Origin of the sequence: Bacillus tequilensis (assembly GCF_012225885.1) — a bacterium.
In the GTDB taxonomy this organism is placed as follows: domain Bacteria; phylum Bacillota; class Bacilli; order Bacillales; family Bacillaceae; genus Bacillus; species Bacillus tequilensis.
Genome location: NZ_CP048852.1, coordinates 1766166 through 1821422, shown reverse-complemented (window position 1 = coordinate 1821422; position 55257 = coordinate 1766166). Strand labels below are relative to the sequence as shown.

Genomic DNA, 55257 nt, shown 5'->3' with positions numbered 1-55257 from the left:
ATGAATAGACCCCTGATGTACAATCCTATTTCTTAAACGAGATTCATATAAAAATTGTTTTTTATGTTTGCAAAACATTTTGTACAACAGTTTAGATGATTTTTTCATATCTCTTTTAAAATTCAGATGATTTAATTTGCATTGTTTCTCATTAAATCCCAGCTTTAAGGCAGCATTACAAATCAGCAATTGTTGGTCAAGAATGGTTGAATATTTAATTAAGAAGAACTCTAAATGATAATTTAGAATATCTTGATGTTCAACATAATAATTACCGCTTATTACTGGTTGAGATGTCTTTATAAGTACCAAACAATTTGCCATACTCTTAAATGTTCCTTCTAAATCCTTCAGGAGTTTTTGGCATTCTGATGAATTTGAACCCATTGCAAATTTTCTAAATTCATTTTTATTTATTTTGTTTTTAAGTTCTTCTGAAATAGCCTTTGTCTCCTTTCTATAAAATTGATCTTTTATTCAGTCTGTGCAAAATATCCAATGTACCCTGGCTCTTTGGGTTTTAATTCCCCCCAAATATTTTTATTCTTGTCTACTATTTGAAGCTTGAATTTATTGTTTACACTCTTCTCAACTAACTCTAATCCATATTCTTCAATATATTTTTGAGCTTCATTTTCATTAAATGACCAAGCTGCCATGTCTTCTAATAAACTATGTAATTGCAAGGACATTTTTCTACGCAATTCCAGTGTTTGATTTCTAAATTTTAATTTAAGCAACCCTTCTCCACCCTTTCTGATAAATGAGATATTTTAATCAGTTTCACAAACACTTCACACATTTCAAATATTTGACATGCTAGACTAGAGTTGTATCACAATCAAAACCTGGGAGGTAATTCTTATGAAAAAGTTTTACAAAGGATTGATTGTTTCTGCCTTATCTCTAACCACTCTGGCTCTCCCTGCTTTTACATCACAAGCCTCAGCTCTTACGCCTGTTAAATCAGTTGACCAAGTTAAACAACTAGGTGATCCCATTGGTACAGTTGATTTCCACATGTTAAGGAATTCTAACGTTTCCCTATTAACAGGTTACACCCGATGGGAAATAGTATCTGGCAGTAACCTCATTAGCATTAGTTCCGGCGGTGTTGTTTCTTCTCATTCAACACTGGGCACAGCAGTGATTTATGCATATGATATTAATGATAATTATGTTATTTATAAAATCACAGTAGAACCACGGTAGTTAACTAAGGAGTGCTAGTTCACTCCTTCCCTCTTTGTTTTACTCAAATAATTGAATCAAATCTTCAACAATCTCGTCGCTGCCCCATTGCCCTGTATCCCATGAATATGTATGTAATCCAGCAATGCTCATAACTTCTCTGTATAACTCTAAAATTGAATCAATGTCTTTTCCTACTATGTACTCATCACCCCGTACGCTTAACCGTTCCTTAATAATGCTTTGATCAGCATGTAAGTACACTACCTTCGCCTTTGCTTTAATTTTATCTTCAATAAATCGAAGCTGTTGCTCTGTAAGGATCGAGTAATCTTTAAATTTCTTTGCATATACCAAGTTAGAATAAACAAACCTGTCAATAATCACGTTGTCTTCGTCAGCTAATTTGTTGAAGTGCTCAAATAATCTCTCATTCCCGCTTGTGGCCAACTCAAAGCTTGAACCTTTGATAATTGGATACTTCAGTTCATTGCTTAGCTTCGCAGCAACTGTGGATTTAAAACAACAATCAGGCCCCTCCAAAATAATTAATGTCATTAATCCTCCACCTTTCTTATTTTATGAATTCCAACAACCTGGTAAGTGCCATCAGGGTACTTTACTTCTACCTGGTTGTATCGATAATCTACTTTCGCTACAGCCCCGATCTCATCTGTAAAATCAACAATTACCTTTTGACCTTTTCTAAACATAAGTTAATCCTCCCTTTAGTGGCGTTAATTCATGTTCTTTAAAGTAAGTAATGTCACCTGTTTCATCGCTAACTGCATAGTCATATGTAGCTGAGTGTAAATGCTCAATAATTTTCCCTTTTCTCCCAACATGATGCGGGCATCCATAACGAGCATTATTGTTGATCTCTACAGCTAGTCCAACAGGATAACTCCAGTGTTCAGGCAATTTAATACCACCTCCCTTCAATAAAAAACCTCTTAATATTCTATTATTATTCTAGAAACCTGTTTTTCATTAAATCCAAGTGACGACAAAAACCTCTTAAAATCATCTAACAACAATCCGGGAATTTCCCCTTTATGTTCTTCAATAATCGACGGTTTATAAGTCTTATTTAATTTGGTCACCTGTCCGTATTCGTCTGTAAATGCCATTTCAATTTGAATGCATTTCAATTATCTCACCCTATTTTTTATTTTTGTCTTGCATTTTAACTGCTTGTTGCCATAACAACATCATCAAAACGTCTTTCATCATAAGTTCCATCATAATAACAAAGTTCTACTGTTTCTGTTTCAGGATAGATCGCTTCAATAATCCCACGCTCTCCAGTTGATTTTACCTTGGCCTCTTTATCCAAAATGAACATCCTCTTCACTCTCTCTATGTAATAGTTTTCCTTGGGATATATTTCATGTTATGTATTGCATCGAACGAATTGTTGAAATGTTTATACCTTTCTGTCATTTGGATCAATTCACCAGCTTACTCTTACATTTTTTCGACCAAATGCATTTGCTTCTTGCTCACTGTCCATCAGAATATCTATACGATTGTTTTTAATGTCTCCTCCTGTATCTATTGCATATGCTTTAAAGCTATTTCCTTCGTATGAAACTTGCACTAATGAATATAAAGGAATTACTTCTGGATCAACAGCGATTATTCTTTTTCCATTGTAATAGGATGTGTTTGATACATCATAGCCGGTTTTTGTTTTCCCTGTGCACCCTGTAGAACAAAATGCTGTGTAAGCAGTGGCAACAACTTCATGACTCTTCACTGCTTTGGCGTTAGTACTTTTTGAAGCAGATTTATCTTCGCTTCTCTTTTTATTTGTTTTTTGCACTTTTTTTGTCTTTGTATGTTTTGCAGCTTTTTTATTTTCTTCTGTTAGATATGTAACCGTCGCATTAAGATACTTTTTTCTACTTTCAGCCTGCTTTTCTTCCTCACTCTTTAGCCTGGGAAGGATTCTTGGAACGTCAATTTCATGAATAAGTCTTTGTCCCACCTCTTTTTTATTTAAATAAAATGACTCTTTTATTGAGACTTGACTGTCTTGATGTGTATACAAGTTTTTAGCGCTATATATGAGCCCTACTCCTAACAAACCAATTGTAGCAAAAAGTGTCATTTCATTAATTCTATGATATACATATTTTTTATGTTTGTCTATCAGTTTTTTGAAAATTTTCATCTCTCCTAGCTATTTAAATTTACGCTGCTTTAATTTGGACTTCTTTTTTATCAGCCCATGTAGTTTCTGTAATCTCTAAATCCACTACTACAGGCACTTGCATCCACTCAACGTCTTCCATAATTCGTTTAATATGAGGAAAAATCCATTCCTCACCCTTGTACACTAAAAACTGCAATTCATCATGAATATTAGCTAAGGGAAGAGTTTTACAATTGTTTTCTCTTAAAAATTCCCCAATCCTAATAACATATCCTTTTAACATATCTGCGCATGAGCCTTGTACAAGATAGTTCCCTACTTTGTATGCTTTATCAGTATTTGAAAGGAAATAAACTCTCCCATACATATTTGTTGCATAGCTATTCTTTTGTACTTTAGCTGCAACTTGTTTCTGATAATAAGATACCTCTGGAAAGGTATTTGACCAACCTGAGACAAGGGCATTAGCAATTTCCATTGAGACTTCAAGTGCTTCCGATGCTTTTTTAGCACCGCCTCCATAGTTTCGCATGAAGTTAAACATCTTTCCTATGTATCTCCAGAACTTTTTAAAAGATTTTTCATCAACTGGAGATTCTTTTTCATGTTCGTATTGCTTATACTTGTCTACACATTTAAATGCCAATGCCATTAATGTATTATGGGATGTTTCGCTATGGACATCAGTGGGAGTCCAGCTCTCTCCGTTTTCAAGAAGCCAAACTGAAGTTCCGTCTTCTTTCTTTTCATACCACCTTGCTCTTTCTTCTTTCGTATCAAAACGAAACTCTTCACCAGTTATGTAATGAGTACATTTAAAAGGCATATATGCTCGGCATAGGTTTAAATCAGGCTTCTTCAACAGAACTGTATAGTTTGCCTGTGCTCTTAACTCTATTTGTGATAAATCAAAGTATGCAATTTTGTTGTAATTTCCTCCTTCAACTATAAATGCTCGCCTCGGAGAGAAAATTTCATATTCAATCGGTGCCTTACCTTCTCCATTTTCTTTCTCGTAGAGCTCTCCTTCCTCTGTTAGAATTCTTTCTTTAGGGAATTGCTGCGCATCTGATCCCAGCCTTCCAGACACAGTGTTAAACTGCCCATACTGAGTATAAAAATGATTATCATATTGCGCCACTTCAATAATCCTTGAGATATAAGTCGATTGCCACTTTTCAAGTCGTCTAAGTCTTGTAATTAATTGGGATACACGATCATCTTTGTGTTTTTTAAGATAAGATTTATCAGTTGTTTCTGGTCTCTCTCCAAGCTTTTTCTCAAAGTAATCAGCAATTACTGTCCCTTGAGAAACGGTGAAATATTCTCCAACAATTCCCCATAGTTCTTCATACAGTTTTTGAATTTCGTCCTCACATTTTTTAAAGCAGCTGTGCAAATAAGGCATATCTACTTTCATACCAACACGTTCCATTTTTAATAATTCGATTATCAGTTTATTTTCTTGTTCAAGAATGGCTTTTTGTTTTCTTTTTAATACTGTAGGGTAAGTAAATTCAACTAACTCTAATGTATAGATACCATCACTATGGACATATTCCATCATTATATCTCGGTCTACTTCAGAGTAATCTGCAAAAGGATTTTCTTCCATCCATTTAAAATACACATTTTCAATTTCTTCAGGCACCTTCAGCCACCGTTGCTTTTTCTCTTTTGTAAAGTAGTCCATTTCGTTTCGCTTTTTTACTTTGTACGCTTCTTTAATTTTTCCAAGTCCCCATCCTTTATAGGGCTTTAATAATTCTTTTAATATATTTCGCTTAGCATCATTTATTTTTCGTAGTTCTTTCTTTACCTCTTTCTCAAACTCGCCTGCCTTTGGATCAATATACTTTTCTGATACTTTTTTAAGCCCTAAAACATCTCCACCGTCTCGTGCAGATACAGCATCAAAGGAAAACCTACAAAGGCCCATTGTATCTGTAATATTTTTCAACCCGTAAACAACTTTTTCAGAAATACCGCCGTTTATTAACATGTGCAAATCATATTTCACATTGTGACCAACAGTCATTACACATTTTTTTGTTAGGGCAATTACTTGTAAAAGAATTTCGGCTTTAGAATCAAAAGCAAATACCCTTCCTTTAATTTCATCTGTTCTTTTTTCTTTTGGGAGCATCCAGCCAAAAACCCACATAAACGGTTTGTCTTTAATGATATGTAAACCTGTAGTCTCTGAGTCAAGAACACAGAGTTTCGGCTCATCTTTATGAAATAGTGTATTTATCTCATCAAAGTCATTTACCCAATGTTTTTCGTATAGTTTTGTTATATCCGTTTCTAACTTTGGTTTTATAATCACGGCATCACCTCATCCCGTTAAAATAAGAAGCTATCTGTTACTTCAATATCAACTATCTCTACTGCAGGAGCTGATTTATTTTCATATTTATTAACCTTGCATTTACCAACTACGTCTAAATAAAATGTTTCGTCTCCATTATCAAACAATTCATCAAAATCGCCTTTATAGTACGGTTTAGTCAATTTGTATTCTCCAACATTAATAACAAACGTTGATGTTCTGTTTTTGTATACTCTTACATCAGTATTATTTATTTGTATACCTTCAATTGCTATTAGGGGTTCTTCAACTGTTGATCCCCAGTCGTCCCTATATTTATGTATAGATTTAATTAAAGTAGCATCCATGTCTGCTGCGGGGATAATGAAGTCTACTTCATGAACATCTTCTAATAAAACATCTGCTTCAATAATGCTGTTTAATTGAGTACTCAAGTTTTCAAAGTATTCAGCTTCTATTTCAAAACCAAATGCATTTGCATGCCCTTCGCAAAAGTTAAAAAGGCCTGTTTCAGTAAGTAATTTTTTAAAGTCTTTAATTCCACTTTTTTCATATCCTCTTGCAGACCCTCCAAATTTCCCTTCCTTTGTTTTCCTGCCTAACATTACGGGTCTCTTAAACTTCTTAGCTAATTGGGTAGCTACAAGCCCTGTAAATGAGGATTTTAATTCATCGGAAACATCTAAAACTATTACTTTATCATTCGTTTTATTTTCTTTGATAAGCTGCTCAATTAATACATTAACTGGTTTTTCAAGTGATTTTTTCTGCCTATTCTTCGTATTTGAAATTCTTCTGGCGACTGACTTTACTATAGGCTCGTATATTTTCTTCCTTGGATAATAAACAGATTCTTGACTGCCTAGTAATGCCTTCATCATATCTGTCTTTTCCTCCATTGTTGCGTAGCGTATAGCTGCATTTATGAATGGAACAATAGAGAATGCCGTAAAATGTATATTTATATTTCCATCTAAGAAAAATGATTGTCTGCCCACGATTTCTTTTATCAGTGGGTTTTTAATTTGCTTTAAGCCCTTCTTTACATAATAACGTGTTTCTGGTTCCCGTAAGTCAATTACATCGCCAATATTCCCAATTGCAACTAAATCTAAGAAGCTGTCAGCCAAGTCTAAACAAAGTTTGTCATCTAAAGCTTTACAAAATTTATAAACAATACCCACACCTGAAAGTCTTTTGTTCTGATACTTATTTGAGAGCTGGTTATTTATAATGATTGCAGCATTTGATTCTTTTTCACATTCATGGTGATCAAGTACTAACGTATCTATTCCCCGCTCTTTTAACTCTTGGTGTATCGTATATTGGTTACTTCCTGCATCAGGAATAATTAACAAATGCGTATCTTCTGGTATTGTTTCCAGTGAGGCCCCATGATCTTTTTTATCATGAAGCCTCCATTTTACTTTAGTACCAGGGAAGGCTTGATTTAGGTAATTAATTAGGATTGCGCTTGATAGATACCCATCACAATCAGAATCAACTTGGATAAATATATTGTTCTTTAATTCAATATGTTTCAATAAACAATTAATGCCCTTATCCATATTATTTAATAGGGAATAATGATTTATAACTGATGAATTTAAATTAAAGAACGTATCAGCATTAATATCTCTATTCTTTATTATTGTATAAATAGGATTTTTATAATCATTCTCCCCTATAAGTTTATAAATCAACAGCATCCATCCTATCTATTTATTTTAAATTTGTTTTCGTATAAGGAAGTCCAAACATCGTATCCTTTATCTGTAGGCGAATCTTTATCAGATAAAAGGTTGTCCTTGTCATAAATTCCGTAACGTAATCTGCCTGTAAGCCTGGATACCTCATTAACAATGAATTTGGCATCTTTGTCTTTGTCATATGCAAATACAAATTTAATCCCAATTCCTAAATTTTTAAGTATCCTTATTTGCTCATCAGACATACTGTCTCCTTCAATTGAAATACAGTTTTTAAACCCCCATTGAGTTAAATACCAGGTGGTTTTGCCACCTTCGACCACTATTGCTTCTTTCAGTCTCTTAATGTGAGGGAGAGCTCTATGTAAATTATAAAATTCAATTGACTTATTACAGGGCTGTATATAGAGATACTTATATTTATCATTAACCACTGGGTCATTTCCAATATATCGCCCTTTAACACCAATTAATTGACCACTCTTATTATGTACCGGAAAAGTTACGCGTTCAGATCTTACATCAATTCCTACACCAAAAAGCTTTTGGGTCCTAAGTGACAATCCTTCATTATACCATCCTAAATACGGAATATTTCCGTACTGATCCAAAACACTTTCGGGCAATATTTCGTTCTCATCGGTTATTCCATCTTCCTTATTACGATTTTTCTGAAGCTTGTGCAGCCATCTATTCGGTTGTGGTTTTTCTTTTTCTTTTGTTAATTTATAAAATCCATCTATGTACTCTAAATAATTTAGTTTATTGCATAACCAAAATTTGCTCTTTGAAAGGCATGCTTTTTTATCATCTTCAGATTTAGCTTCATAAAGTATGTAGGATATGACATCAAATATTGATCCTGATATTCCCTTGCTTCTGATATTTGAAGTTAAAGAGGGTGTGTTTTTGACTTGAACACTTCGTTCATTATCACCGTCAGGAAGTCCAGCAACAAACAACTTACCTCCTTGTTCGGTGCTGATGCCCCAACATCCAAGAGCTTCTAAAACATCTTGTATTTTTTCTTCCTTATAAATTCTTTCCCTAATGGTTTGTAGATCGGACATTAATCGCCACCTTCTTAGAATGATCCTCCTATTCTTGGAACCTTCACATATGCAACTTCTTCGAACGAGTTAATACTGTAATTCACTTCATATATAATCTGCTCTTCTTCACTTCCGAAACGGTTCTTTGCTAGAAAAAGAACTAAGTATGTTTTCTTAGGATCTAACTTATACTCTTCTTCATACCAGTTTCCTAATCCATCTTTTTTATAGTTGTACGGTTTTAACTCATATTTGCTTTTAGAACCAGTGTATTCATCTGCAAAAAGCAATCTACCCATCATTACAACCGCAGCTACCTCGTTGATTTCCATACTCTTACCTGTTGAGTCCAAATCCAAAAACCTTGTTTCCTTACCTAACTTCAGCTGCACAGTAGCTAACGTTCCAACATTTTGATTATCTTCTTTTATTAAATCGTGCAATTCTTGTGCTGAATTTGAAAAGGCTTCCCACCGAGCCATATCTTTTTGTGATCTATCAGGTTTAAAAGTATCGATTATAAGTTTGTTGTATCCTTTTGGTCTATATAGCTCTACACGACTGAGGATATCCTCTACTCTATACTTCTTTAACTCCAGTGTTTTAATTAATCCTTGTCCTCGCTCCCATGCCCAGTCTTTTGCTGCATTTAATTTATTTAACATCTCTTGTTTAAAATTACCTTCGTATAATTTTTCTCTGTTAATCGGTTTCTTTAATACCTTAGATGAAATAGTCGCAAGCAGTAGCGAACGCCATTTCTTTACACTTTCTTCATTTATAGCTAAAATCGCCTTCTCTTGGTTTTCAAAAAGACTTAAAATGAATTTTTCCATTGCAATTGAACTTTTCCCAACACCGGAGGATAGGACTAAATAATAAAGAGAACCGTCTTTCCAACCTTTAATTTTCCTATTTAATCGAGGTGAATCGTGCAATGGTGATCCCATAGACTCCCCTGAATCTAAATCCTCAATTGTTTCATCTAGCCCATCCACAAGGTCATGTTCAATTACATCACCAGAATTAATGTGAGCAAAGGTTTCTTTATGTTTATACTGTATATACAGTTGTAATTGTTTTAAAGTCATTGCAGTCAGTTTATGGATTAACTCGCAGTTCGTAATATCAATAAGTGAGGCCTGCTGCAGTTTCCTTAAACTCTCGTACTTTTGAATTTCATTAAAATGATATTCCTCATTATGGCTGTCTTTTTTGCATTCGTTCATTAACTCTTCTATTGATTCAAAACCACCAAAGTCATTATAAGCGTCGATATAACTTTTTTTATTTTTTTCTTTGGGTCTAGATACTAGAAATGAATATACTGTTTTATCATCAAAGTCTCTAATGCCATTTTCGAACATCTGAGACCCTACTGTGTAATAGAAGTACCAAATGGACTCTGTGAACGTCTCACTTGAGACTTTATGGGTTCTGTATCTTTGATAAAGCATTGGATTCGACCATAAATAACCTACAAACAGAGCTTCATGAATATGTGAGGGTTCAACAAATTCTTCTATATATTTTTGTTTTGTCATTGCTTACTCCCTATAATAAACTTGAAATATCTAATTCATCCTTCTTGTTTTTATTCCTTTTAACCTCAAGATCAATTTCATCCTGAAGCTGAATTTGTTTTTTTATAACGCTTGTACGAATTGAGTCTTGTTGTGCTAAGCGTCTGTTCCTTTCTTTTACTTCGTTTATGTTACTAACTATAATACTCAAGAAATACGCAAATTCGTGCCAAGGTGATTCGAACTGTTTGTAATCCCTTGCTTTATGTAATTGCTGTTCTGAATACTTATAGGTGTCTAAAATGTCTCTAAACGGAACTCCTTTTTTATATCTTTTAACTTTTTGACTTTGATATTTAACCGTTCCATTTCTTAGATCCTGTAACCTTTCAATCATTCTCTTACTTAATCCTTCTAGTCTATGTAGATCTTTAAGGTATAGGTAGAGTTCATCAAATTCATTTGCTTCTTTTTCTTTAAACGCTTTATCCTTCTCATATTGAACATAACACTTATCGTGAAAATATTTCCTTATGTACTTTTCAGTGCCGTTTTTATTGTATTTCCCAGTTGGTTTTGCTTCACAGAGCATTTCTTTTTTTACCCCTTTAGATCCGCACCACTGGCATTTAACTTCCCTCATATCCGCTCTCCTTTTATAAACTAAGGGGAGAAAAACTCCCCTTTATTAAACTGCATTAAGTACAGATTTAGTGATTATTAAAGCTTCTTTAAGATCTTCTACCGAATTAAGTTGTTTATAATTCTTTTGCCCATCAAACTTTGTTGCATAGGCATCGGCTAGCTGGCGTTTCACTGCAGGCGGTTGGTCAGACACTAAAGATGTGATCTCATCTAAATACGTCTGAGGATCATTTGCAGCTTTTTCAGCTGCCTCTTGGATTTTTTCCTCCCTAAGTTGTTCTTCCTCTTTTTTTATCTCATGAACAGTTCGATTAGTCTTTTTAATTTGGCCAAGCACCGCATTCTCGAATGTCTTTAAAAAGTTTTCTGCACTATATTCAACTTTTTCAGGTAGTTCAGTATAACGTCCGCCTGCAATTTCAACATACTCAGATGGTCTAAAGTACATCATAACTTTTGTGTCATGGAAGTTACTTGCCTTATCACGTCCTTTTTTATCTTTAATGTTATCTTCTAGTTCATTGCCTTGTTTATCTAATACAGAAACTTCATTATGTAAGCAGCAGATTAGACTTGCCTGTGATTCAAAAACTTTTCTTCCAGAGTTGGGCATCATTAATTGAACGGAATTATATTTCATTCCATCATATAGGGTGGTTTCTTTTTCTTTTGTCCAGGCCAGAAACATCAGTCCGTAGCCTGCATTTTTTAATGTGTCAAAAGGCTTTTTTAGTTCTTCATAAAGAGCAGTCCATCCGTTTTCTTTGCCGTTAGTTGACTCAGAAATATCTTGAAGTGACTCAAAAGTTTTCCCATAGCGTTTATTTCTATCGTACAGAATCCAAGCTGTACAAGCATCGATCGCTCTATCTGCTGTATCTACTCCAATAAGCTTAACGATTCTCCCTGTCTTTGCCTCTTGAACTAATTCTGGGACAACTGTTTTTTTAAAGTAATCCCACACTTTCCAAAGGTTTTTATCTGTTCCTTCATCATGGAGAGGAACGATGTTGTCTAGCTGCCATGTCTCGTACCCGTCCTCAAAAGACAACAATAAAGCTTCTTCGGGGTTTGAATAGTGTAATTCAGTTACCTCTTTCCAAAGACGTGTCTTACCTGTCTTATATCCTCCTGCTACTAGTGTCATGATCGATTGTAGTTCAACCTTTGGCGTGTTATTTTTAATTTTCTTACGGAAACTCATTCAATCTCTCCTTATAATTTAATTATTATTAAGTCGCAACTTATCTTAGAAAGGCAGGTCATCGTCGTCTACAGTTACTTCAGCGAAAGGATCTTCATTAGGTTTTTTCTCATTAGAAATCTCTTCCTCCGATAAGAATTCGCTCTTCCATGTACCGACAATGTATCTCAATATTTCTAGACCCTTTCGAGTTCCAGTTGAGACTGTCTCAAAAGAAGCAACTTTTTCCCCTACATCTTCAAAAGGATTCTCTTCCTCTGATTCTGCAACTTCGACTTGTGTAAATTGTGCTCTATTATTGTCTATCCCTTCAACAACCAGAAAATCGCCTCTCTTTAAACTAACAAATGCATCTGCAAAAGGTTTTTTGCCTTCTTCTGGTTCTTTATAATAAACAATAAGCTCAACATCTTTTGGAACACTTTTTTCTTTTCCATGATCAAGATAAACTCCATTTACCTTTGTATCCTTTGTTTCTTCGTCTTGGTATGTACTCTTAATCCCTAGCTGCATTTCAAATTTGTTATGTTCTTTAAAATCTTCAGAAGCAAAGTCTCTTACATGAGGCACATAATTGTATTTGCCATCTGCTTCTACTACTCTAACTTCACTTTGAATGTTATTCGACACCTTAATCTTATCCGTTTCAACAACATCATCAGTGTAACTTACTTTAAAACGTTTCCCCTCACCATCGTCAGTAATTTTGGCGATGAATAAATCTCCACCATCCGGGTTTAACCAACCCACCTTAACTTTTGCAACACCTTCTTTTGCTTTTCCACTACCGAGCCAGATTCCATCTTCCTCTGAGTCGTACACTTTAAATTGATCCCCATCTTTCACACCTTTAATTTCAACTTCTCCATTTTTCAATGGATAAACTCTTTTAATAATTCGTTTCACTAATTTGATTTCTTCTCCGTTGTTGTTTTCAAAAGAATCAAATTCGTACTGGCCTTGAACTTCTACCCACATACCTGGCTTCACGATTTTAGCTAATTGTTCAGTTACATCCCATTCTGGCGTAATGACATGATATGTTTCATCAGGTAGTTTGGTCTTATCGTTTCGGTCAGCCCATGGAAGTGGAACTGTTTTTTTATGTACAGAACTATAAGCATAAACTAAATCTCGTTCCATGCCAGAAAGCTCTACTTTTAATTCATTATAAGGTGCAGTTTCGATATTAAACTGAAGCACCCTTCTGTTTTTCTTTGTTTGTGTAACAGTTGTTTCAAAAATTTCAGCATCATACCAACTGTCTGTTTCTGGATCTTTTTTTCTTACAGGTTTAACTAAACCAACAAACCTAAAATTGTTTGTGAATTCTTTCCCGCCGTGTTTTTTGTTAATTTTAATATCATCTTTTTTCTTATATGCCATATACAATTATCATCCTCTATTTTTATTTTTGTCTGTTTTGATTTTTCTTTGAATATGTAATTTTACTAAACTTGCAGTCTTTGATTCCAAGTTCTTTACTAAGTTCTATGTACCTTCTTTTTGGGAACTTCCAATCATTTTGGTCAGAAAAGCATCCTGACTTATTTACAATTTCAAATACCTGCTTTTTTCTGTTAACTTTGATTAACATATTTCCGTAAGCGTACTCTGTGCAAAATAAACGTTTTTTAACTCGCTCAGGATGAGTTTCTTTGACAAGTGAGACATTCCTTATCATCTTTAACAGTGCTTGATCAGGAGTAATTGTCTTGTTGCCTTTAACGTTTTCTCTGTAATAGCTTAATGCCTTCTCTGTTATCCCAAGTACCTCCAAGTAATTCGCCTCCTTCCCTTTAACTTAATTTTATTATATACATATTTTTTAGCTTTGTCTACATGTTTTATAAACTTTTATATTTTTTATTTTTGTATTTCATTGCAATCTTCCAATTCGAATAAAATTATCATTTTATCTGGGGCTTGTTTCATTGGATTTTCCTAGCGCTACAGAAGGCAAAGTAACCAACAATGGTAATTAACCTATATTTTTATAACACTTCGTATTTTTGTATTGTTGTTCTTGGAGGATTTGATTCTTTTAATATATTGAACCATACTTTTATTTTTTCACCTTGTTTGAGGTCATTTTTGGTATCAAGTTCACTTAAGCCTATTATCACTACTTGATTTTTATATTTGTTAATAAGTTTTTCTTCGGAAAGCTTATAATCTTCTTTTGATGGAGCTTCCTTACTAGTAATGAGAATTGCACTATCATCGTCTTTAAGTACGACATAACCAACTAAGCTTTGCATCTTTGTTCTGCCTCCGTTTGGTTCATTTTTATCGCAACCTACAAGAAATAAAATGAACGCAATTAAGATTATTCCCAGTTTAGGCAACTTCCTCACCCCTCTAAATATTTTCTATTAAATAAACAAGAAGGTGTCTAACAAAAGAAAAATTTCTGTCATATTAAACAAGCTCATTCCACAACCACATATCCATTGTTTGCAACGTAAATCCGTCGGGTAGCTGCTTCATTTTCACACTAACATTAAATCTCTTACCGGTTGTTTTATGTACAATAGCCAGTTCTTCTCCATTAAAGAAACGTACAATGGCCTCATCAAATTCAATAGGTTGATTAACCACATAACCTTCCTTTAAAGCTCTAATAAACAAATAAGGATCATTTTTATACAGCTCATAAAGAATGTTCGCATATTGTTCATTCTTGTCTCTAAGTAGTTCAAAATTAATCAATGGTATGTATAAGTCCTTGTCTGACAAGTTCAATTTGTTTCTAAAGTATTTAATTGCTTCATCTTGCTCTTTAGAAATTATGTTTGGCATTCAGTTAACCCCTTATTCGTTATGTTTTATGGGCTAGTTTAATTCTAAACTAGCCCAGCCTAACTCTAAATAGTTCCTTCAAGACCATAATCTTTTGCACCAGCTGCAATTAAACTAAACACAGCTAAAAGATGTTCGTTTATTTTCTCTTCTGTTTCTTTTCCAAAAGCATCAAAACCAATTTTAGCATCACTTGAGTAATTAATTTTCTGAATCCCTACTTGAACTACACTTTCCTTTTCAATTCTAGCAATAAAATAAGCATTGCCGAGAGATTTTCCTAAATACTCCCCTGTGTATAGATCATAATCATCAAAAACCTCATACCGTATTTCTCCGATTCTAAGCCTCTGTTCACTCATACTCCCATCTCCTTTTTGAAATATTTGGTACTCTTAAATTATATATCAAAATGCATAAAGGAACAAGTGTTCGCTTTAAATTATTTTCCATTTCATTTTATCCGCTACTTTATTTCGTTGTACTTAAAACTCTAATTTGTCTTTGGCTGAGAAGTGCACTGGTTCCTTTATTTGAATAAAAAATTACTTTTATTCAGAAATCAATACGATTACTCAACTCCTTAAGGTAAAATATGAGTATCTCTCTTTGAAAGGATTGAGCTATTCATGATTAAACTTTCTCCAGAAGAAATTGATGAAATCGCTAAAGAATGGGAAAACAAAGGTAATCCGCACTGTGATCATTCTCAAATAGGCAGAGAATACACACTTGGTGCTCATACTGACTATGCATGTCTGCAATGCGGTGAAAGACGTTACAATATTGAAGACTTTAGGAGATAGGGTATTAACCCTTCTCTTTAAATATCGTTTTTATTCAGTTTCTTTTCTTACCCATTTTCTAACCTTCACTTCTTTTAACTCCACTTCATAACAATCCACTTGATCTTCAAATTCCCAAGGGCTTTCATACTGGTTTTCAGTTGCACCTTTGCTATAGAAAGTTTCAAAAAAGCGACCCTGATATGAGAACACAATTCTATAGTGAATGCTCCACCTAGACGTGTCAGTGATTTCTTCCAGTAGTGAAGATTCCGGCAGCCCTAATTCATTTACCATGTAGTCTTTGTCCAATTTAATTTTCATTTAAAATAACCCCTCTTCCTTTGCAGCATTTACATTCAACTAAAGGCTCGTTGATTTTAGCCATCAGATCATCTAAAAATTTCTTAATATTACTCTTTAAATCTTCAACGTCCTTTCCACTAAACGGTTCTACAATTGGGTAGCTCTGATAGGCTTTAGGTGCAACATTGTAAATTTCAACTTCCCGCTTTGTTTGAAATCTTTTCTCAAGTTTAGGCTTTCTCCGTTTGTACATTGCATTAAGATCAACTATATACTCGTGAGGTTTGTAAAGCTCCAGAACCTTGACCACAGTTAAACAGAAATCATAATCACTCGTGATTCTTGCAAATTTAGGGTTTATATTGGCTTTTATATGGTTTCTGATAATCTTATAGCTTTCTTCTCGGGACAAGTAGCACGGCTTTGTTTCAAGAAGCATTGGATGAGTTTGAATTCTATCCAGTAAGTTATAATTCAAGTTAAAATTATGACTTTGCAGCTTAAGTTCTCCGTCAATCTCTTCAATTACGTTCATTTCGAACTCAATTTTTTGATTCTGTTGTGGGACTTCTTCAAATTTCAAATCATATAGACCCTTCACTTCATAGTATTCACTGTCTTCACCTATGTAAGAAGCTTTAATTACTTTTGGAGTTAATTCAGATTCTTGGAATCCCTTTTTTAATTCATACCTATGATTGATTTTTTTAGCTGGCAATTGCTTTTCAATAACTCTTGGCTCCTTATCTAACTTAAACCAGTCTGACTTATACGTTTCAGATGCTCGTTTCCCATCGAATAGCAATTCATCTAATTGACTATGACAATATCTCTTTCCCTCAATATTGTCAGACACCAAAAAACAGTTATTTGTTTTAATACCAATTAGCTTCATGAAAATTCCCCTTTTTTTAATTTTATTTTTACCTTAATAAAATCTCTGTTTTATCTACATCTTCTAATTTTATTTTTATCTAACAAATCAATAATGTAAGTCTCGTACATGTCATCCCAATAAGGATCTGTTCTCGCTATGTATTTCTTTGTTCTTCCGTTCTCCTCAATCTTAAAGGTTTGTCCCTTTTGAATATCAGTGAACTTTTTCTTTCTCCATATTCCCCTGATCAACACATCAACTTCTTTAACCTCAACTATTTGCTGCTGCATCACATTCCTCCTTTTTGATTTTCGTGTATCAAGCCTGTACAATATTCAAAAACCCTAAAGGATGATGAACATGTGTGGCAGGTTCACTTTATTCTCTGAGTTTGATGACATCATTGAGCAATTCAATATAGATCAATTCTTACCCGAAGATGAATATTACCCAAGCTATAATGTTGCCCCTTCACAAAACATCCTTACAATCATCAACGACGGATCGAACAACCGGCTGGGAAAACTTAGATGGGGTCTTATCCCTCCATGGGCTAAAGACGAAAAAATCGGCTATAAAATGATTAATGCCCGTGCTGAAACATTGTCCGAGAAACCCAGCTTTCGAAAGCCGCTTGTCAGCAAACGCTGTATCATACCCGCTGACAGTTTTTATGAATGGAAGCGTCTTGATCCAAAGACTAAGATTCCTATGCGGATTAAGCTTAAATCATCTAATCTCTTCGCTTTTGCCGGCTTATATGAAAAGTGGAACACACGAGAAGGCAATCCGTTGTACACCTGCACAATAATCACAACAAAGCCTAATGAGCTTATGGAAGACATTCATGATCGAATGCCAGTTATCCTTACTGATGAGAATGAAAAAGAATGGCTCAACCCTAAAAATATTGATCCTGATTATCTACAAAGCTTACTGCAGCCTTATGATGCTGATGACATGGAAGCATATCAGGTTTCATCTTTAGTGAATTCACCTAATAACAATTCACCTGAGCTGATTGAATCCCATTAAGTACCACTGCCATATCGCTTTATATATCACCTTCGCTTAGCTAATATGTTCTAAGTAGGAGGTGATATTTTGTTTGTATCGCCAATGTTATTGCATTCAATAAAAGAGCCATTTGACGACGAGAACTATATCACTGAGCTCAAATTTGATGGAATCAGACTCATCCTTTCTAAATTTGATAATCAGATTAAGCTATACACTCGTCACAATAATGAAGTAACAAGCAAGTTTCCAGAACTCTTGGACTTAGATATTCCAGATGGAACAGTACTCGATGGTGAAGTTATTGTAGCTGCCCCAGGTGGTGCTCCTAACTTTGAAGCTGTAATGGAACGTTTCATGTCCAAAAAATCAGCCCATAAGATTGTTTACTGTGTCTTTGATGTTATTTACAAAGACGGTCAGTCAATAGCAGCTAAGCCGCTCACTGAGCGTAAGACAGTTCTAAACTCACTTGAGCTAAATCACTCTAATGTCTTTGTACTCGAAGGAATTCAAGGTAACGGACTCGCTTACTTCAACCTGGCCAAGGAAAAGAATTTAGAGGGAATCGTACTCAAGAAAGCTGACTCCCCTTATGAGATCAATAAACGTTCGCATAATTGGTTGAAAGTGATCAATTACGATTACACTGAGGTTCTCATAACCGGCTATACCAAGAAGGATATAAAATTCATTCTATCCTATCCCGATGGAACTGCAGCTGGATTTATGGAATTCATGCCACATGCAGAACGAACTAAGTTCCACTCTATGAAACAAGTAAAGTCTGAATCTGATGAATATGTATTTATTGATCCTATTTTATGTAAGGTTAAGCATAGATTTAAGACTAAGCACGGAAAACTCCGCATACCTTCCTTCGAATCATGGAGAGTGTAATCTCTCCGTTACATAACTCCTTAGAGCCTAGCTTTTAAAATCCGAGTGAAAATTTAGTACATTGATCAATAAGTTATCATCCAATCATCGAAGCTATAGGGATAATCAACAGTCTCTATAAATCCTATTTCTTTTGCCTTCTGACGGATTTTCATACACCCTTCATAGCTGTAAGCCCAGATTTCTTTATAATCTCTTAATTCGCCGCATTTCCCTGTTATGATGAACTTTCTAAGGCTGTTGACCAGTTGCCACATGTTGCCTCCATGCGAAAAGCCGTTTGGACTACCGTATCCCATTTCATATGGGTAAACGTCAGCCCCCCTGTAATCATCAACGAAGAACAGTTTTTTCTTAAACCTGAAATACGCTATACGATCCTTTGACTTACGGTAGAATGTCCGATGATCAATGCTTGCAATAAGCTTTATCAGATCATTAATATCGTTCATGCGTTTTATTTGCTCTTGATTTGGCACTTTGGTTGCCTCCTTCTATAAAATAAATATTTTATTTTAATTCTGTAATTCATCAATATGCTGCTTTATTCACTTCAAATGGTTCTATTTATTTCTATTGCATGAGATAATTACTACAATCAGGTACCTAGAAAGGAAGTTACATTATGAAATTAAACCACGAAGTTGTCAGAAATGTCTTATTAACTGTTGAAGAGCATATTGGTGATAGACAAAAAGTTGATGTAAATGATCTAGCTAAATTCCCTTTACTTGAAAAATATGAAATACAGGATATAAAGTACACAGTACGAAAGTTAAAAGAAGCCCGATTCTTAAATGTTCTTATTACAGGAACTAAAGACATGGAATGGATTGAAATCGAAAGCCTTACGTATCAAGGACATGAATTCTTGGACAACATTAGAGAGTCAGGAATTTGGTCTGAAACAAAAGGCCTTGCATCTAAGGTTGGTAGTGCTTCATTAACAATCCTGTCTGAAGTCGCTGCTAGCATTGTTAAAGCGAAATTAGGTCTCAGCTAATTCAGTCAGTCCAATTTCAAAAGCCTAACAGACGATCGCTATTGCCTATTTCTCTATGCAAGGGCGATCTTCTTTGAATAAAAACTATCTTTTATCTAAACTCTAATGGCTCATTCAACTCAAATGCCAATCTACACCCATTGATAAACTGTTTTAAAGTCTCTATGTATCTATTAGGTAGCATATAATCATGAGGCATTTCCACATTTGCCAACTCTTCTGCATAGGGTAAGATGGCTTCTAATTCCTCTGCAACAACTTTACACATTTCAGGTGTAATTACACCATCACAATCTGAATGACCGAAAAACTCTGTTAGCCCCTTATGGGTTATTGTTGTATAGCCTTTGCCAAAGTACCAATAGCCATCCTTAAATTTTTGGTTATCATGTGGTGGCCAACTACCTCCAATTGATTTTAATAAAAATCTTCTAAGATTATTGAATGACGAGTACGCCCCATCGAATGCTCCGTGTGTTACATATAAACCCATGTATCAAGGCCTCCAATTCTGTTTAAAATCACGATTTTAATTTAACTTTAAAGTGGATCACCTTGAGAAAATCCCCTTTAATTGGTAAACTCATACCTAACTTGCATAAGAGTGGGTGATTCCTTGAGTAAAACAATCGGTATTGCTGGATTTATCATCAGCATAGTAGCGCAATCATTTTCGGCGAATGATTCGCTATCCCATAAGATCGCTACGGGTTTATTATTTGTATCAATAGCAATTTATAATTTTGACCATGCTAAAGATTATTCCAAAGCATCCCTTGTCGTAATATGCCTTTCCTTTTTCATACTTGCATTGGGTATTCATAAGCTTCTTTCCTTTTCCAGTGACTTATTTGACAATATGAATATAAATTTCGGAGTAATATTTATCCTTCAAATCACATTAATAATTGGATCTGTTGCAATAGCTATCAGTATAATGAAATTTATCTGTGATCGTCTAAATAAGAAACCTAACGGTAAAGAGTGTTAATCCCTCTTTGCCCTTTTTTTATGCTAAACGCTTCTTCCTGTGCGATCTTTTATGTATGAAATCAAATGCGATATCAACTTTTGCCGGTTCCTTCTCCTCTGTCACTCGCTCCGTAACTACAATCAGTTGTCCATTTTCCTGGCGGTCAATGCTATGGACTGAATATCCTTTAGCAGCGTAATATTCACCAATAATCTCATCAACGTGGTTGCTAAGCAGATTCCTCTTTATCACTTGAATAACCTCCACTAATTTTATTTTTACTCTTTAAACTTTATATGTATTCCATCCGTAGCCATCAAATACGTTTATGTCCGTTCCAAGATGCCATATTAAACCAAACTAAGTTAAACCAAGCTGTATCAATTATATATTTGATGTATCCTATGCTAACGACACCCTTTCAACTAACTTATCTTTATCAATATCTTTCTTAAGCATATCCTCAATTTCCTCCAATTTATTAACCATTTCAAATGTAAATTCATCATCATTGGTATAGCGAATCTGATCACTTGCTTTCTTTACAAGCTCAAGTGCAACTTGTCTTGGGTCTTTATAATTCCCACTCAAACTCTCACCTCATTTCATTGAAATAATCCTTTTATTTTATTTTAATTCCCTCTTGAATCGATAAAACTGTTTTATTTGATTTAGATCAATCCCAACCCAGCAATTGTCCACCATCCACCCTTTTGGTTCTAATTCACTTACGAAATGCTTTCTGGCTTCAATATCATCAGAATATATGTACAATAGTTCTTCATATGTTCTTTCTTCTATTAGTTTCAGAAAAGTTCACCTCTCCTTATCATCCAACAAAATACGTAATATCTAATTCAAAATTAAAATCAGGATGAAGTCTCCATAGTTGATGTCCTAAGTAAGTTTTCTTGGCGTAATTTAAGCAGTTTCTTGTACCACTTTTACTTCCATCATAAACAGCTACTATTGCTTCACTGTGGTCAATCATGTATTCATTTCGCTTTTGCATCTTAGCCGGCGAAAACTCTCCTAGTTTATCTCCGCTAACTTTATATTTATCTAATTCTTCAACATTAATAATCTCATCTGCCACATCAAGCATACGTTTGTACCACATTTTTTGTTCTGAAGACCAAACTTTGTCTTGTTCTTTGAAAGGCGTAGCAATTATGTTTTTAATATGTCGGTATTTCTTCTTTAGAATATGTACACACCAGCAGCAGCCTGATCAGTTCCTAACGCTCCTCCAGTTATAAACCTGGACTTCTCTTCTTTTATGATTAACTCCTCAATCACTTCAAGTAGCTTATCTTTGAGTTTGAGCATTGTGGGATTTTTCATATCATAACCACCCAATTTATTTGGTCTGTGGCCTGTGAAGCAAACTGTTTTCTTTCTCAGTGTTTCTTGTTCTTCTAAAAGCCGCTCACGTTCTTTTCTTTCATCAGCCCACTGCTTTTCCATTCTGGGTCATATAGCTTTGCAAAATCAATTGCCATGATGCATTTTCACCATCCTATAAACAAATCTTTTTTAGCTGATCATCTAGTTTTCTAAACAACTGCTGAACCTTATCAAGCTTTTCATCTTCAAAAATAATGGCATCTTCTTTAAGAACTGCAGCTTTGGATAAAGGAGTGTTTGAATCATGTTGTACACTGTGAGCAATCCCGCCTTTATTTAATACATCGTAATACGTACCTATCTTATCTTTGTACCAGTAGCTTGCATCTGAACATTTCATTATCCTTAATTTCATTAACTGCTCACCTCTCATTTCCGTTAAAACAGTCTTTTTATACAGTCATATTGCTCACTTTGATAAGAGCTCTAATTTTCTAATAACAAGATTGAATATTGTTTGTTAATACACTTGGCCCCAAATTTTGTGTCCCAGAATTTGAAAGGCGTACTTGCACTTTAACATTCTTCATTTCGGCTGTAATTGAGTCAAACCTTCCAGCCCAACTAGTGCTCTCTTCTTCAGGTGTGGGATAAAGTTTAAATCGCCAACTAATCTCACCTGGTTTAGAAGCAAACCCTTCGTAGCTGTCGTAATTTCCATAAAAAGATGGTTTCGGAAGATGGACAGCAAGAATACTTATATTGGTTCTTGGGGCACTCGGCGGGTTTAATTGCACTTTATAAATTAATGCTACACCTTTTGCATTTTTCAGGCTTTGATCAACAGGTTCCATTATTACACTACAAGGCATTGAACTTGCATTTACTTGAGTTGGATAGACAACAGCAGCAGCCAATAAGGATAAAATCACAATAAATCGTTTCATTGAGAGTTCCTCACAATTTTTTAGTTAATTTCCCTTATATCTAGATTGATTATTCATATGTTTTTGATTAAAACTTCAATTTTATTTTGATTTAATTTCAACTATTAAACTGTCTGGATAGTTCTTCAGATGTCTGCTGTTCTTTGTGTAACATGCCTTTAATTCAACAGTTGGAATTTTGGTTTTCATTGTCGCCATCATCTTTGTGGTTATTAGAAAGCTCTTTAATTAGCAACTGCCCAAGTTCATCACTGATATATCTCCAATCAGCTCCTTCAAGTGTTCTAATACCAAGTGAAAACCCGCCGCAAAGTGTATCCTCTGCCAGTCTTAGTACACCATCGCTTGTTTTAAGCAGCTCATATTTAACCATCCCTTTAATCATTTCTCCTCTTCCTTTCTCTTTAAAATTTTACTTTTATTTGATAATTGGTTAATACTACGAAGCCTTTTCTCTTTTATAGCCATGCTTGATCAAGAGATCAGCAATGAAATCTGCACCCTTAGATGTAACGAGCGTAATTGTTTTTATGCCAATGCTGGTCTCTTGAGTCTTAACTTGAAAGAACCCTCTCTCTACATATTTTTGATAAGGAGCGTTTTTGTTTGTTCCATCGATCAGGACTTTATTTTCTCTTAAGAAACGAAACAAGTTGTTCTGACCCATGCCTTTAATGCCAATTGCTTTAGCTACTTGACCTACTTTCATCAGTCCATCGGTATTCAGAAACTGATCATATTTCTCCACCTTTGGTTCAGCTAACTTGAGTCTCTCTTGATATTCTCGCTTCTCTTTTCTTTCAGTGAAGTAGGCTATTGCTCTTTCATCCTCATTCATGTCTAGATATGTATCAACTAATAAAGGTCTTGTTTTTAATGTCTTCTCCATCTCTTCAAAGCGAGTAACGTATTGTGCTGTGAAGATTATTCCCTTAGTACCAGTCATTTTATTAGCGACCATATCACACCCTTTGCGTGTGAGGAAGAAATGTTTCGCTGACTTATTTTGCTTTGTTTTATATGTACTCTCAATGAAGAAATCGGTAAGTCCAAAATTGGACTCTCCTAGAATTTTTAAATATCCATCGATATCTCTAAGAAGATGTTTATGTTCTTTATCAACCATCTCAGCTACATCTCTACTGTCCACTAAAAGTTGCCCATTCTGCTCAATTACCTTTAAATTATTTTCCAATAAAGTTCCTCCATTTAATCACGTTAAAATGCATCTTTTATTTAGATTGTAACCTCAGATCACTCCGCTTCTTCCTCCAAGTCTTTTACAATTTCTTTTAAAAACGGAAGGTGACTTCTATTCAATGTAAAATCTGCTGTAATCATCCTAGAGTGAGAATTCTCTTCAATGGTTATACAAAAACCACTTCTATACAATGCATCACCGTATTTATCCGTAATCAATCCATTTAACTTACTCACTCCGCGGCCTCCAATAACTCGGGATTGTAAAATCCATCTCCTATAACTGTGTTTCTTGCTGTCTCGGAAAATAACGGGCGTGTCTCTTGTGTTTTAGTGTTCACTAAGCACCATTGCCCCTCAAGCATTGACACTACACCAACGAGCACCTCTGACCCATGAGGATTCCCGATCATTGTTTCACCTCGTAGAACAACATCACCGTCATATATTCCTTTTTGATCTGTGCCCCACATGAGAACGGATTTCCCGTCATGACTATGCGCCACTGTTTCCCCTTTAATTCCATTCCGTTTCACTTCCCACGCGCCGCTAGGTTCGATGATCATTGTCAACTCGTCATCAAAGCTGTAATGCATCTGCTTACCGTCCCAAACTCTGTATGCTGTGTTCATTGTCCGCTCTCCTTTGCTCTAATCTTGTACCGTGTTTTACAACCCTTGCTAACTTGTTTCAATTCAGCAGTGAAACAGTCGAGACAAATATTTTCTTGTTTTCGGTGGTCGCCAGTGTTTTGTTTTAGCTGTTTAATATCTGATCGAAAAGCAAACCTTAAAGGCTTTTCAAAGATAGGCACAGCATTTTCATGTGTATCTAACCCACACGTTTCACAACATAAATTCTTCATAATAAATTTTCACCCCTCACTATCGCCGGACGGCCTACATTCTGTATTATTAATTAATCCCTTATTTCAATCTCGATAAAACTTACATTTTATCCACTAATTTTATTTTTGTTACCTTAGTGAAAATTACACAATTCAATATGTACTTACTTCTTTGCCCTTACTTTCTTCTTCTCTTAACATATCTTCAGCTATATACATCCCCTCGTAAGCATAATCAATTATTGAATGAAATTCTCCGATGACCCTTCGTAAATTTTCCTCTTCTTTGTATGCTTTTAATCGCATAACCGTTTTCATTAATTTTTCGAGCTTTTCATCAAGCAACATAGCTCTCTTTATCAACTCCTTTATACATATTATTTGTATTTGTATAAACTATAACCCAGCAATTAATATCTGTCAATTAGATTCGGCCAATTTATGTGACCGAATCTAATTTTAATCTGAGAACATAAAGATCAATTCATTGATGTCATCCCTAAGCTTAACGAGGCTTTGTGGTGTAACTGAAATTGTAATATCTAATTTCTCTCCCTTGAAACCAAGTAGGAATTGATAATGTTCTGAAGTCAGCAATTTTTTTGTAAGTCTAAGACTAACCTCTTTGTAATTATCTTGATCAACAAATATATTCAAAACAATACCTTCATTCTCCTCTTGCTGCTGATTACATTATGTTTAATGGAGTCTTTCTTTTTTTTATTTTTACTCAGGCAATTCTTCTGTATTTGTTATTTCATATTCCATATCACTTAATTTAAAATTTTCAACTGATCCGTCAGCTTTTAAAAACGAGACTTCTTTAGATAAAAGTAAATTTTCACAAATCCTGGTTACCAATGTTTCAGAGACTTCTGGACTATCTGCTTTGTTTTTGAGTACAATCTCCAGATTCAGTGCAATATTGTTTAAATAACCTGCCATCCTCATTCTCCTATGTTCAATTTTCTGTGATAAACCCTTAAGGTGTTAAGGGAACGTGCGTTCTGTTTTGTATAATCATTATACATAGAAAGTAGGTGTTATGCTAGTGGTTATTTATCGCTTCGTATGGTATGATATGTATTATGTCTTTCCATAACAGAACGCAGGAGGATGTCCGATTATGATTAAAGTTGAGATCGGGCAATGCTTGATACCTGAATTATGTAGAAAGAAAGACATTACAATCAATGAACTTTCAGAGATAACTGGGATTAAGAAACAGCAGCTGAGCGACTATAATCGATTAGTTAAAGTAGATATGTCTATTCGAACTGCAAAAAGAATTGCTGCTGCTTTAGATTGTAATGTCGAAGACCTCTATGAATTCAAGGTTGAAAGGCATTGAAACGACTAAGACTTTGGTCTTGGTCTCTTCCTTAGTAAACCATATGGTTTACATGACCATCTTACTACATTTAAACATGTATTTAAAGTGATTATTTTGTCTATTTTTGTCGAAATGCGAATTTTTTCACAATTTTTCGAGATAAAAGAAAAATCCATTTAACCAAAATAGTCAAATGGATTTCATATTTAAATGGTCGTCTCTTTTAGTCCTAGTTCTTCTGCGTAATATTTATTAACTTCTTCCTCATTAATATAATCTTGCATTGAATAAACTGCTCGATATTTGGATTTCACTCTTAAATTAAAGTCATCTATAATCTGATACCTTACAGAGTTATCAATAACCCCTTTTTCTTTATAAAGCTGATATGCTCTATACAAATGACCAGATCTAACAATAGTATTTGGTGTTAAAAAGTTAATTTTAAAGAACTCAGATATATCAGTAATTAGATTAGTTATGACAAATTTACTTGCTTGGCCGTCTCCTTTGTTGGACGTTCTTTTTGTTTTAACTACATAATCATTTTCAACTAAAAAGACTTCTTTTGTTTGGCCTTTTGCCTTCCCATTCTTTAATTTATATTTAGTTTCCTGAGCTGCATTTAAGGCAATAACAAGACATTCACTACTAACTTTTAGTTTTCGTTCACCGTGCTTTGAATCATAGAGGGTTAAAACGTTACCATTTAGCATCGCATCCTCAACTTGCTTTTTCGTTAAACTTAGCAATTCAGAATGAGCTAAACCTGAAACCCCTTCAAACAACAGCCTTAATACAGCCTTTGATTGATAGTTAACTAATTGATTTTCCATTTCCTCTAATTCACTATAAGTAATATATAATTTTTTGTCTCCGAGACATTCATAAAGCTCTTCTTCAGAAATAGTTCTTGCCAAATTGGTTAATCCTTTACTTAACTTATATGAAATTGCCCAATCAATATACAATGACAATAATGCTAAGGTTCTTCGAACACTACCAATAGTGGTTTGATCGAATGATCGTATAAGTTCTAAAATTTGCATTGATGTGAAATCATAAATGTCTTTATTATATAAAGTCTCAGTAATCTCTGCTTTTGCAAAAATAGGCCTCATCTGCATAACCATACTCTCAGATAAGGTATCTAAATATTTTTCCTTAATCTCACTATTGAACATTGCAACAAACAACTCCTAAGTAATTACTCGTCTATTTTTAAATTGTTAAAGAAATTCCATATCTTTTGTGGTGATTTAGCATTTCCATTCTTGTCTACTACACATAATTCATCCCACAATTTATTTTTCTTACTAAAGTCTATAGAGCTTAAAACATCGGTAATTTTACTTTCTAAATCATCTAGACTTACTCCATCTAACTGCAACTTCTTAGCTAGTACAACGTAGCCGTTAAAGAACAAATAGTTGTTCACAAAACTTCTCTTTCTTTCTTTTGCTATATCACCTAAGAACTCATCCACATATTGTGTAGCTAAAGCATCAAAGAAAGATGTAAGGTATCTTGCAGTTTTTAAAATATCTGCCTGAGTTGAAAAATCTTTTTTAGAATAACTTCTTTCAATTGCCTTTTTGAAGTCAGAAAAAGTTATAAGTAAGTTCTGATTCTGATTTATCCAGTCTCCATTTGTCTTTATATAATCACCAATTATGCTATTATCCTGAATGAACTTAACAATTTTATTAGAATAAACATTTTGACTCATCTCAGCTACTTTAGATTTCTTCACTGGATTTATTGTATTTTGTTGCCCAAAATGCTCTCTCGCCCTTTTTTGAGTGTAGTTATAGATGTCCACTTTAAAGGTTTCTTCAAACAAATGATCTAACTCAGGATGCTGTCTTATAGCCATAGTAATGCCTATTAGCCGGTGATACCCGTCTAAAACGTCTAAAATGGTGTCTTCAGTCACTGTAAGCGACATAGTGTCGTCATCATATTTTAATTCTTCGCCACAACTTGCGCTTCCAACACGTGCATTAAACGTAAAAACTGATTTAATTAATTTCCCATCTAAGAACAGTTCCTTTATTTCTTCAACCGATTGTTTATTGAGCTGCGGTACAGGTATCTCAATATCTGAGCCCTCTAGTTTTTTCGTTTTGTTCGTTCTTTGAGCATTAGGATTATAGTGCAATAACTTATTTTCAAATAGCATAAACAACTCTTTAGCAGTGATGGGGAAGAAATAATTATCATCCGAATACTTTACAACTTGTTTGAATGTATACGGAAATTTTATATCTTCCTCCACAGATCCTTCCCATAACGTTTCAATTTCTCTCATATCCGTTTCTGTGAAGTAATTTCGTGGATTAAACCTTTCACTTTCAAGAACTGAGTATAGGGACTTGGCTAAAAAGTACATATATTCTTTAGAAATTTCGACTTCTGGATTTTCTATATCATAAATTAATTTTTGTGTTGTCCCTGGAGTAATTTTATTTTTAGCCATCTCTAATTGAATATCGTTAATAAAAGATCTTATGTGTTTATTTTTCGAGATAGCATCTTTCATTTCTGAAAGCAGTTTCTCATTTGCAGACTGATCAAAGATCACTGTCATATAGCCTTTCACCTCATGTCATGTTGCTAAATTTAAAGTTACCAAAGGCAATCTGGTTAATCAAGAAGAATTATCATTTGAACTGAGTAATATACCGAAAAAATGATTATCGCTCATTTACATGCTTTATAAACTTTTTTAATGTAACAAGATCAGCGTTTTCAAAAAAACTAATAAAATCCTCTTGGGTTGCTTCATATAGTGGATTTAAATCGATTTTTTCATCCATTGTTACACCAGCAGAGTTTGCTATGTTAATCTTTCTGCTCATATATCTCTCTGTTGTTAATGTGTTTTTATGATTTCCTTGTTCTTTTGCTGCAAGTAAATCGTGACCAGAATTCTCATAGACATAGTCAATTCCTACACCCTTAAATGAGTGTAAGACTAAATCTCTTTCAGGAGGTATACCTAACCTTTTTTTCGACCTTTTTAAGGAGTGTCGTAAAGATTGTTCCGAAAGCCCATGAAAAACCAATTCAGTTTCGCTGTCATCCTCTTCCTTCAGCTGCAACAATTCCTCATAAAATACCTGGTTAATGCCTGTAGACACAACCTGAGATCCTTTATCAATAACTGTTACTATATAATGGCCTGTACTTTCATCAAGCTGTATGTCTTTCCATCTTACGCGCAAAATCGCACTTACACGAAAAGAAGTTCTGATGGCGAATTTAACAAACAGCTTTTTCATTAAAGGTTTCTGTCTTTCATTTATATACATATCCTGAGCGATTCTTTCGGCTTCTGTCTGGGTTGTTTTATCCCAGTTTTTAGTTACTGTTTTAAGCCTTTCGACAGTATTAAACACCGACAAGTCAATATAGTCCTTATAATCATGCTCCAAATATGTATAGAGCATCTTCAGTGAGGTCATTTTTCTGTTAATACTATTATTAACTAATCCCTTTTCCTGAAGATACTTCACATAGTTGCTTAATTCGCTTTTACTTACAACTAAATCATCGGGAACTAAACTTTTGACATCTTTACCTTTAATCACACTAAAGAACTGCTTAATATCCCCTTCATAATTCTTTCTGGTGTTCGACACTCTTCTAGTTGATGAAGGCAACATATAGTTAGAATTCCCTGAGCTACTTCTTATATCTTTATTGATTAAAAAGCCCTCGATATCATTGTAAACCGCATAATTTTTTAATTGTTTAATTTTATTTTGCATTATCTTCTCCTCCTTTCTCATCTAATAACTCATCAATAGAGACATTCAACACCAGAGCGATAAGCTTTATGGTTGTAACATCTGATTCATCTGGCATTTCAATGATTTTGTTTAATGTCTGAATATTAATCATTGTCTCCCTCGACAATCCCTCTATTGTGATGCCACGTTTGACCATTAGCTGTTTTATTCGCTCTGACATGTCAACCTCCTATTTTTTATGTATACTATAGACTGCAGTGCGTATATGTTATGGTTGATAAATAAACTCTTCAAATTCAATTGCAATGTGTCGTTTTAAATTCTTAACAAAATGTATTAAGGATCTAAAATGTGGATTATTTTCAATGCTTCTTTTTAACCCATCTCCACCTAATAATACTCTATTTAGATCTTTTAATAATGCTGCTATCTCTATTTTTGCACCATGTAGATCATCTTCAGTTTTTGCATTAACAATCATATTTCTTATGTTTATTACACTCTCTATGTAAGTTTGTTTCGCATTTAAAACAAAATCGGCGTCAATATCTTTATGATTTGTAGACCTAAGTTCTACAACATGCATCATTAATCCTCCTTGTATTCGCTTAGCAATTTCATGTATCCTTTAGTTAATTGTTTTCTAACATTTTCATTCTTCATTATTTTTGACTTTTCAACACTTTTTTCATGAAAGAATAAATCATTTTTAACTAAGCTTTCAACTTTCTTTTGGTAAATGGTTTTATGCATTGTCATACTGTTTTTTAAGTAACTAATTGCGGACACACCACCAACCTCCTATATACATATTTTTTATCTTTTATATCTATAGCAATTGTAATGCATTACATAAGGGAAGTAAAGATTTTTTTAACGACAAATAGCACATTCTACGCATTTTTTTTTTTGCGAATGTGCTGTTTTGTAATGCATTTCATAGTGTATTAGGGTGTATGTACTTGAAGTTAATCACTAGATGTTCTAAAAACTTAATATTTAAGTGATGGCCTTAAAACTACAAAAGACGCTTAGCTCAAGAGAGCCAAACGTCTTCCTTTTTCTCTGGTTAATTTAATTAAGTAAATAATAATACTAATAGCTTTATGTGTCAATGGATTTTATGCTCCACGTGGCATTCCAGCTACCTCATAATCACCTGAAGCTTGTTGGATTGAAGAATCTGCACTTATGTAAGAAGTGCCTAGTGCGCCCAAGATAACTAAAGCCATAATAAGTTTTTTCATCGTCTCACCTCCTTTAAAGTAAAAGTAATTCTAAAAGTTTTTGATTTTCTCCCATCTTTTGCAGTTCTAACAGTGGCAGCCTAATAAGGAATTTGTCATTAGACTTTTTAAAATACTCGATTGAAGAATAGAAGCATGCTTTATTTTGTTCGAGCCTCCCTTTCAAATAATGATGCATTGCAAGCTCATTATCGTTATGTTCTATCAGATCCAGTTTATCCAAAACTTCTTTCGCTTTGGAATTTTCATTAAAGTTGATAAAACAATGAGCTTGCTCCTGCAAATCCATAATTGACTCAGATTCAAAATTAATCCACTTATTTTCTTTGCGCCATACATTATTTAAGAAGCACAAAGCCTGTTGGAAAATCATGTTGTAATTTTCATTATGGACGGAAACGCTTAGCCCTTTTAAAAAGTTTTCCTGAGCCAATTCATAATTCGAAAATAATAGAGAGTTACCAATTGTTAAGTAGCTGAAAACCTGAAATCTCTGGATATTTGTACTTTCCAATGCCATTTGAGAATACTTTCTGCATTCCTCTAATGAATTTTCATTTAGTTTTATATTAGACATTAGAACATGAACTCTTGTTTGATATGTATTTCTAATGTACATGTTCTCAGAAATCTCACTTAGGTCAATTTGTTTTATAAGTTGGGCCATCGGAGAAAAGTTACCAGTGCTTAAGTAATGATAAAGCAGCAAGAGCCTTGAGAAAGAATTCATTTCAGGTGTTTTAATATTTAATTTACCGAGTCTTTTCACTGCCTCAAATTCAGTAATATCACAGTTAGACAATTCTCTATGTATTTTATACACTTTTCCATATTCTTTACTTTTCATATTGCTGCAAGAAATCATTGAATCTATTAAAACATCCTCTATTTCAAAAAACATATTTGCATCAGCATACTCCAATGCACTTCTTGCTGCCTTTGTCTTAACATCTAGGTTTAAACAATAATCTTTCATTAATTCATATTCACGATCTGGATACTGACTCTTAACAATGTTGACTATTGAAGAAAATTCATTAAAAGTTTTCCCATCATGGTTTAAGAAGTCATAAAGAGGATTGGAGTTTTTAAGGCCAGCTACTGTTGCCCATTTATTCATTAAAGAGTTGTCATTTTCCAAGTCTTTCTTCATAGCTATCCTTATTAACTCCATTATTTCCCCTCATTTCTTTTTGTTGTCTTTATTGGTTAACTTAATAATACTATATATCACATTTCTAGTCAATAAATTTATACATATTTTTTGTATTTGTATTCTCTTTAAAATTCCTATTTTAACTAGACACAATGAGGTTTAATCCTCATTGTGTGCTCCTAAAGCATAAGCCCTACTTTAGGCTATAATATACCTCTTCCGCAATATCCTTAACAAACCTAGCGAAAATTTCTCTATCAAAACTTCTTAAGCATTTAGCTAAGGACAGGATATTCTGCACATGGTCAAGTGTATTAGTCAATTCTAATGCAGTTACCAAAGAACGCAACATGTCTTTGTAGTCTATATCTCCGGCAACACCTTTAAAAACCACATGTTGCCGTTCATCAAAAACTGGGGCATTCTCAGATAGGTGTATATCAAATTTCGCAGCGATATCCTCCCGCTCTATAGATATCAACTCTTTAATTAACTCTATTAATTGCTGTTCACTCAAATTAGAATAACTTGCTCTCAATAGATTAAAGGAATCCACACCTATTTCACTGTGGAGGTCTTCCCATCTAAAGTATAAGTAAACTTGTTTCATAAATTCTCCTTATCAACAATTATTTTTATTAAACTTACTTAAATTTAAGCAAGTTTCCATTGTGTTTTATTATAATTTAGGACTTGGATTGAAGATTTCGTATTTCTTCTTTAATTTCTTTTAGACTATCAGTAACATTATCCAAGGTTGCTTTTTGTGTCCAAACTAGTCCTCCAATATAATTTAAATCAAAGTCATAACTTTTATTATATATTCTTCCGTTAATATCGCTATAGTTGATTTTACATGTGAAAACAGGATACCCAGAATCAGTTTTAATATCTGATTTTTTAGCAGCAATTCCTTTGATTTCTTGATTAGGAGCAAATGTCTGAATGTTGGTATTAAAAATTCCGTTTTTCATTTTGTACATATAGCTCTTTTGAAAATTACCGCTCTTTTCTTCTAAATCGACTGTCACATTGGTCGCTACACCATTGCCGATGTTCTTCATTTTAAAATCCAGCATAAATTCATTTAACTCAAAATAGATTATTACTTCCGGTTCTTTTTTACTTTCATACTCTTTCTTCGCTAATTTTGCAGCCTCTAAGCTAGCTTTAGATGATTTTTTAGAATAGTATGCGATGAAAATCGTTAATACAAACATTCCTAAACTTCCTGTGTTAGAGAGAAACCAATCCCATACATTCATTAACGTTACTCCTATTTGATCCACGATAACAAAGCCTTTCCTTTTTAATTTTTTGGTTTAGAAAGAAAAAACAAACTACATTAAGACACTCTGTTTATTCAGATAATGCTTTAATAAAGCCGCTTCCATTCAACATACTCAAATCGTTTCTGATACAAGTCTTCAAGTATAGCAGCCCATTCAATCCAACCTTCTGCAACAATGTTTTTCTTTTCTCCATTCTCAATCCACTCTATCCAATACACCTAAACACTCCTAACGCTTTACGACTTGGATTTCCCTTACCTCACATTGCACATTACACTTCGTTTTCAGCTCACTTGCTACCTCAATGACTTCATACATTGTTTGCAATTTAGAAGCGCCGTGGAGGTCGTTAGATGTCAAATAATCGTCCTCATCTAACTTAAATGATTTGAAGTATTCCTTGTTTTCAAACTGCAGTACATAAAAATAATCAATCAAAGGCATAAATCAACCTCTTTTAAATAATTTTGTAATCCTCATTGCTAATGGCAGCAAACCAATTAACATGAAAAAGGCAATCACATTAAGCTTATTTTTGAAAAACAGGCTGGACAAATTCCTTTCCATGCCCGCTGCTGTTTCTTTATCCATGAGTTCTTTAAACTCTTCATCATAGACCTGATCAACAAAAATAAACTTAATGCCAGTCAATAATCCAACTCCAAGCCAAATAATTAAAAAATAAGCTAATCCAATCATTTGTTCCCTCCCTATATCGAACGGAATTTGGTATTCTTGAGTATGTCGAATAAATTATGTAGGTGATCTTGTGGAAGAGAAATACGAAACAAACGGGTATGATACTTCAATCGTTTATGATTATAAAGAATATCCTGATGTAAAATACGGCCGCTGCGACAATTGCGATTACATTCAAAAGCTCTGTGAAGAGTGGAATATTCTTACGTGAATGCCGGCGCTGCGGCATGAAAAAGAGCATTTAGATTTATGCTCTTTTTATTTTGTGAACTACTACCTTACAGGAATCATATAACTCACAAATACATCAATATCATTTTCAGCTTTATATACAGCAATTTTTTCTGTTTCCGGCTCAATCAGTTCAATTAAACGTTTTGCATCTTTGTTCGCAATTGAATTGTTTGCAACAGTAATCCAAGTCCAATAGTTCCAATCATCAATACAGGTTTTAATCTTATCGGGGATTTCATGTCCGATTGTATAAGCCCTTATCATTGATTTTCGCCGCCTTTCTATAAAACACTTCTTTTATCTTGATTTTTTATGCTCTCGGATTGAGACGCGTAATCGTGTTAAGGTTAATTCATGACCGCATAAGGAGTGATACCTTGCTAAAAGTTGCAAAAATTTCGGTTTCTTGCATTGCATTAGTCTTGTGCATATACTCATTGTCCAATCAAAATGAATTATTGTTGATTGTTGTGCAATTATTTGTTGCCGCCCTTTTATCATTAGTCGGAGCTGAAGCGATATTAAGCAAACAAAAACTGTCCGGATATTTACTGTTTGGATCAGCAGCCTTCTTACTTGTTGTAAACGGTGTGAAATTCATAATTTAATTTAATGTAATTTAATGTGTTAATTTCCGTAGGAATATGGAGTCCCAAAACCAATAAATAAGACCTGCAACAATACTCATAATGTAATAATTTAAGCTTCTGAATACAGTAAGAGCATTTGGCGGATAATCAACAGTCCAGAACAAAAACACAGCTAAAAAGGCTACTGCAATATAAATTAAAAAATTGTTCAAGCTGAATTTTCTGGGCCTTCTTCTAAGCCACACTTGCAAAGGGACAGCAAATACCAAGTAAGTGATTAAAGCATAAAATCCTATGATGCCAATAGTGACTAATGCGATTGCCATAAAACCAGAGTAAGCAAACATATACAGACCAAAGATTAGACCAAATGATAAACTAGAGATTATTAGAGTATAAACAATACTGTTTAACAATCTATTAGGTAGCAAAAGTCTATCCTCCTGTCTTCAAAAAACCTTATTAATACAAAACTTTACTTAAGCCAAATAGCCTTAGTCGCATCAACCACTCTAGATTTTTCATCAAGATATGCATATTTTCTCTCCCACTCGCTTTTTCTCCAAGCCTCTTGATTTGCAAACGATGATTTAATTGGTTTTGGGTACTCATTCTTTGACCAGCCGTCTTCAATATGGTTTAACTTAGGGTCATTATCATCATAATACTTATACCAAACAGTAATCATTTTTAACATTATTGCCCCCTGCTTCTCTATAAAATCGTAGTTTTATTAACTTTAGTCCTCCAGCTCAAGATTCCAAAAAGGGACGCTAACGTTATTAGTTACTGTAGATCTTGCTCCTTTTTGTGTATTACAAGTATCACACAAAATTTGAAAGTTTGAGGGATCATTGTTTCCATACAATTTTAAAGGGATTATATGGTCAATGTGATAAGCTCCGTTCACATTAAAATAACCGGTCAAATCTCTGCGACAATTTACACAGCAACCTTTATCTCTATGAAATACAGCTTTTTTCATCCATACTGGGAAATAACCTCTTTTAAACCCATTTTTTTGAGTGAACCCAATTTTGATATCCTTATCCATAGTAAGCGCATATCTTTCAATTTCTTTGGAGATTTCATGATGGAAATCATGCAAGAATTGTCTATCTAAAAATGCTATTTGAAAGGCAGCGTGAGTTAATGCTTCATTAATTAGTTTACTGTTATCTATTACATAATCCATCCACTGTTTAAATACAGGATAACAATTACACTCTCTATGAAATTCATTTTTGCATTCATCGTAAGTTGGCTGAATTAAATCTGGAGTCAATTCAACTTCAGCTAATACTCTTTTCATAAAATCAAAAAGGATACTAAGATCATCTATGTTTTTATACATTACATCTACTTCTTCTGTAATGTTAGAAAAATCATATAAATAACGATGTAATACTGTGTACTCATTTGGTTTAGACAATAATGGAATTAAGCCGGAAAATCCATCACTTAAAAATCCATTATAATCTATACCGTGAAAGTAAAATGAATCTATTGCGGCGGCAGCGACTGAAATTCCTGATGAGTAAGATATATTTTCATGCTTTACTGTTGACAAAACCCTTTCCTCCGACTTCTACAAAATAATGTTTTTCATTTGGTTACTCTAGTATTTTTGTTCTTTTTATGCCGCTCCATTTCGTACCTAGCAATAAATTTTTCACCAATTTTAGAGAGATGTATTCTTTGATATGATCCTCCAGCTACAATTTGTTTTTCGAGTAAATTAAAAATTAATAAATTTGGAGAAACATCAAAAAATAAAAATTTTGCTCCTTCGTCCATTCCATATTGATTTGTGATACCTATAGTGAAATATTTCTTATGTGCAATAAAAATCTGAAAAACACTTACTTCTTTTCCTGCAATTTTTCCAAAATCCGAGCTGTTAGGTACCTCAATTTTTTGTTCCCATAAATAGTTTTTAATATCTTCATATGAGAGACCATCAAACTCTTTTTCCCTATTAATACTTTGCTCCATTTGTTCAATACGTTTTTTTAAATTAATATTTTCTTTAACTAATGAAAGATTCTCACGAAGAATATTTTCTAAATTTGCTGAGTTTTCTCCCGAAACCCAACCTTTTAAATTTTTATTGTTCTCTTGTTCTTTTAGAGATTCTAAAATAGCAATTTTTATATCTTTTTCATCACTGAAAAATCTACTTATTTTAGCTAATACTTCTTTTCTGAATTCTTCATACTTCAGAGGATTCTTTTTCTCCATTACTTCGCTTCCGAATCGCTGTATTTTCACTTCAAGAGCGTCTTTTTGAATAACTATCGCAAACCGTGGCTTTCCAACTTCTCCTGCATAATCGTATTCCCAATGTGTATAGCTCTTACCAGTTTCATCATCAATCTCACCATAACGTCCGCCTAGTATTAACATATAAACATCTGATTCATCAATCCAACGTTTAATGGTTTCTTTTTGAGATTCATCCCCTGCTTTGAAAAGCTCCATACCCGCTGGGATATGACCAGCATTTAGTATTGCCTCTACAGCCACTTGTCTTTCTTCAACTAAGTCAGTATATGTAGATGAAACAAATACTTGAAATTTCTTTTTCATAAAATTCCCCTCATATAAAAGATTGATTTTATTATAAGTAGATTTCCGTTAAATCAATATCAATTCTGTTACCTTTACTATCAATCACCGATTCACCGTTATACTTAATATTTACTCATGGTATCAATTAAACTCTCAAGAGATTCAAAGTTTACACTATGAGGAACTACTCGAAACATATCGGGCGTATTCCACTCCCAATCAACCCAATTTAATTTCACCAATTTAATCCCCCAAAAAACTGTATAAAAGTACGATTTTATATAGACCTAGAAAACTTGTAATTACTTCCTATGCTTGTAACTTTAGTATACCATTTTCATCCTGAGCGATCGATATGATTATGACCTTTTTCGAATATCAGCAATTCCTGCAACTCAATGTTTAGGTATGTACAGACTTTATCTAATAGGTCTCTTGGATACCGCTCCATTTCGTCATGATAAAGCTTTCTGACAGTTGGATACTCATGATCAATGTCTCTAGATAGCTGCCTGATGCTGATCTTCCTTTCGTCTAATATGGGCTTTAAATTTGATTTAATCAATCGTCCTCACCTCTGGTTACTTTGATTACTTAAAATGATCATTAAGCCTATAATATTGGCCAAGGCTATTATTCTCCTTGACCTTGTGAAACATTAAAAAAGGATAGTCGTCTGGCTCTTCATGATCAAATCTATAAGGTGATAAATATCAATTCATTCCTCCATTTAGATTGGATTGTGAATACAAAAATTACTTAGCTGCTGTCTTCGCCTTATTTTGCAGAAAAACTGAGTCCCAGACCCAAAAGATTAGAGCAAATGTGATACTAAATAAGTAAATTTCATATCCCATTAGGAAGTCTATAATGGTCTTAGGGTCAGTTATTACAGCGAAGAATAACCATACTAAGAAGGAAAAGAATATGTATATAAGTAAATATTTCAGATTAAACCTTTTGGGTTTGCGATTTAGGAAATATTGAACAGGTGTAGCAAAGATTAAATAATAAATAAAGATAATAGCACTTATTAAGAAGTATGGAATATAGCCATCATAATCAATGCCAAAAACATAAACAACAGCAGCACATAAAGCAGACAAGACATGAACAATTAATATCCTTAAAACTTGCATGTTTATAACCCCTTTCATGTGAAAACTTCTTCAACAATGTCTAGATCCCTCCTTAAAATCACTTTAAAATCCATGTTTTATTCAGTTATTTAGATTTGACCTAATTAGATTAGCGATATCTTTTACATATTCAATAAACTGATTTTGGTCTTGAAGAATGCAAAGCTTTTCATATTCACCGGTAAAAAGCCATTGTGGGGATTCTCCATTTGTCTGTATCTCCATGATAAAACTTGATCCTTTTGTGTTGATCTCTTCATCTTCCTGAATTTCATAATGATGTGTAATTAATTTTTTCAAAGAGTGGCTGTCCTTTATTTCTTTTGTATAAAATGATAATCCCTGCTCCTCATACCGCTTTAGTTCAAAGCCATTATCCAGTAAAAATTTAAGGTTGTTTTCATTTAAAGTTGTCATAATTAAGTCTCCGTTTTAATTAATTTTTAGTGTATACGTTATACTTCTACCTAATACTCTATTTCCGTTTACTCTTTAAAAACCTCTTCATGTCAGCTACTACCTTTCCATTTTCAAGTAAATAACCTTCAGCTTTATATTCTGTAAGGTTGCTATGAAGCAATTCATCGAATGTATCTGATTGCATATTTTCAATCAATGAATCTTTATTTAATCCATTTGGATAAAAATTTTTCTCTTCTTCCTCTGATACCTCAACTTCAACCACCATAGTGACAACGTACTTAATTTTTTTCATGTACTCTGCTCCTTTAACTTTAATGCATTTCCTACTCTATTACTATTTACTTCTCAATTTATTTAAAACTGCTGTTTTATTCAGTTATTATTTCAGGATTTTTATCTGCTTTGTTTTCGACTTTCCCTATCCTTACAACCGAGATCAAATCCCCATCCCATTCAATAACACTAGCATAATAGAATAACTGATTGTCTTTTTCATAAAGCTCTGTTCTGATACGTTCATACCACTTATGACCAAGGTAAGGATAGTCATATTTGAACTGTCCTTTATATGTAAAACCCATCTGTTCCATTGCTTCGTCAAGTTTACCTACTGGATTATCCAACCTTATATCAATCATTAATTCTTCCATCGTGATTTTCCCCGTTCTGTTTAAGTATTGTTTCATTCAAACGTCTATACCTACTTAACGCTAACCTTAAAAAACAGATATGAACCATCGTGTGAATTTTCATAGGTAACTTCACCGTTTTTTCCGTTAATATCATAATCATGCAGATCATTCAATTCTTCTTTGAACTTATTGAGAAAGTCTACTGTTATAGCATGTTCTATACTTGCTGAATTTACTACAACCTTATCTGAATGACTCCATCGAAAAGGATTTTCTTGGTTTCTTTCCAAGCTTTCATTATCAATTAATCGAAATTCTATTTTTTTCATTTCAATCTCCCCATTCATTCAAATATATTATACATATTTTTTGTATTTGGTAATTGTATTATAACCCGATCACTTATAATAATCAATGTTTTTATGCATATTTTTTGCATTTATATTTTTAGTATTAATCAATAGATTAAAGATTCCTTGCCGTTTTTAACTACTCGATGTATATGTACTATACGCTTAATGTTAAAACCCCATTAAGTGTTATGATGTGAGTATCAAAATTTTTGATGGGACGATGACATAATAAGAAATATTTTTTATTGTATTGTTATATGATTGCTCGCCCTCAAAATCATTTATCACATCTTTTTCTTCTGTAGTCATATCTTGATACTTAACCTTCCCATATGATGGAGGAAGCCAGTTTTTCTTTTGACTGCCAAAAATATTAAACTTCTTAAGTATTTCCTCATCTTTAAACTCGATGTGACATGTCCCTTTTTTATAGAAAGTTACATAGTAGTACTTTAACTCTATTTTTTTCGTCTCCCCATAATGCTCAGCTAATTTTAAAGCTTCATCAATATTTATGTCTTCTGTCAATCCATTGTCAAGATAATTGAAAACTTTTTCGATATCTTTCAACTTTTCTAAGACCTTATAGTCTGTTGGATTATACCGACCATCTAGCCAGCTATAAACGTTCAATGGGATAATCACTTTTTTGTTAATCTTGTATGATTTATTTGTTTTCCACCCATTATATAAGTGAACATTTTTTGATGATTCATCATAGTAATGCTTGTGGCTAAATTCTTCAAAAAGATTAAGTATTGTGTCTTCTACTCCCTGCGTCATCTCTTTGCTCATTTGAATTCTCAATGTATAGATATTAAATAAAGAAAAGTCATAGTCTTTTAATTCCTCAACATGCTGCAAATATTTTTGCTTCAGATTGCTTGTAAAGAGCCCCATAAATTGATCATTATTAAATAACGTATTCCAATACTTCGCCCTGATTTGTTTTATATACGCATTCTCTATATCATTTTCTTCTTTATTCTTATCAATTTGCAGCTTCAATATTGGAGTACTGTCATCATTGAAGCTATGCAGCATAAAGGGTTTTAAGCTGTTGTATTCATTGATTAATTTTAAACCCGCTTTGATTTCATAATTGAATTGTTCTACAATCCCTTTTATAAAGTCTGCATTCACTAACTGTGTTGCTTTATAATCCTCATTAATTCTATGAGACTCATCTTTTTTTAAGTCTTCTATTAGGACACTGCTATATTCTTGTTTTTCAATGCTTATGTATATTAGTGCCGTTTCAACTTCTGTGCTTCGCTCTGAGTTCGAAAAAGCGTTTTGAATGTATTCAACTTCTGCATTTATTTCCTCTAGCTTACGAATCAAAAATTTCCTGTCATTTGAATACGGATTTTTTAATGTTTCAGCATTTAGTACGCAAACAATTTGACCAGGTCTTTGTTGCTTCTCTATTAATTCAATCGCCTTTAATAAGTGTTTAACACCGCTGCTAAAAGGTGGATTCATAAAAATCAAATCGTACTTCTTGTAAGTGTTAAACGTCAAAAAATCGTCTGCTATCACTCTGTAATCTTTGCCTCTAAGTATGTGCTGTAAGTTTTCATCTTGCTCAATTGTATCCACGTCATACTTTGAATTCCTTCTGTAGTTCTTAGTGTTTTTAAATTGAGTGTAAATGGCTTCTACTAAGTTTCCTTTACCTGCTGACGGCTCCAGAACGGAGTTAATATGCTTCCATTCTATTCTTGATGTCATTTTTCTAATTAATTGCGTTGGTGTTGGATAAAAATCCGGATTATCTTTAAACATTTTAATTTCCCCTTTTGTGAGGGAATGAGAAGTTTACCCATCCCCTCTTTATAGACTAGGCTTATAAGTATTGATTAAAGGTTTGAAGCTTTTTTTATTTAAGTAACCTAAAACCTCATCAAATTGTCTTTTGTCACAAGAGTGGTACTTACTATGAATTATTTTCATTCCATCTGGTTTAACCTCAACATTATTCAATACTGTGTCGGGTAGTGAGTGCCACCCTTTGAACATCAATAAATCAGAATAGAAGTGACGATAATATAAATTTCTTTTATTTTCGGGTTTGTATGTCAGCTTGATTGCATTATCATATTGAGCATATTTAGTTGGCCGGTAACTGTCATATGTTATTCTTTCAGTAATTAAAGATCCAAGATCAGAAATGTAAAACAGAGTATATTTTTCACCTTTTTCAAGATCAACATTTTTAAATTGTTCTTGAATGCTGTCAACTTCATGGAGAATTCTGTATAAAGAAATTTTCAATTCTTCCAGATATACCTGTTGGATAATTTCTTTCTTCAACTTCAAACTTTGTATTTTTAACTTTTCTTTAAATAAAGATTTGTATTTGTTCCAGTCTTCCTTTTTCCAAGTCTCAAATATATTTAATTTTTCAATGACCGAAGTTGAAATATCTTCTAACATATCTGCTTGATATTTTAACTCGTCTAATTCTCCTTCTTTTAACGCTTGCTTATGAGAAATTGACTTTTCAATTTTTGCATTGTCCACTAAACCAACGTATCTTGCATAAGAATAGCCTTGAGCGTCTACAATAAATTGCAATTTCCCGCCGTAGTACACTCCTACACCATATAAATTCCATTTAACTGTATTCTTTTCTAGATCGTCCATATTGTAATAATCAATCATTGAGTTGATTCTATTATCCTCTGTAAAGCTGCCTCCTGTTTCCGCAAGAAAATCAAAATCATTTAAAAGCATGTTAGAAAAGTTGTTTAAAGCTTCTTCAGTATTGAAATGTACTTCTTTTGTAATTTTTACATTTTTAAGTCTGAAGTCACCTTTTGCAACCTCGTCTTTATATTGATCGAGTGTGCAATTCTTGTTTAAGTTCGCAAACTGTGCATCAATAACACAATACTCCTGATCTTCATTCAGTTGTTTTACTACAATGCTGCTATAGATATTTTCGACTTGTTTCTTTTCTTCTTGTTGCTGTCTCTTATATTCAGCATTTTTGAGCTCTTGCTCTTTTAAATATTGCTGAAATTCTTTTTCTTTTTTCTCTTTCTCGGCTTCTTGAAATTCTTCCATCTTTGAATCAAACAGTGCCATTTCTTCTTTAATTTCCTCTGTCTGTTCTGTTTCCTTGTATTCCCAGTCTAATGAAACATGACCATAAAAGTTGTAACTACCTGCGTAATCAGTGTACGGATCTGCTGGGCTGGAGCAATGGCGATAATTGTTTAAAAGACTGTTGCAATAATCATAAATCGCAGTCAAATAAGCTGAGCCTTTTTCATAAGGACTTGATTTAATTTTTATGTTAATAGTGCTATGTAAATAGCTTCCCCCAGTAGTAACAGAGAATTTGCATTGTGGGAAACGTTGTCTTACATGCTTTCTTATTTCCTTTGCCATTTCTTTTACTTCCTGTTCCTTATTAACTTTGAACTCATCCCATTGAGTTGCATCCCACAGACCCAATTTTTCAATTTTAGTTTTCTTTTTAGGTTTAGTGTTTGTAGCATATGTAATTTCTTCTTTTGTAAGACTGTTAGCAACTTGCATAGATTTTTCATTACGTTTGTTCCACCAGCATTTTTTGAATCCAGAGTATCGAAAACCGTTTGATTTAAGATGAGTTAACACCTCTTCTTCTGGTTTGCTTCCAAAATAAAGCTCAATTCCGTTTAACTCTTCGTTAATTCTTAAAACAGATGTCATTTTCAACCTCTCCATTCTTTAATTTTCTTTATACATATTTTTTGTATTTGTTATTTATATTATAACTTGATAATCTATAATAATCAATACGTTTATACATATTTTTTGTATTTGTTATCGTGTTAAATACTTATTGCTCATGAGGGGGTTTGGGGGTGGTGTGAGCAAAAATTGTTCAGGTGAGGAACGAACCGTTTTGAACAATTAGCAGCACCCCCATTCTCTTATTTTATTATTTAATTTATTTACTTCTTTTCTTCTACGAGAGACCCCTATAAAACCCTTATGTACCAAGGGTTTCAAAAACGATTTATTGCTTTTTTTTTCATACGTTATTCTTATCTCTCGTTCTCTAACCAATCTTTTAACAGCTTTCTCATTCGTGATGATGGGACATATATATTAATATCCTGTCCATTTCTTATGGCAGATCTCCAAATCCATTGAATCATTTCAGATAAAGCAAAATTGTCCTCGTTAATGGTTATTCCCTTGGATCTAAAATAATTATCAATTGCAGGATTAACGAATCTGTTTATTGAATAAACCAAGGATTTTTTATGACTGTATTCGTTTGTTGCTTTGATGTTACAGGCTAAAAAGCCTTTCGTATAACCTTTTCCACTTAATTTACTTTTATGTGATTTAAAAGTTGTCCAAAGATTGTCCTTAGACTTTGATTTAAGTATATTCTGGTAGTAATTTAGAATGTTATTCTTAAGCCGTTTATGTAACACTGAACGTTTTTCAAACCAGTTTTTTGATAATGCATAATAATCATCACCAATTTTATTCAAATCACCTTCATATATTTTAATTTTATGTCTTAGAACATCCTTCTTTGCTTTGTCGAATTTCCTACTGTGCTGCATTAATTTATAACTGTCATTGTCTTTGACTACTGCATAAAGTTCATATTCTATTCCGTTAATGTCATAATAATATTTCTGAATCTGAGCATCAAACAAATATGTAAGATTATAGACCTGTTTAAATTGGGCAAAGATGTCTGCAGGAAACTGCCAAAACAATACAGACTCATTATGCAATATTAAGTTTTTACTCTTGGCCAAATGTTTAAGTGTTTGGAACTCTCCTTTATATTCCCTATTAAGGTTTCTTTCTTGTTCATCATTCCAAATGATTGTGCCATTATTGTTCTTAATCCATTCATTTTGGAACAGCATATCCAGATCATCCTTGGATATATTTAATTTCTTAACCACTTCCATAGTTTCATCCAGGATAAGAGTATAATTGCCTGAGTAAATCAATTCTTTAGTTGTTTCATTAGCCATACTGAATAAAGCATGAGTTGTTACAATGTCATTGTTATCTGCTAAATGTTTATGTAACGAATCCAGTTTATAAAGCGTTTCACCTTCCTCACTATGTATTTTTGGTTCGTAAAACTTTCTATTCGTACATGACCTCTTTATTCTTGTTACCTCATCAAGATATGGTGTGATAAAGATAAAATGCTCATTCTTTGGTGCCTCATTCATCATCTTAATAATGTAAGTTGTTTTACCAGATCCCATAATAGAATCAATTACTTTAACCTTCTCCATATATCCTCCTTATATTTTAATTTTGTATTCAAAAATAAGGAACGATAATTGCCTTACCGCTCCCTTATTTATAACGCATATTTAATTATCCTTATCTGTTCGCTGATTGATTAGCAAGGATCATCTTGTTTAACTTTGCTTATCTCTTCTCTGTACTCTAAAAGGTCTTTATCAATTCTGACAGTTGCTTCTTTGATGGAGTCAATATCTTTCTTGAGCATTTCCAATTCCCTAGTGAACTGCTGAATAGCATCCAGGAATTTTTTCTCCACTCATCTCACCTCAATGAATTAATTATACCATGAGGCCTATAAGATTAGTGAGACTTGTTTCTTAGTTTAAGGAATACAAAATAGATGATCCATAACAGTATGGCAATGATACATGTGACTACAATGATTGCATTGATTAGTGTTTGTGCTTCGCTGCTGAAGTAGTCCTTAATGAGTTGAAACATCAAGAATAAACCAATGAATGTGACATGGGTAAACCATAGCGAGAATCGTTTCATGTTTACAATGTGCTTGATCATGTTATAATATGGGTAGGAACTAAAGGAGAAGTTCATTCCCCTTTAGCTTAGCTCTCATCGGCGTATACGTTGGCGTTGTCTCTTTGGTCGGAGCCGCTTGCGTATACGCTTTTTCTTTTTGCTTGTCCCATTCTTTAGGTTTCTTACCTTCTCAACTATTGTTAGACTGTTGATTGTAAGAACCGTTAAAGATATGAGGAAAGCAACTACGATACCCACTTTCTCAAGCACTATGTACACCTCCTTTCCTATGACTCTATTATAACATAATTCATGATTTTTATATACATATTTTTTATATTTGTGGTAAGTTATTTGTGTGTTGATGGATGGTGTTGAGATACATTGTGTTCTGTTTGAGTGAACAAGAATGTAAATGGATTGGGAATTGATTAAGGATGCTTAGAGAGGTGTTATATTCAATTTGAGAGCGTGTGAGTGTGACTAGGGTGAATGACTGGATGAATAGTGTTGTGTATATATGATGTGAAGGCTGATGAGGTTTGTAAGTGTGATGGGTGGTTAGTGTAGGATATGATTGGATAAAAGGATAAGTATAGTGGTGAGGATAAAATAAATATGTCTTCGATTCCCTCGGATTCGTTATAAATACGATTATTTTTAATGAATGGTTATTCATTTTCAAATTACTAATCAATTTAATTTTTTTCAATTTATTCTTGTATTTGGCCTGGAATTATGTTAGTGCTGTTGTAGGCCTACCAAAGTCATCAAATGCACGTATAATGTTCCTTATACACGTATTACAATACCAATATACGGGGGTATATTTACATCTAATGGTAAAATTAAGGGAACAGATGTACCCATAGCACTTCCATTTCCACACCCTATCCAAATTTTCATTTTCCTAATTCCACCTCAAAATCACACTTTTTCACATCGTAATCGCTATCGTAAAAGCCTTAAATATCAACGTTTTCCCCTCTTCAAATTTACTCGATTTCTTCAATATTTAGATAAAGCAACCACTTTCCCCTACTCTCACTTATGTTTTACGATCGTTTGTCCCCTAATCACCATTCGATACAGCAAATACCCTTACGTTTACTGGCTTTTTGAACTCTATAATAATTTTTACGATAAGCATGTTTTTAGATTACGATAATCCCCCCTTCTCTATATGCCTCACAATTCATCTCAATAACTTGGAGCTGTTAACATACTAGCGAAAAAACAATAGACAAATACAAATAATATGTATATAATCATCTCATAGTGAGGAGGTGAGATAATGCAAAAGGATTCAAAGAAAGTAACGTACATGTTTAGTAATTTAATTGGATTTTTAGAGACTACTATTATTGAAGAAACTGCTTCACAAGAAGAAAACACTCTTTATGAGGACTATAAACTTTTTGGAACAATCGATAAACAGAGCTATACATACAAAAATCTTGTAAATAAGTATCTAAAAAGCGACTATTAAATCAAAAAATATGCATAATAGTAATAAGGGGAGAATTTATTGAAAGGAAAAAAAGACGGTCTTAATAAGCAAGTACATATTTACAGTATTGATACTTCTGCTTTTTATAATGATCAAGAAAACAAATTACATAACAAGATTTTAAAATCATATAGGTACAGAGATCATCTCAAAAAACTTGAACATGTTGATAAAAAACATAAGAAGTACATAACGCAAAGGATTATTTCCTTAAAAGAAAAGCTTTATAACGCCTTTAACGATCATATTCAAATAAGAACACTTAGAACAGATTCTCTGAAAGATAATAATGTGATTTCATTATTTGATTCAGTCTTAACTCGAACGCTGGGAATCAAAGAAAACTCTCTCTCTGAAGAGATCATGGTTGTCCAAACTTATCACTTTCAAATTTTAAGGGACATTATTGATAAAGGATTCATACATAACAATGAGAAATACGTTTATTTCACTAGCAGTGCCGGTCAAATACGAACCAAAAAGTCTTGTTTTATCAAGCAAAGCACCTTAGATAAGTATCAAAATGCTTTAACTTGTGGTCTTAGTGTGGAGAATATCAATGCTCAAGGTGGAAGCAGCATAAACAAATGGAATAGCTACATGGCCTTATCGAATAGCGCCAGCAGTCCATGGGAAATTGATATTGATAAAGCAATTGTCGTCAATGACTTAGAAACAAATGTTTCCAGCCTAGTTGATTATATTGACCGTGATACATATGAAATCACTCGTAAGATTATGGATATTCCTATAGAACATACAGATGGTTGTGGAATGATGCTCCCTAGTTTGAGTCAGAAAAGCTTTATGGTCAGATTACCTTGGGTTAAGGGTCTACTTGTTCCATTTGACTTTAGACAGTTTGCTGAAAAACACAGTTCATTTATAGTTAAGGACGTCTACGGTAAAGAATGGGACATTATTAAAGATGATATCCAAATAATTTTTACGAAAAGCCAGTTTAAGATGTGGAAGTACTATGATTCTTGGGATGATTATCGCTCTAAATTTAAAAAGTATGGATGTTTAGGAGCTAAATTAAATGAAGAAGATCCATCTGTTGAGGGAAAACTGACTTACCAGATGCTACAAACACTCACTGATATCACAGATGAGGAATTAAAACAAATCAGCTCAAAGACTGTTAGTGAGATTACTCAATTAGGCACTGATAAAGAAACAATGATGAAAGTTTTGGGGGCTACCGAGAAAAATAAACATAAGACAAGCCTTCAAGAAGCTCTACTAATATATCCTGAGCTGCTAAATGATGATCACACCAAAGAAATCATTAAGAATAAGAAGAAGAGTATGATTAAGGATGCCAAATCAGGAAAATTACTTGTCAGTGATGCTAGGTATACATATTTATGTCCTGATCTATATGCTTTTTGTGAAAGACTTTTTCTTGGAATTGAGAATCCAAAAGGACTTCTCACCGGCAGCAATGTTTATTGTTCTTTATATGATAAAGGGCATATTGATATCCTCCGCTCCCCTCACCTATACAGAGAACATGGAGTTAGATGGAACAAGAAAGACGAGGAATATGAAAAGTGGTTCATTACCCCAGGTGTTTATACCAGCATTCATGATCCTATATCCAAGCTGCTGCAGTTTGACAATGACGGGGATAAGGCCTTAATTATTTCTGATGAGCTAATCGTCAATATTGCCAAGCGTAATATGGAGAACATGGTTCCTTTGTATTATGAAATGTCTGTAGCCCAGAAACAAGAGATTAATAGCAGAAACATCTATGAAGCACTAACTCTTGCTTATGGAATCAATATCGGGGAGTACAGTAACAACATCACTAAGATATGGAACAGTGACAATATAAACCTGGACGTGATCAAATGGTTATGCATGGAGAATAACTTTACTATCGATTAAATTTATAGTCGCGTCGCATAGTGATATGCGGATGAAAAGTCAGTGAACCTAGAAATCTAGGGTGTGCATTCAGCGAAAAGTAGCGATAGGAAATGATCGTCAATGAGTGTGCTAACAGGGGAATTCTAATTAATACATTTTACATTTTGAACAATGATATTTAAAACAAGGGGGTGACAAAGTGAAGTTTATAAATGAGGATGAGCATAAATATATGAGTGGGATATATAAGATTGAGCAGATAAGCACCGGCTTAATATATGTGGGGAAAACTAAGATGAAATTTATTAAGCGTTACTGGCATCACACTTGGAAGCTGAAAAACAATTCGCACTGTAATCGACATTTGCAGAATACTTGGAATAAATATGGAGAAAACGATTTCCAGTTTCATGTTTTGCAAACAGTTGATCCAAAATCAGATATGAATGAATTAGAAACTCACTACATAAATGAACTAGGTGCCTATTTAAATGGCTTTAACATGACCACCGGCGGAGAGGGCAAGAGTAATTGTAAGATGTCTGACTCCACCAAAAAGATTATTGGGGAAAAGAATAGGATTCATAACATCGGAAGAAAGCTTAGTGATGAGACAAAAGCCAAAATGAGCAAAGCGAGAATTGGCAGAAAGCTCTCTCCGCAGCATAAGGAAAAGCTTTTACAATCTAGAATGAATAAAAGACATTCGCCAGAATCTAGATTAAAGATGCGTCAGTCTCATTTAGGGTCAAAAAATAAATCCTCAAAAATAAATGAAACGAAAGCACACGAGATAAAAGTTCGATTGATTAATGGGGAAAAGATGTCTGAAGTATCAAAATCAATGCATGTTTCCTACCCCATCGTTAAATCAATATTAGAGTGTAAAGTATGGAATCATATTCATGTTACTGGGTGGGACGATTTTATTCTTAAATACAAAAGCAAGAAGAAAAGCACTCTTACTCCAGAAGAAGTATTTTGTATAAGAGAACTTCTTAAAAAAAGGTTATCAGCACCCCATGTTGCAAAAATGTGTAACATAAAACCCAATGTTGTTTATGGAATTAAACAAGGAAGAACCTATCAAAATGTGAAATGAATGTAAAATGTATTGTATGAAAACCCTGTGCCAAGCGTTTACATCATGCTGCGAAGCATTTGTAAATGAAGGTGCAACGACCATCCTTTATGGAGTAATAATAAGGTGAAATTCCTTATTATGAAGCGCTGACCATCTGTCTAGCACAGATGATGATATGGTCTATTCCCTAATAAAATATCGGGAAACCGAGGGTATCAAAGTTCGCAAAAACCTTATTCATGCCCACCCGCCCTGATCACGTTGATGAGAAAATCAAAGATTACATAAAAAATAAAGTGCCCCACTTCTTCATCAATGCAAAGGATAAAGAAGAACATAGCGTTGAGTTAATTAATGAAAGCACAGTAAATAAGTTAGACTCAATTATTCCTAATGACCGAATTAATTTCGCAGCTGTTGCAGGAAAGTTCGATTATCGTTTCCTGCTTAAGAACAAGGAGATTAAAGTGGACGATGCAATTATTAGTGAATACAAACGATTAGACCAGAACAAGAAATGGCTGATGAATGATGAAGACATTAAGCCTGGACAAAAACTTTATGTTTATAAGGTCATTAAAGACAGGTTATTGAAGATTCATCAAGACGAGCAATATGTTACTGATGTTTTAGTTAAGCACCTATACAAGAAAAAGAGTAAGTTTAAGGCAACTTTGTGGGAGTGTTTCGGTGAAAACATTCTTAAAAACCTAGAAGTCAATTTAAAATCAACCAAAATTTGTTTATCATGCAATAAACTTTATAAAACCAAATCAAATAAAAAGAAGTTATGTGACAAATGCTCTAAGGAAAAACTCAGAACCTCTTGGAGGAATAGCAAAAGAAAACAAAGAATGTCCTAGAATAGAAAGTGCCCTGAGCCTTACTCCCCCAAGGGGTACAGCGATTTTACCGAAAAAAGTTCAACAAAAAAAGTGCCTTAAACCCTTGATGAGACTGGTCTGGAAGCCCCTTTTGAGATAATCGCCATAAGGGAGAAAGAAAGCTAATTTCCACATATAAGGGTGAGTAAGTCTCCCGTTTTTCAAAAAATCACAAACGTTACCGTAATTATACTTTAACACAAAAATAAACAAAATCACTAGGAGGAATTAATACATGAACAAAACAGAATTTGTTGGAGCAGTTGCAGAAAAATTAGGAGTTACTAAGAAAGAAGCTACGCCAAAAGTAGAAGCAGTATTTAATGTCATCGTTGAAACACTAGCAAAAGGTGAATCAATTAAGATTCTTGGAGTCGGTACATTTGAAGTTCGCGAACGTGCAGCACGTAAAGGGAGAAATCCGCAATCAGGCGAGGAAATTGATATTCCAGCAACAAAAGCACCTGCCTTCAAGGCTGCAAAAGCTCTCAAAGATGCAGTGAAAGCTTAACAATCGATAGTGAGGGATTAGCACCCCTCCCCTCTCTCCACCTAATAAATGCGGTGGCGGAATAGGTAGACGCACAATCTAGGCTTGGATCAATCGATTCATGAGTCAATACTGGTCAGTTAAATGGTGCAGACGTTCCTAGACCATACTGTCATGGGAGGTGCAAATCCTCCCCCGCATTCACTCCAGGTGTTAAGAGAGATTATTTGATTGCCAACATGGGGGTGTTGTCAATTAACAAGTTGATTACTGATATTTGGGATATCAGTTCTCGACTAATGTTCATTTATGAAGATACAGACTAATTTGAATGAACATTAGTGGAGATTCCTCTCCTGTGTGTGGACTAGCCTTTCTTGATTAAACAATATCTACTCCCCTATTTTCTGTATCATTCTGACACAAACTGCGGTTGGTCATTGCAGTTAGTCGGATAATAGCCATTTATGAGGGTGCGAGGTTAACTCGGATGTCTGTATCTAAAGGAGACAGGTAAATGACTATTATCGGGCTATACATGTCGGTAAGACCTATGCTACTCAAGCTGTTTTGTAGGGTGAATCCCATCACAGTCTTACTATGGGTGACATGTAGCCTGAATATTAATTGCGGTGTACTGCTTCGGCTTACACTTAGGTAAGGCAGATGCGTCTTCCTTCCCTTTAAATAATACCCTTGTCAGCTTTGAAGCTTATTATGCTGCCATCAAAATTTTTCCGGGTTAGCGAGTCTTCTATACTCGTAAAATAAGTGGAATGGTGTTTGGGCGATTGATCACCGCTCCTATTTCACAGAAAAGGATTATTTTCGGTCTTGTCTTTTCAATTTCACTAGAAAACACATTCATTATTTTATTCGCTATTTCTCCTTCAAGTTTCTGAATGGAGACTTACCTTTCCCATGCACATACCTCCTTACACGGGTCAGAGAAAACTGTGCAAAATAAGAGACTGGCGATCTACACGCATTGTATGTAGATAAGGTGTGTGACCTAACAAGAAAAGACAGGAATGTCTCTGAAAAGGGTTATATGGGTCTTACCTTTTCGATTACTTTTGATTGAAACGAAGGATAAAATTTGTTTTATTGGCAATTTATTTAAGAATCTCTTAGAATATATAAGATGTATGTCTAAAAGGAGAAGATAAGATAATAAATGTCAAAATTGCTTTATTCGAAGCTTTACTTTTAAGCAATGCATTCTCAAAATGTATTCAGATACTTTTACAAGAAAGAGATAGTGCAGTATATGTTGAACATGATAAGGATGAAAAATATACCAAACCAACAAAAACTGTATACCAAATCACTATAAAATGTGACATGACCGTCTTTTACCTTTGTACCAACATCGGATGAACTCTTTGCTTGTGAGATGTTTGTTGTTGTGAATAAACAAAGCAGAATTATGAAGAATGATAGTATATATATCTTTTTCATGCAGAAACCTCCATTTAGATTAATTGATTAGATTAAGCGAAAAGGAGTTTGTAATTGGGATGCGTATTTTGAGTGGAATTTTTAGTTATGTATGTATGCTTGTCCTTTCCGTAATATCAGCAACATTTGTCTATATGATTTTTTTTACTCCTCCGGACTTTGGGTTTGGTTATTTTCAGATGACTAGCCTTTTTATGCTTATTGCTTATGTTATTTTTGCTACACCTGTACAGCTTTTTTTACACCGAAAACCTCGAAAGTTTAATATCCGTTACTTATTGATTTATTTCTTCTTTGCTTTTATTGTTTGTTCGGTTTTAGCTTTACTTACTGATTATAGTCTTATTGTTTTTGTTAGATATGAATTGTACGTTTTTAGTTTTCTTTTAGCTTTAGTTTATTGGCTTTGGGATTCTGTTTTTCTTCAAAGAAAAAAATGAAGTAGGATTTATTCCATCTTCTTTTTTACCCTTCTACTTTACTCCTTAAATTTACTCTATTCTCTGTTGCTCCAATAATTTAACTCATGTGCCAAGCTGTACAAGGAGTTCCTGAAGGCATCTTTTGTTATTTTTGCTTGATTAAAGTTATTAGTCCAGACGCTGAACACGTAATACGCTCTCTACGATCCGAAGGCTTACGTTCCTACGGGACATGCTGATGTAGATAAGTGGGGTTAGATTGCAATTAGAACAAGATCCTCTAATGATTTAGAGGGTCTTGTTGTGCTTGCGTTTTATCTTACCGATCAGCCGGAATGTGCTTACGAGCCTTCCGGTACGCAAGTTATCAATAATCTCCTTCGGGCGTTTCTCCAACGCCTATCCGACTTATCTTTTCATCTCCTTTATATCCCCTTTTCGGACGTTACCGATGCTTCGGATCATCGGGCTTCCGAAGGAGTTTATTGTACGTAAATAAAACACATATTGGAGGAATTTAATTTGGCTAAGAAAGTTCATACAGTAAATTTAAAAGGTAATTATAGTTACATTGATGGAATTATTGAAGAAGAAACAAAAACAGACATCGAGCGTTATGATCTGAATTCAATTTTAAAATCATTTGATGGTCGGAAAGTGAAAATTTCTATTACCGAAGAAGACGAACTTCCACAAATCAATGAGTAGGCGGTGACTGAATGACAGCTATTTTAAATACTGTTTTACAACGAGAAAAAGACGAATCTTTTACTGATTATCATATTAGACTTTTCAAAAACAAAGACGCATATCACATTGACACAAAAACAATTGCCACTCTTTTAAATAAAGATCAAGGTACAAATTATGATGAGAGTAAATGGCGCAAAGATTTTAAGCAATATGAACGTTGGAATGATTACATAATGTCCAAGAATTTGGATGAAGAAATTCTTAAAAAATACGAAGAAGTGCGACTACAATCTGAAAAAGAAAAGATTAGAACTCGTGACCAAAAAAGAGAATATAGAAAAAGTATAGCGAATCAAGCTCGCTTTGAAAAAATCAAGGATGATGTAGTCCAAGCTATTGTTAATTTAGAATCAAAAAGACCTCTACGGTTCACTTTCCCCCTCCCTGCTGCAGCTGAAAAGCATGGGCTGGCTTTATTCAGTGACTGGCACTTCGGAATGGAAATCGATAACCGCATCAATAAGTTCAATAAAGAAATATTCGATGAACGAGTTGAGCATCTCACAAACAAAGTAATTGAGTATGGAAAGAAGAATCATGTCTCCACATTACATGTTGCGAATCTTGGCGATTTAATTGGAGGTCTTATACATGTTTCAACAAGAGTTCAGGCTAATGAAGATGCTGTAGAGCAAATTAAATATGTGTCAGAAACGCTTGCTGAGGTGTTAGCTATGTTGGCTAACGAGTTTCAAGAAATTAAGTTTTACAATGTAGCTGGTAATCACGGGCGTCTCTCCCCTTCTAAGAATGATGTGGGAATA

At 33.8% G+C, this 55257-nt stretch carries 81 protein-coding genes and 4 pseudogenes (2 of these 85 running past the window's edge); 18 read left to right on the top strand and 67 right to left on the bottom strand.

Annotated features, from left to right (window positions below; translation table 11 throughout):
- A protein-coding gene (locus G4P54_RS09750; protein WP_167872514.1) for a Cthe_2314 family HEPN domain-containing protein crosses the window boundary here: on the bottom strand, positions 1 to 387 show its 5' portion. The gene continues 210 nt to the left of window position 1, outside the view; the window shows 387 of its 597 coding nt (coding positions 1–387); it begins with the start codon at positions 385 to 387; the stop codon falls past the left edge of the window.
- A gap of 86 nt (positions 388 to 473) precedes the next feature.
- Positions 474 to 740, bottom strand: a complete 267-nt coding sequence (locus tag G4P54_RS09745) for a hypothetical protein (protein WP_167872513.1) — start codon at positions 738 to 740, stop codon at positions 474 to 476.
- Between the two features lie 124 nt (positions 741 to 864).
- On the opposite strand from G4P54_RS09745, the gene G4P54_RS09740 reads away from it, so the two are divergent.
- Positions 865 to 1212 (top strand): BLB8/JUQZ-1 family protein, encoded by a 348-nt coding sequence (locus G4P54_RS09740; protein ID WP_106294053.1) that lies wholly within the window; start codon positions 865 to 867, stop codon positions 1210 to 1212.
- 39 nt (positions 1213 to 1251) lie between these two features.
- Here the strand turns inward: G4P54_RS09740 and G4P54_RS09735 are convergent, their stop codons facing one another.
- From G4P54_RS09735 to G4P54_RS09655, 17 genes are all read right to left on the bottom strand, one after another.
- On the bottom strand, positions 1252 to 1749 hold the full coding sequence (locus G4P54_RS09735; protein WP_167872512.1) for a deoxynucleoside kinase: 498 nt from the start codon (positions 1747 to 1749) through the stop codon (positions 1252 to 1254).
- Positions 1749 to 1904: a hypothetical protein gene (locus tag G4P54_RS09730; protein WP_167872511.1), complete on the bottom strand. Its 156-nt coding sequence runs from the start codon at positions 1902 to 1904 to the stop codon at positions 1749 to 1751. Before G4P54_RS09730 ends, G4P54_RS09735 begins: the two co-directional genes overlap by 1 nt.
- Positions 1897 to 2112, bottom strand: coding sequence for a YorP family protein (locus G4P54_RS09725; protein WP_167873856.1), 216 nt, complete (start codon positions 2110 to 2112; stop codon positions 1897 to 1899). Before G4P54_RS09725 ends, G4P54_RS09730 begins: the two co-directional genes overlap by 8 nt.
- Before the next feature lie 32 nt (positions 2113 to 2144).
- Entirely contained in the window at positions 2145 to 2342 is a 198-nt protein-coding gene (locus G4P54_RS09720; RefSeq protein ID WP_087960917.1) for a hypothetical protein, read from the bottom strand.
- A 35-nt stretch (positions 2343 to 2377) separates the two neighbouring features.
- Positions 2378 to 2527: a hypothetical protein gene (locus G4P54_RS09715; RefSeq protein WP_004399415.1), complete on the bottom strand. Its 150-nt coding sequence runs from the start codon at positions 2525 to 2527 to the stop codon at positions 2378 to 2380.
- A 117-nt stretch (positions 2528 to 2644) separates the two neighbouring features.
- A complete protein-coding gene (locus tag G4P54_RS09710; RefSeq protein WP_167873855.1) occupies positions 2645 to 3361 on the bottom strand; it encodes a 3D domain-containing protein in 717 nt (238 codons plus the stop codon).
- Between the two features lie 25 nt (positions 3362 to 3386).
- Positions 3387 to 5678, bottom strand: coding sequence for a DNA polymerase (locus G4P54_RS09705; protein ID WP_167872510.1), 2292 nt, complete (start codon positions 5676 to 5678; stop codon positions 3387 to 3389).
- A 17-nt stretch (positions 5679 to 5695) separates the two neighbouring features.
- Entirely contained in the window at positions 5696 to 7390 is a 1695-nt protein-coding gene (locus tag G4P54_RS09700; RefSeq protein ID WP_240939759.1) for a DHH family phosphoesterase, read from the bottom strand.
- Positions 7391 to 7395: 5 nt separating this feature from the next.
- A complete protein-coding gene (locus G4P54_RS09695; RefSeq protein WP_003231078.1) occupies positions 7396 to 8460 on the bottom strand; it encodes a hypothetical protein in 1065 nt (354 codons plus the stop codon).
- A gap of 14 nt (positions 8461 to 8474) precedes the next feature.
- Positions 8475 to 9986 carry a DnaB-like helicase C-terminal domain-containing protein gene (locus G4P54_RS09690; RefSeq protein WP_167872508.1) on the bottom strand — a complete coding sequence of 504 codons (1512 nt, stop codon included), beginning with the start codon at positions 9984 to 9986 and terminating at the stop codon, positions 8475 to 8477.
- Positions 9987 to 9996: 10 nt separating this feature from the next.
- Complete coding sequence (locus G4P54_RS09685; RefSeq protein ID WP_019712325.1) at positions 9997 to 10608, bottom strand: hypothetical protein; 612 nt, start codon at positions 10606 to 10608, stop codon at positions 9997 to 9999.
- Positions 10609 to 10653: 45 nt separating this feature from the next.
- Positions 10654 to 11814, bottom strand: a complete 1161-nt coding sequence (locus G4P54_RS09680) for an AAA family ATPase (RefSeq protein ID WP_167872507.1) — start codon at positions 11812 to 11814, stop codon at positions 10654 to 10656.
- Between the two features lie 45 nt (positions 11815 to 11859).
- Positions 11860 to 13200, bottom strand: coding sequence for a hypothetical protein (locus tag G4P54_RS09675; protein WP_167872506.1), 1341 nt, complete (start codon positions 13198 to 13200; stop codon positions 11860 to 11862).
- Positions 13201 to 13222: 22 nt separating this feature from the next.
- Entirely contained in the window at positions 13223 to 13594 is a 372-nt protein-coding gene (locus G4P54_RS09670; RefSeq protein WP_167872505.1) for a hypothetical protein, read from the bottom strand.
- Between the two features lie 214 nt (positions 13595 to 13808).
- Positions 13809 to 14162 carry a DUF3221 domain-containing protein gene (locus tag G4P54_RS09665; RefSeq protein WP_167872504.1) on the bottom strand — a complete coding sequence of 118 codons (354 nt, stop codon included), beginning with the start codon at positions 14160 to 14162 and terminating at the stop codon, positions 13809 to 13811.
- A 73-nt stretch (positions 14163 to 14235) separates the two neighbouring features.
- On the bottom strand, positions 14236 to 14616 hold the full coding sequence (locus G4P54_RS09660; RefSeq protein ID WP_167872503.1) for a hypothetical protein: 381 nt from the start codon (positions 14614 to 14616) through the stop codon (positions 14236 to 14238).
- Positions 14617 to 14681: 65 nt separating this feature from the next.
- A complete protein-coding gene (locus G4P54_RS09655; protein WP_167872502.1) occupies positions 14682 to 14978 on the bottom strand; it encodes a hypothetical protein in 297 nt (98 codons plus the stop codon).
- A 267-nt stretch (positions 14979 to 15245) separates the two neighbouring features.
- Here G4P54_RS09655 and G4P54_RS09650 point away from each other — a divergent pair, with 267 nt between their 5' ends.
- Positions 15246 to 15422 carry a hypothetical protein gene (locus G4P54_RS09650; RefSeq protein WP_167872501.1) on the top strand — a complete coding sequence of 59 codons (177 nt, stop codon included), beginning with the start codon at positions 15246 to 15248 and terminating at the stop codon, positions 15420 to 15422.
- Between the two features lie 30 nt (positions 15423 to 15452).
- Here the strand turns inward: G4P54_RS09650 and G4P54_RS09645 are convergent, their stop codons facing one another.
- From G4P54_RS09645 to G4P54_RS09635, 3 genes are read right to left on the bottom strand one after another with little or no spacing between them, the layout of a single operon-like run.
- Positions 15453 to 15725 (bottom strand): hypothetical protein, encoded by a 273-nt coding sequence (locus G4P54_RS09645; protein ID WP_072589242.1) that lies wholly within the window; start codon positions 15723 to 15725, stop codon positions 15453 to 15455.
- Positions 15715 to 16602, bottom strand: coding sequence for a hypothetical protein (locus tag G4P54_RS09640; RefSeq protein ID WP_167872500.1), 888 nt, complete (start codon positions 16600 to 16602; stop codon positions 15715 to 15717). Before G4P54_RS09640 ends, G4P54_RS09645 begins: the two co-directional genes overlap by 11 nt.
- Positions 16603 to 16652: 50 nt before the next feature.
- Positions 16653 to 16874 carry a hypothetical protein gene (locus G4P54_RS09635; RefSeq protein ID WP_167872499.1) on the bottom strand — a complete coding sequence of 74 codons (222 nt, stop codon included), beginning with the start codon at positions 16872 to 16874 and terminating at the stop codon, positions 16653 to 16655.
- Positions 16875 to 16944: 70 nt separating this feature from the next.
- Here G4P54_RS09635 and G4P54_RS09630 point away from each other — a divergent pair, with 70 nt between their 5' ends.
- Both G4P54_RS09630 and G4P54_RS09625 read left to right on the top strand, forming a co-directional pair.
- Positions 16945 to 17619, top strand: a complete 675-nt coding sequence (locus G4P54_RS09630; RefSeq protein WP_167872498.1) for an SOS response-associated peptidase — start codon at positions 16945 to 16947, stop codon at positions 17617 to 17619.
- A 69-nt stretch (positions 17620 to 17688) separates the two neighbouring features.
- A complete protein-coding gene (locus G4P54_RS09625; protein WP_167872497.1) occupies positions 17689 to 18501 on the top strand; it encodes an ATP-dependent DNA ligase in 813 nt (270 codons plus the stop codon).
- A gap of 65 nt (positions 18502 to 18566) precedes the next feature.
- Here G4P54_RS09625 and G4P54_RS09620 read toward each other — a convergent pair whose 3' ends face one another.
- Complete coding sequence (locus G4P54_RS09620; protein WP_167872496.1) at positions 18567 to 18980, bottom strand: hypothetical protein; 414 nt, start codon at positions 18978 to 18980, stop codon at positions 18567 to 18569.
- 146 nt (positions 18981 to 19126) lie between these two features.
- On the opposite strand from G4P54_RS09620, the gene G4P54_RS09615 reads away from it, so the two are divergent.
- Positions 19127 to 19504 carry a DUF2513 domain-containing protein gene (locus G4P54_RS09615; protein ID WP_167872495.1) on the top strand — a complete coding sequence of 126 codons (378 nt, stop codon included), beginning with the start codon at positions 19127 to 19129 and terminating at the stop codon, positions 19502 to 19504.
- Between the two features lie 91 nt (positions 19505 to 19595).
- Here the strand turns inward: G4P54_RS09615 and G4P54_RS09610 are convergent, their stop codons facing one another.
- A complete protein-coding gene (locus G4P54_RS09610) occupies positions 19596 to 19997 on the bottom strand; it encodes a hypothetical protein (protein ID WP_167872494.1) in 402 nt (133 codons plus the stop codon).
- A gap of 123 nt (positions 19998 to 20120) precedes the next feature.
- Here G4P54_RS09610 and G4P54_RS09605 point away from each other — a divergent pair, with 123 nt between their 5' ends.
- Positions 20121 to 20495 carry a YoqO family protein gene (locus G4P54_RS09605; RefSeq protein WP_167872493.1) on the top strand — a complete coding sequence of 125 codons (375 nt, stop codon included), beginning with the start codon at positions 20121 to 20123 and terminating at the stop codon, positions 20493 to 20495.
- A gap of 18 nt (positions 20496 to 20513) precedes the next feature.
- Here G4P54_RS09605 and G4P54_RS09600 read toward each other — a convergent pair whose 3' ends face one another.
- From G4P54_RS09600 to G4P54_RS09540, 13 genes and pseudogenes are all read right to left on the bottom strand, one after another.
- On the bottom strand, positions 20514 to 20729 hold the full coding sequence (locus G4P54_RS09600) for a hypothetical protein (RefSeq protein ID WP_167872492.1): 216 nt from the start codon (positions 20727 to 20729) through the stop codon (positions 20514 to 20516).
- A 150-nt stretch (positions 20730 to 20879) separates the two neighbouring features.
- A complete protein-coding gene (locus G4P54_RS09595; protein WP_167872491.1) occupies positions 20880 to 21068 on the bottom strand; it encodes a hypothetical protein in 189 nt (62 codons plus the stop codon).
- A gap of 36 nt (positions 21069 to 21104) precedes the next feature.
- Positions 21105 to 21287 (bottom strand): hypothetical protein, encoded by a 183-nt coding sequence (locus G4P54_RS09590; protein ID WP_167873854.1) that lies wholly within the window; start codon positions 21285 to 21287, stop codon positions 21105 to 21107.
- Between the two features lie 19 nt (positions 21288 to 21306).
- Positions 21307 to 21821 (bottom strand): annotated as a pseudogene (locus tag G4P54_RS09585) (SLOG family protein).
- Positions 21822 to 21996: 175 nt separating this feature from the next.
- Positions 21997 to 22239, bottom strand: coding sequence for a hypothetical protein (locus G4P54_RS09580; RefSeq protein WP_236823986.1), 243 nt, complete (start codon positions 22237 to 22239; stop codon positions 21997 to 21999).
- 79 nt (positions 22240 to 22318) lie between these two features.
- Entirely contained in the window at positions 22319 to 22771 is a 453-nt protein-coding gene (locus G4P54_RS09575; protein ID WP_167872490.1) for a YoqH family protein, read from the bottom strand.
- 163 nt (positions 22772 to 22934) lie between these two features.
- Positions 22935 to 23156 carry a hypothetical protein gene (locus G4P54_RS09570; protein ID WP_167872489.1) on the bottom strand — a complete coding sequence of 74 codons (222 nt, stop codon included), beginning with the start codon at positions 23154 to 23156 and terminating at the stop codon, positions 22935 to 22937.
- A 54-nt stretch (positions 23157 to 23210) separates the two neighbouring features.
- The gene (locus G4P54_RS09565; RefSeq protein ID WP_167872488.1) at positions 23211 to 23966 is read right to left on the bottom strand and encodes a Rha family transcriptional regulator; all 756 of its coding nucleotides are present in this window, start codon (positions 23964 to 23966) and stop codon (positions 23211 to 23213) included.
- A gap of 59 nt (positions 23967 to 24025) precedes the next feature.
- A complete protein-coding gene (locus G4P54_RS09560) occupies positions 24026 to 24208 on the bottom strand; it encodes a hypothetical protein (RefSeq protein WP_167872487.1) in 183 nt (60 codons plus the stop codon).
- The gene (locus G4P54_RS09555) at positions 24205 to 24603 is read right to left on the bottom strand and encodes a YopX family protein (RefSeq protein ID WP_167872486.1); all 399 of its coding nucleotides are present in this window, start codon (positions 24601 to 24603) and stop codon (positions 24205 to 24207) included. The genes G4P54_RS09560 and G4P54_RS09555 overlap by 4 nt, the downstream gene beginning before the upstream one ends.
- A gap of 368 nt (positions 24604 to 24971) precedes the next feature.
- The gene (locus G4P54_RS09550; protein WP_161986113.1) at positions 24972 to 25166 is read right to left on the bottom strand and encodes a hypothetical protein; all 195 of its coding nucleotides are present in this window, start codon (positions 25164 to 25166) and stop codon (positions 24972 to 24974) included.
- 111 nt (positions 25167 to 25277) lie between these two features.
- Positions 25278 to 25475 (bottom strand): hypothetical protein, encoded by a 198-nt coding sequence (locus tag G4P54_RS09545; protein WP_010330351.1) that lies wholly within the window; start codon positions 25473 to 25475, stop codon positions 25278 to 25280.
- 69 nt (positions 25476 to 25544) lie between these two features.
- A complete protein-coding gene (locus G4P54_RS09540) occupies positions 25545 to 25763 on the bottom strand; it encodes a YopT family protein (protein WP_003231034.1) in 219 nt (72 codons plus the stop codon).
- Positions 25764 to 25944: 181 nt separating this feature from the next.
- Here G4P54_RS09540 and G4P54_RS09535 point away from each other — a divergent pair, with 181 nt between their 5' ends.
- A complete protein-coding gene (locus tag G4P54_RS09535; RefSeq protein ID WP_004399410.1) occupies positions 25945 to 26169 on the top strand; it encodes a helix-turn-helix domain-containing protein in 225 nt (74 codons plus the stop codon).
- Between the two features lie 188 nt (positions 26170 to 26357).
- On the opposite strand, the gene G4P54_RS09530 is transcribed toward G4P54_RS09535, so the two are convergent.
- The 13 genes from G4P54_RS09530 to G4P54_RS09470 form a co-directional block, all read right to left on the bottom strand.
- Positions 26358 to 27335 (bottom strand): phage lytic cycle repressor MrpR family protein, encoded by a 978-nt coding sequence (locus G4P54_RS09530; RefSeq protein ID WP_167872485.1) that lies wholly within the window; start codon positions 27333 to 27335, stop codon positions 26358 to 26360.
- Between the two features lie 23 nt (positions 27336 to 27358).
- The gene (locus tag G4P54_RS09525; RefSeq protein WP_167872484.1) at positions 27359 to 28741 is read right to left on the bottom strand and encodes a DNA sulfur modification protein DndB; all 1383 of its coding nucleotides are present in this window, start codon (positions 28739 to 28741) and stop codon (positions 27359 to 27361) included.
- A gap of 106 nt (positions 28742 to 28847) precedes the next feature.
- On the bottom strand, positions 28848 to 29924 hold the full coding sequence (locus G4P54_RS09520) for a tyrosine-type recombinase/integrase (protein ID WP_167872483.1): 1077 nt from the start codon (positions 29922 to 29924) through the stop codon (positions 28848 to 28850).
- Entirely contained in the window at positions 29914 to 30126 is a 213-nt protein-coding gene (locus G4P54_RS09515) for a helix-turn-helix domain-containing protein (protein ID WP_144453792.1), read from the bottom strand. Before G4P54_RS09515 ends, G4P54_RS09520 begins: the two co-directional genes overlap by 11 nt.
- A gap of 48 nt (positions 30127 to 30174) precedes the next feature.
- A complete protein-coding gene (locus G4P54_RS09510; protein ID WP_167873853.1) occupies positions 30175 to 30492 on the bottom strand; it encodes a hypothetical protein in 318 nt (105 codons plus the stop codon).
- A gap of 2 nt (positions 30493 to 30494) precedes the next feature.
- The gene (locus G4P54_RS09505; protein WP_167872482.1) at positions 30495 to 30695 is read right to left on the bottom strand and encodes a hypothetical protein; all 201 of its coding nucleotides are present in this window, start codon (positions 30693 to 30695) and stop codon (positions 30495 to 30497) included.
- A gap of 332 nt (positions 30696 to 31027) precedes the next feature.
- On the bottom strand, positions 31028 to 31153 hold the full coding sequence (gene aimP, locus G4P54_RS09500) for a lysogeny pheromone peptide AimP (protein WP_009967508.1): 126 nt from the start codon (positions 31151 to 31153) through the stop codon (positions 31028 to 31030).
- A gap of 13 nt (positions 31154 to 31166) precedes the next feature.
- Positions 31167 to 32327: an AimR family lysis-lysogeny pheromone receptor gene (locus G4P54_RS09495; RefSeq protein WP_167872481.1), complete on the bottom strand. Its 1161-nt coding sequence runs from the start codon at positions 32325 to 32327 to the stop codon at positions 31167 to 31169.
- Between the two features lie 175 nt (positions 32328 to 32502).
- Positions 32503 to 32919 (bottom strand): hypothetical protein, encoded by a 417-nt coding sequence (locus G4P54_RS09490; protein WP_072692929.1) that lies wholly within the window; start codon positions 32917 to 32919, stop codon positions 32503 to 32505.
- 76 nt (positions 32920 to 32995) lie between these two features.
- Entirely contained in the window at positions 32996 to 33574 is a 579-nt protein-coding gene (locus G4P54_RS09485; protein ID WP_240939758.1) for a DUF8453 domain-containing protein, read from the bottom strand.
- Positions 33575 to 33684: 110 nt separating this feature from the next.
- Entirely contained in the window at positions 33685 to 33819 is a 135-nt protein-coding gene (locus tag G4P54_RS09480) for a hypothetical protein (protein ID WP_167872480.1), read from the bottom strand.
- A gap of 10 nt (positions 33820 to 33829) precedes the next feature.
- On the bottom strand, positions 33830 to 34045 hold the full coding sequence (locus tag G4P54_RS09475) for a hypothetical protein (RefSeq protein WP_167872479.1): 216 nt from the start codon (positions 34043 to 34045) through the stop codon (positions 33830 to 33832).
- 3 nt (positions 34046 to 34048) lie between these two features.
- On the bottom strand, positions 34049 to 34300 hold the full coding sequence (locus tag G4P54_RS09470) for a hypothetical protein (RefSeq protein WP_167872478.1): 252 nt from the start codon (positions 34298 to 34300) through the stop codon (positions 34049 to 34051).
- A gap of 70 nt (positions 34301 to 34370) precedes the next feature.
- Here G4P54_RS09470 and G4P54_RS09465 point away from each other — a divergent pair.
- Positions 34371 to 34545, top strand: a pseudogene (locus G4P54_RS09465) (DUF8096 family protein).
- Between the two features lie 28 nt (positions 34546 to 34573).
- On the opposite strand, the gene G4P54_RS09460 reads toward G4P54_RS09465, so the two are convergent.
- Complete coding sequence (locus tag G4P54_RS09460; protein WP_167872477.1) at positions 34574 to 34798, bottom strand: hypothetical protein; 225 nt, start codon at positions 34796 to 34798, stop codon at positions 34574 to 34576.
- A gap of 113 nt (positions 34799 to 34911) precedes the next feature.
- On the opposite strand from G4P54_RS09460, the gene G4P54_RS09455 reads away from it, so the two are divergent.
- Complete coding sequence (locus G4P54_RS09455) at positions 34912 to 35142, top strand: hypothetical protein (protein ID WP_167872476.1); 231 nt, start codon at positions 34912 to 34914, stop codon at positions 35140 to 35142.
- 11 nt (positions 35143 to 35153) lie between these two features.
- Here the strand turns inward: G4P54_RS09455 and G4P54_RS09450 are convergent, their stop codons facing one another.
- The 16 genes from G4P54_RS09450 to yonT form a co-directional block, all read right to left on the bottom strand.
- Positions 35154 to 35555 (bottom strand): UPF0715 family protein, encoded by a 402-nt coding sequence (locus G4P54_RS09450; protein WP_167872475.1) that lies wholly within the window; start codon positions 35553 to 35555, stop codon positions 35154 to 35156.
- Positions 35556 to 35599: 44 nt separating this feature from the next.
- Positions 35600 to 35821 carry a hypothetical protein gene (locus G4P54_RS09445; protein WP_116315615.1) on the bottom strand — a complete coding sequence of 74 codons (222 nt, stop codon included), beginning with the start codon at positions 35819 to 35821 and terminating at the stop codon, positions 35600 to 35602.
- Positions 35822 to 35863: 42 nt separating this feature from the next.
- Positions 35864 to 36694 (bottom strand): HNH endonuclease, encoded by an 831-nt coding sequence (locus tag G4P54_RS09440; protein ID WP_167872474.1) that lies wholly within the window; start codon positions 36692 to 36694, stop codon positions 35864 to 35866.
- Positions 36695 to 36729: 35 nt separating this feature from the next.
- Positions 36730 to 37713, bottom strand: a complete 984-nt coding sequence (locus G4P54_RS09435) for a DUF4062 domain-containing protein (RefSeq protein WP_167872473.1) — start codon at positions 37711 to 37713, stop codon at positions 36730 to 36732.
- 319 nt (positions 37714 to 38032) lie between these two features.
- Positions 38033 to 38260, bottom strand: coding sequence for a helix-turn-helix domain-containing protein (locus G4P54_RS09430; RefSeq protein ID WP_167872472.1), 228 nt, complete (start codon positions 38258 to 38260; stop codon positions 38033 to 38035).
- Between the two features lie 190 nt (positions 38261 to 38450).
- The gene (locus tag G4P54_RS09425) at positions 38451 to 38834 is read right to left on the bottom strand and encodes a UPF0715 family protein (RefSeq protein ID WP_205781572.1); all 384 of its coding nucleotides are present in this window, start codon (positions 38832 to 38834) and stop codon (positions 38451 to 38453) included.
- 81 nt (positions 38835 to 38915) lie between these two features.
- A complete protein-coding gene (locus G4P54_RS09420) occupies positions 38916 to 39251 on the bottom strand; it encodes a hypothetical protein (RefSeq protein ID WP_167872470.1) in 336 nt (111 codons plus the stop codon).
- Positions 39252 to 39309: 58 nt separating this feature from the next.
- Positions 39310 to 39549: a hypothetical protein gene (locus G4P54_RS09415; RefSeq protein WP_167872469.1), complete on the bottom strand. Its 240-nt coding sequence runs from the start codon at positions 39547 to 39549 to the stop codon at positions 39310 to 39312.
- A gap of 76 nt (positions 39550 to 39625) precedes the next feature.
- Complete coding sequence (locus tag G4P54_RS09410) at positions 39626 to 39907, bottom strand: hypothetical protein (RefSeq protein WP_167872468.1); 282 nt, start codon at positions 39905 to 39907, stop codon at positions 39626 to 39628.
- A 50-nt stretch (positions 39908 to 39957) separates the two neighbouring features.
- Positions 39958 to 40218, bottom strand: coding sequence for a hypothetical protein (locus tag G4P54_RS09405; RefSeq protein WP_167872467.1), 261 nt, complete (start codon positions 40216 to 40218; stop codon positions 39958 to 39960).
- A 210-nt stretch (positions 40219 to 40428) separates the two neighbouring features.
- Positions 40429 to 42030, bottom strand: coding sequence for a class I SAM-dependent methyltransferase (locus G4P54_RS09400; protein WP_167872466.1), 1602 nt, complete (start codon positions 42028 to 42030; stop codon positions 40429 to 40431).
- A 48-nt stretch (positions 42031 to 42078) separates the two neighbouring features.
- A complete protein-coding gene (locus G4P54_RS09395; protein ID WP_167872465.1) occupies positions 42079 to 43947 on the bottom strand; it encodes an LPD29 domain-containing protein in 1869 nt (622 codons plus the stop codon).
- A 338-nt stretch (positions 43948 to 44285) separates the two neighbouring features.
- Positions 44286 to 45518, bottom strand: coding sequence for a hypothetical protein (locus G4P54_RS09390; protein ID WP_167872464.1), 1233 nt, complete (start codon positions 45516 to 45518; stop codon positions 44286 to 44288).
- 110 nt (positions 45519 to 45628) lie between these two features.
- A complete protein-coding gene (locus tag G4P54_RS09385) occupies positions 45629 to 45790 on the bottom strand; it encodes a hypothetical protein (RefSeq protein WP_167872463.1) in 162 nt (53 codons plus the stop codon).
- A gap of 44 nt (positions 45791 to 45834) precedes the next feature.
- Positions 45835 to 46086 (bottom strand): hypothetical protein, encoded by a 252-nt coding sequence (locus G4P54_RS09380; RefSeq protein WP_167872462.1) that lies wholly within the window; start codon positions 46084 to 46086, stop codon positions 45835 to 45837.
- 18 nt (positions 46087 to 46104) lie between these two features.
- The gene (gene yonT / locus G4P54_RS09375) at positions 46105 to 46281 is read right to left on the bottom strand and encodes a type I TA system toxin YonT (protein WP_032721653.1); all 177 of its coding nucleotides are present in this window, start codon (positions 46279 to 46281) and stop codon (positions 46105 to 46107) included.
- A 1024-nt stretch (positions 46282 to 47305) separates the two neighbouring features.
- On the opposite strand from yonT, the gene G4P54_RS09370 reads away from it, so the two are divergent.
- From G4P54_RS09370 to G4P54_RS09335, 9 genes and pseudogenes are all read left to right on the top strand, one after another.
- Entirely contained in the window at positions 47306 to 47500 is a 195-nt protein-coding gene (locus tag G4P54_RS09370) for a hypothetical protein (protein ID WP_167872461.1), read from the top strand.
- 39 nt (positions 47501 to 47539) lie between these two features.
- Positions 47540 to 49414: pseudogene (gene yonO, locus G4P54_RS09365) on the top strand (DNA-directed RNA polymerase YonO); the annotation flags it as partial.
- A gap of 184 nt (positions 49415 to 49598) precedes the next feature.
- The gene (locus G4P54_RS09360) at positions 49599 to 50501 is read left to right on the top strand and encodes a GIY-YIG nuclease family protein (protein WP_167872459.1); all 903 of its coding nucleotides are present in this window, start codon (positions 49599 to 49601) and stop codon (positions 50499 to 50501) included.
- 221 nt (positions 50502 to 50722) lie between these two features.
- The gene (locus G4P54_RS09355; protein WP_167872458.1) at positions 50723 to 51346 is read left to right on the top strand and encodes a hypothetical protein; all 624 of its coding nucleotides are present in this window, start codon (positions 50723 to 50725) and stop codon (positions 51344 to 51346) included.
- 256 nt (positions 51347 to 51602) lie between these two features.
- Positions 51603 to 51878, top strand: a complete 276-nt coding sequence (locus tag G4P54_RS09350) for an HU family DNA-binding protein (RefSeq protein ID WP_167872457.1) — start codon at positions 51603 to 51605, stop codon at positions 51876 to 51878.
- Positions 51879 to 52489: 611 nt separating this feature from the next.
- Positions 52490 to 52600 (top strand): annotated as a pseudogene (locus tag G4P54_RS21275) (hypothetical protein); the annotation flags it as partial.
- Positions 52601 to 53377: 777 nt separating this feature from the next.
- Positions 53378 to 53758, top strand: coding sequence for a UPF0715 family protein (locus G4P54_RS09345; protein ID WP_167872456.1), 381 nt, complete (start codon positions 53378 to 53380; stop codon positions 53756 to 53758).
- Positions 53759 to 54262: 504 nt separating this feature from the next.
- Entirely contained in the window at positions 54263 to 54448 is a 186-nt protein-coding gene (locus tag G4P54_RS09340) for a YonK family protein (RefSeq protein WP_240939757.1), read from the top strand.
- Positions 54449 to 54459: 11 nt separating this feature from the next.
- Positions 54460 to 55257: the 5' portion of a metallophosphoesterase family protein gene (locus G4P54_RS09335; RefSeq protein ID WP_167872454.1), read on the top strand. The gene runs 402 nt beyond the window's last position; 798 of the gene's 1200 nt are visible here — the first part of the coding sequence; its start codon is at positions 54460 to 54462; its stop codon lies off the right edge, out of view.

Bases quoted from the DNA above. Each gene is read 5' to 3' on its own strand.
- G4P54_RS09740 (WP_106294053.1), top strand. From the start codon at position 865: ATGAAAAAGTTTTACAAAGGATTGATTGTTTCTGCCTTATCTCTAACC.
- G4P54_RS09735 (WP_167872512.1), bottom strand. From the start codon at position 1,749: ATGACATTAATTATTTTGGAGGGGCCTGATTGTTGTTTTAAATCCACA.
- G4P54_RS09730 (WP_167872511.1), bottom strand. From the start codon at position 1,904: ATGTTTAGAAAAGGTCAAAAGGTAATTGTTGATTTTACAGATGAGATC.
- G4P54_RS09700 (WP_240939759.1), bottom strand. From the start codon at position 7,390: ATGCTGTTGATTTATAAACTTATAGGGGAGAATGATTATAAAAATCCT.
- G4P54_RS09695 (WP_003231078.1), bottom strand. From the start codon at position 8,460: ATGTCCGATCTACAAACCATTAGGGAAAGAATTTATAAGGAAGAAAAA.
- G4P54_RS09690 (WP_167872508.1), bottom strand. From the start codon at position 9,986: ATGACAAAACAAAAATATATAGAAGAATTTGTTGAACCCTCACATATT.
- G4P54_RS09685 (WP_019712325.1), bottom strand. From the start codon at position 10,608: ATGAGGGAAGTTAAATGCCAGTGGTGCGGATCTAAAGGGGTAAAAAAA.
- G4P54_RS09680 (WP_167872507.1), bottom strand. From the start codon at position 11,814: ATGAGTTTCCGTAAGAAAATTAAAAATAACACGCCAAAGGTTGAACTA.
- G4P54_RS09675 (WP_167872506.1), bottom strand. From the start codon at position 13,200: ATGGCATATAAGAAAAAAGATGATATTAAAATTAACAAAAAACACGGC.
- G4P54_RS09660 (WP_167872503.1), bottom strand. From the start codon at position 14,616: ATGCCAAACATAATTTCTAAAGAGCAAGATGAAGCAATTAAATACTTT.
- G4P54_RS09655 (WP_167872502.1), bottom strand. From the start codon at position 14,978: ATGAGTGAACAGAGGCTTAGAATCGGAGAAATACGGTATGAGGTTTTT.
- G4P54_RS09650 (WP_167872501.1), top strand. From the start codon at position 15,246: ATGATTAAACTTTCTCCAGAAGAAATTGATGAAATCGCTAAAGAATGG.
- G4P54_RS09645 (WP_072589242.1), bottom strand. From the start codon at position 15,725: ATGAAAATTAAATTGGACAAAGACTACATGGTAAATGAATTAGGGCTG.
- G4P54_RS09640 (WP_167872500.1), bottom strand. From the start codon at position 16,602: ATGAAGCTAATTGGTATTAAAACAAATAACTGTTTTTTGGTGTCTGAC.
- G4P54_RS09635 (WP_167872499.1), bottom strand. From the start codon at position 16,874: ATGCAGCAGCAAATAGTTGAGGTTAAAGAAGTTGATGTGTTGATCAGG.
- G4P54_RS09630 (WP_167872498.1), top strand. From the start codon at position 16,945: ATGTGTGGCAGGTTCACTTTATTCTCTGAGTTTGATGACATCATTGAG.
- G4P54_RS09615 (WP_167872495.1), top strand. From the start codon at position 19,127: ATGAAATTAAACCACGAAGTTGTCAGAAATGTCTTATTAACTGTTGAA.
- G4P54_RS09610 (WP_167872494.1), bottom strand. From the start codon at position 19,997: ATGGGTTTATATGTAACACACGGAGCATTCGATGGGGCGTACTCGTCA.
- G4P54_RS09580 (WP_236823986.1), bottom strand. From the start codon at position 22,239: ATGAAATTAAGGATAATGAAATGTTCAGATGCAAGCTACTGGTACAAA.
- G4P54_RS09575 (WP_167872490.1), bottom strand. From the start codon at position 22,771: ATGAAACGATTTATTGTGATTTTATCCTTATTGGCTGCTGCTGTTGTC.
- G4P54_RS09570 (WP_167872489.1), bottom strand. From the start codon at position 23,156: ATGATTAAAGGGATGGTTAAATATGAGCTGCTTAAAACAAGCGATGGT.
- G4P54_RS09555 (WP_167872486.1), bottom strand. From the start codon at position 24,603: ATGAACACAGCATACAGAGTTTGGGACGGTAAGCAGATGCATTACAGC.
- G4P54_RS09550 (WP_161986113.1), bottom strand. From the start codon at position 25,166: ATGTTGCTTGATGAAAAGCTCGAAAAATTAATGAAAACGGTTATGCGA.
- G4P54_RS09540 (WP_003231034.1), bottom strand. From the start codon at position 25,763: ATGGCAGGTTATTTAAACAATATTGCACTGAATCTGGAGATTGTACTC.
- G4P54_RS09535 (WP_004399410.1), top strand. From the start codon at position 25,945: ATGATTAAAGTTGAGATCGGGCAATGCTTGATACCTGAATTATGTAGA.
- G4P54_RS09530 (WP_167872485.1), bottom strand. From the start codon at position 27,335: ATGTTCAATAGTGAGATTAAGGAAAAATATTTAGATACCTTATCTGAG.
- G4P54_RS09525 (WP_167872484.1), bottom strand. From the start codon at position 28,741: ATGACAGTGATCTTTGATCAGTCTGCAAATGAGAAACTGCTTTCAGAA.
- G4P54_RS09520 (WP_167872483.1), bottom strand. From the start codon at position 29,924: ATGCAAAATAAAATTAAACAATTAAAAAATTATGCGGTTTACAATGAT.
- G4P54_RS09515 (WP_144453792.1), bottom strand. From the start codon at position 30,126: ATGTCAGAGCGAATAAAACAGCTAATGGTCAAACGTGGCATCACAATA.
- G4P54_RS09510 (WP_167873853.1), bottom strand. From the start codon at position 30,492: ATGCATGTTGTAGAACTTAGGTCTACAAATCATAAAGATATTGACGCC.
- aimP (WP_009967508.1), bottom strand. From the start codon at position 31,153: ATGAAAAAACTTATTATGGCTTTAGTTATCTTGGGCGCACTAGGCACT.
- G4P54_RS09495 (WP_167872481.1), bottom strand. From the start codon at position 32,327: ATGGAGTTAATAAGGATAGCTATGAAGAAAGACTTGGAAAATGACAAC.
- G4P54_RS09490 (WP_072692929.1), bottom strand. From the start codon at position 32,919: ATGAAACAAGTTTACTTATACTTTAGATGGGAAGACCTCCACAGTGAA.
- G4P54_RS09485 (WP_240939758.1), bottom strand. From the start codon at position 33,574: ATGAATGTATGGGATTGGTTTCTCTCTAACACAGGAAGTTTAGGAATG.
- G4P54_RS09475 (WP_167872479.1), bottom strand. From the start codon at position 34,045: ATGCCTTTGATTGATTATTTTTATGTACTGCAGTTTGAAAACAAGGAA.
- G4P54_RS09470 (WP_167872478.1), bottom strand. From the start codon at position 34,300: ATGATTGGATTAGCTTATTTTTTAATTATTTGGCTTGGAGTTGGATTA.
- G4P54_RS09460 (WP_167872477.1), bottom strand. From the start codon at position 34,798: ATGATAAGGGCTTATACAATCGGACATGAAATCCCCGATAAGATTAAA.
- G4P54_RS09445 (WP_116315615.1), bottom strand. From the start codon at position 35,821: ATGTTAAAAATGATTACTGTTTGGTATAAGTATTATGATGATAATGAC.
- G4P54_RS09435 (WP_167872473.1), bottom strand. From the start codon at position 37,713: ATGAAAAAGAAATTTCAAGTATTTGTTTCATCTACATATACTGACTTA.
- G4P54_RS09425 (WP_205781572.1), bottom strand. From the start codon at position 38,834: ATGCAAGTTTTAAGGATATTAATTGTTCATGTCTTGTCTGCTTTATGT.
- G4P54_RS09420 (WP_167872470.1), bottom strand. From the start codon at position 39,251: ATGACAACTTTAAATGAAAACAACCTTAAATTTTTACTGGATAATGGC.
- G4P54_RS09415 (WP_167872469.1), bottom strand. From the start codon at position 39,549: ATGAAAAAAATTAAGTACGTTGTCACTATGGTGGTTGAAGTTGAGGTA.
- G4P54_RS09410 (WP_167872468.1), bottom strand. From the start codon at position 39,907: ATGGAAGAATTAATGATTGATATAAGGTTGGATAATCCAGTAGGTAAA.
- G4P54_RS09405 (WP_167872467.1), bottom strand. From the start codon at position 40,218: ATGAAAAAAATAGAATTTCGATTAATTGATAATGAAAGCTTGGAAAGA.
- G4P54_RS09400 (WP_167872466.1), bottom strand. From the start codon at position 42,030: ATGTTTAAAGATAATCCGGATTTTTATCCAACACCAACGCAATTAATT.
- G4P54_RS09395 (WP_167872465.1), bottom strand. From the start codon at position 43,947: ATGACATCTGTTTTAAGAATTAACGAAGAGTTAAACGGAATTGAGCTT.
- G4P54_RS09390 (WP_167872464.1), bottom strand. From the start codon at position 45,518: ATGGAGAAGGTTAAAGTAATTGATTCTATTATGGGATCTGGTAAAACA.
- G4P54_RS09380 (WP_167872462.1), bottom strand. From the start codon at position 46,086: ATGAACTTCTCCTTTAGTTCCTACCCATATTATAACATGATCAAGCAC.
- G4P54_RS09370 (WP_167872461.1), top strand. From the start codon at position 47,306: ATGCAAAAGGATTCAAAGAAAGTAACGTACATGTTTAGTAATTTAATT.
- G4P54_RS09355 (WP_167872458.1), top strand. From the start codon at position 50,723: ATGCCCACCCGCCCTGATCACGTTGATGAGAAAATCAAAGATTACATA.
- G4P54_RS09350 (WP_167872457.1), top strand. From the start codon at position 51,603: ATGAACAAAACAGAATTTGTTGGAGCAGTTGCAGAAAAATTAGGAGTT.
- G4P54_RS09345 (WP_167872456.1), top strand. From the start codon at position 53,378: ATGCGTATTTTGAGTGGAATTTTTAGTTATGTATGTATGCTTGTCCTT.